Source organism: Paracoccus sp. Ld10 (assembly GCF_045064235.1).
Taxonomy (GTDB): domain Bacteria; phylum Pseudomonadota; class Alphaproteobacteria; order Rhodobacterales; family Rhodobacteraceae; genus Paracoccus.
In genome coordinates, this window is sequence record NZ_JBISHD010000027.1 from 278,838 (window position 1) to 334,851 (window position 56,014).

Consider the following 56,014-nt stretch of genomic DNA (forward strand, 5'->3'; position numbering starts at 1 on the left):
GCATTTCTACGCTTATGCGCCGATCAAGATCGAATATGCGATCGACCGCTTTGCGATGGAGGTCAAACGTCAGCTGGACCTGCTGGACAAGCGTCTGGCAGATAACCGTTTCGTGGCCGGCGACGATTACACGATCGCCGATATGGCCATCTGGCCGTGGTACGGGCGCCTGGTCACCGGCGGTGCCTATGGCGATTCGGCGACATTCCTGGATGTTGCCAGCTATACCAACGTGCATCGCTGGCAGGCCGAAATTGCAAAACGTCCCGCGGTTCAGCGCGGCATCATGGTCAACGCGACGTCGGGTGATCCGTCCAGACAGCTGCATGAACGTCACGCCGCGTCCGATTTCCAGACCCAGACGCAAGACAAGCTGGCGAAATGAAAAAAGCCCGGGCACTGCCCGGGCTTTCCAAAATGACGGGTCCGCAGATCAGTTGCGGGCCTTGTCGACCATCTTGCCTTTGCTGATCCACGGCATCATTTCGCGCAGCTTGGCCCCGACTTTTTCGATCTGGTGCTCGTCGTTGATGCGACGGGTCGCCTTGAACGACGGTTGGCCGACAGCATTCTCGATCATGAAATCACGAACGAACTTGCCGGTCTGGATATCGGTCAGAACCGCCTTCATCCGTGCCTTGGTCTCGTCATAGGGCAGGATGCGCGGGCCGCTGACATATTCGCCGAATTCGGCCGTGTTGCTGATCGAATAGTTCATGTTGGCGATGCCGCCTTCATAGATCAGGTCGACGATCAGCTTGACCTCGTGCAGGCACTCAAAATAAGCCATTTCGGGCTCATAGCCAGCCTCGACCAGCGTCTCAAAGCCCATGCGGATCAGTTCGACCAGACCACCGCACAGGACAGCCTGCTCACCGAACAGGTCGGTCTCGCATTCCTCGCGGAAGTTGGTCTCGATGATCCCCGAACGCCCGCCACCAATGGCCGAGCAATAGGACAGGCCGATATCCATCGCCTTGCCCGACGCGTTCTGGTGCACCGCGACCAGGCAGGGCACGCCGCCGCCCTTGGTGTATTCGCCGCGGACGGTGTGGCCGGGACCCTTGGGTGCCATCATGATGACATCGACGCCGGGCTTGGGCTCGATCAGGCCGAAATGCACGTTCAGGCCGTGGGCAAAGGCGATCGCCGCGCCTTCGCGCAGGTTGTCATGGACGTATTTCTTGTAGGTCTCTGCCTGCAGTTCGTCCGGCATGGTGAACATGATGACATCGCACCACGCCGCGGCCTCGGCGATGCCCATGACCTTCAGACCCTCGCCTTCAGCCTTCTTGGCCGACGGGCTGCCCTCGCGCAGGGCGACGACGACGTTCTTTGCACCGCTGTCACGCAGGTTCAGCGCATGGGCATGGCCCTGGCTGCCATAGCCCAGGATTGCAACCTTGGCGTCCTTGATCAGGTTCACGTCGCAATCGCGGTCATAGTAAACGCGCATGGGAAAGTCCTTTCGATTTGCTGACATCGTTCTAGCGCACCGGGCGCCAGAAAACCCATGCGAACGACCGATGATCTGACCTCTTTCCGAAAAGATCATGCGCTGTTATGCCGGTTGTCATGATATTCATGCCCGACCCCACCGATCGCCGCATTCTGCGTCAGCTTCTGGCCGATCCGGCTGCTGCCAATGCCACGCTTGCCGAACGCGCGGGCGTCACCACCGCCAGCCTGTGGCGCCGGATGGAACGCCTGCGCGAGGCGGGCGTGCTGCGCGGCGTGCAGGCGCGGATCGACTGGCGCGCGATGGGCTGGGCGGTCGAGGTCAGCCTGCGCTTTACGTTGGACAAGACCAACCCCCGCGCTTTTGACGAGTTCGTCGCCGCCCTGCGCGAGGTCCCCGAGGTGATCGAGATCCAGTCCTTTCTGGGCAGCGTCGATTGGCGCGCATCGGTGATTGCACGCGACATGGCGCATTGGCAGCAGGTCTATCGCGACCGCATCCTGACCCTGCCGCATATCGCCGAACTGGACGCGCTGATGCTGGTCGCGACCATCAAGGACAGCGAGGATCTGGCTCTGTGACCGATCTGGATGCGACCGATCTGGCCATCCTGCGCGTGCTGGCACGCGACGCGACCACCAGCGCCGCCGATATCGGTCGCACGATAGGCATCGGCCAGCCGGCGACCTGGCGGCGCATCCGGCGCCTGACGGATCAGGGCGTGATCGCCGGGCGGCGCGTGGTGCTGGACCCGGCTGCTTTGGGGTTCGGGGTGACCGTGTTCCTGGGGATAAAGCTGGCCGCCAAAGGCCGCACGGGCCTCGAGGATTTCGAGCGCGCCGTCACCGCCATCCCCGAGGTGCAGCTGGTCCAGCACGTGCTGGGCCAGTTCGACTATCGCCTGCGAATCACCGCCCGCGACATCAGCGATTTCGAACGCATCCTGCGCCGGCGCATCATGACCCTGCCCGGCGTGGGTCAGGTCGAGGCGAACGTGATGCTGTCCGAGGAACGCCGCCCCGGCCCGTTGGGCTGAGGCGCAGGCCTCAGTCCGGGATCACCCGAACCGCGCCCTTGGCCGCGCTGGTCGTCATCGACGCATAGGCGCGCAGCGCAGTGGTGATCTTGCGCTTGCGCGGCTTGGCGGGCTTCCACCCTTCGGCGTCGCGGGTGGCGCGGCGCGCTGCCAGGGTCGCGTCATCCACGACCAGCTCGATCTTGCGGTTGGGGATGTCGATACGGATCAGGTCGCCCTGTTCGACCAGACCGATCGTGCCGCCCTCGGCCGCCTCGGGCGAGACATGGCCAATCGACAGCCCCGACGATCCGCCTGAAAAACGCCCGTCGGTCACCAGCGCGCATTCCTTGCCCAGCCCCTTGGATTTCAGATAGCTGGTCGGGTACAGCATCTCCTGCATCCCCGGCCCACCGCGCGGCCCTTCGTACCGGATCAGCACGACCTCTCCGGCCTTGACCTTGCCGGTCAGGATGGCGCTGACGCTGTCATCCTGGCTTTCAAAGATATGCGCAGGGCCCTCGAATGTCAGGTTCGATTCGTCCACGCCCGCGGTCTTCACGATGCAACCGTCCTCGGCCAGATTACCGTACAGAACGGCCAGCCCGCCATCGCGGGAAAACGCATGTTCTGCCGACCGGATCACCCCGCCCTCGCGGTCCAGATCCACGTCGTCATAACGGTTCGACTGCGAAAACGCGGTCTGGGTCGGCACCCCGCCCGGCGCCGCCCGAAAGAAATCATGCACCGACGCGGCGGTCGTACGCGACACGTCCCACCGGTCCAGCGCCTGCGCCAGCGTTCCGGAATGGACACTCCCAACGGATGTGTCCAACAGCCCCGCACGGTCCAGCTGGCCCAGGATGGCCATGATGCCGCCCGCGCGGTGAACGTCCTCCATGTGTACGTCGTCCTTGGCCGGGGCGACCTTGCACAGGACCGGCACCTTGCGCGACAGGCGGTCGATGTCGGACATGGTGAAATCGATCTCGGCCTCATGCGCTGCGGCCAGCAGGTGCAGGACGGTGTTGGTCGACCCGCCCATCGCGATGTCCAGCGTCATCGCATTCTCGAACGCGGCAAAGCTGGCGACGTTGCGCGGCAATACGGTAAAATCATCACCATCATAGTGGCGCTTTGCCAGATCGACGATCAGATGGCCGGCCTCGACGAACAGGCGTTTGCGGTCCGCGTGGGTGGCCAGGGTCGATCCGTTGCCCGGCAGGGACAGGCCCAAAGCCTCGGTCAGGCAGTTCATCGAATTGGCCGTGAACATGCCCGAACAGGATCCGCATGTCGGGCACGCTGCCTGTTCGATCGCCTCCAGATCCGTCTCGGACACCGAATCGTCGGCTGCCGCGACCATGGCGTCGACCAGATCCAGCGCCTTGACCCGACCGTCCTGCAGCACGACCTTGCCGGCCTCCATCGGGCCACCGGACACAAAGACCGTGGGGATGTTCAGGCGCAGCGACGCCATCAGCATGCCCGGCGTGATCTTGTCGCAGTTGCTGATGCAAACCATCGCGTCGGCGCAATGCGCGTTGACCATGTATTCCACCGAATCGGCGATGATCTCGCGCGAGGGCAGCGAATACAGCATGCCGTCATGACCCATGGCGATGCCGTCATCGACCGCGATCGTGTTGAATTCCTTGGCGATGCCACCTGCCGCCTCGACCTCGCGCGCGACCAGCTGACCCAGATCCTTCAGGTGGACATGGCCCGGGACGAATTGGGTAAAGCTGTTGACGATGGCGATGATCGGCTTGCCGAAATCACCGTCCTTCACGCCCGTCGCGCGCCACAGGCCACGTGCGCCGGCCATGTTGCGGCCATGGGTGGTGGTGCGGGAACGATAGGCGGGCATGATGGATCTCCTTTGGCTGGCATTGCGTCTATCACCCCTTTGCGCGGAAGGAAATTACCCCCGGCGCCGGAATTTCGCGGTTTTCTGTCGGCAGCGCATGCCGTGGCAGGCGGGGGGTCCGGGGGGCGCAGCGCCCCCGGCCGTCGCGGGACGCAACCCGCGCCGCATCAAGACGCGATCTTCATCACCACGATTCCCGCAATGATCAACCCTGCCGCCGCCATCCGCATCGCGGTCGCCGGCTCGGCCAGAAACGCAACGCCAACAATGAAACTGCCGACCGCGCCAATGCCGGACCACACCATATAGGCCGTGCCCAGGGGCAAGGACCGCATCGCCATGGCCAACAGCCAGAAGGACGCGGCCATGCCGGCGATCATCCCGATGGTGGGGACGGGCCGGGTAAAGCCCGCCGAATATTTCATCGCCGTCGCCCAGACGATTTCCAGCACACCGGCCGCCGTCAGAAAAAGCCATGGCATGGCTGAACTCTCCGAATGATCCGGGCCGTCCCGGAGGTCTCAGCCCGACAGGGGGAGGTCGTCCTCTGCCCCTGATCTACGGCACCGGATGGGGGCGTTCAAGGCTGCGGCCAGTTCGGCGTGATATCGCCCCGCATCCGTCAAAACGTCGCGGATTCTTCACATGGTCTTTCCAACCCGCCTCGGCAGGCCCATATTGACCCACAGGAGAAGGAGTGTTCCATGCCGCTGACCCATTTCCTTGCGTTGATCGCCGTGACGATCCTGGCCGCCGCGGTGACGCTGTGGGCGGGACTGTCGGCGGGCGTGCCGCCGGTGGCGTTTCTGCTGCTTGCGCTCAGCGGTGCCGTGCTGGTCCATCTGAACAACCGCGATCGTCACGACCACGACGGCTGATCGGTCAGCTGTCCAGTTCCGCGTCCCAATACAGATAATCCATCCAGCTGTCGTGAAGGTGGTTCGGCGGAAAACGCCGTCCGATCGCATGCATCTCGACGGCAGACGGCTGACGCGCGGGCTTTCGCAGATGCATGCCGGAATGACGCAGGCTGCGATTGGCCTTTTTCAGGTTGCAGGGCGAACAGGCCGCGACCACGTTCTCCCAGCTGGTGATCCCGCCGCGCGACCGCGGCACGACGTGATCGAATGTCAGGTCCCCCTTGGCGCCACAGTACTGGCAACAGAATTCGTCCCTCAGAAAAAGATTGAAGCGCGTGAATGCCACGCGCTTCTGGGGTCGGACGAAATCTTTCAGCACCACCACGGATGGGATGCGGAACGCCTGTCGCTGGCTTCGGACCTCGTGGTCGTATTCGGCGATGATCGTCACCCGGTCCAGGAACACCGCCTTGATCGCCTCCTGCCACGGCCACAAGGACAGCGGATAATAGGACAGCGGCCGATAATCGGCGTTCAGCACCAGCGCCGGATAGTGGCGCAGATTGGCCGGTTCGCGCACGAACTGCGTTCGAAAGTCGGGGTGGTGATGGTCGTCCAGCATAGTGCCTTCCCGTCTGCCCCATGGGGTTGACCGGGGCGCCCGTCAGATCCGTCGCGTCGACTATATCTGGCGGCGGCAATCTGGCAAGCCCCCGCATCTATTCCCGACGCACCATCCCATACCCGCATACGGTGACACCGGCGTGACGCCCCGCCGATCAGTCGGCCAGGTGCTCCTTCAGGAACGCCAACGCGACCGACAATCCGTCTGGAGAGATGCCATGCCCGGTTCCCTCCATGACATGGCCATAGACGGTGAACCCGGCCTCCTGCAGGGCCTGCCCGGCCAATGCCATGTCGTCAAACGGCACGACCTCGTCCTGATCGCCGTGGATCAACAGGACCGGCGGCTTGACCCAGGCCTCGTCCGCCAGCACCTCGGGGGTCAGCAGGCGGCCCGAAAACCCGACGACGCCCGCCACCGCCTCGTCGCGGCGCGGCGCCACGTGCAGCGCCATCATCGTGCCTTGGGAAAAGCCCACCAGCACCATCCGGTCGGGGGTCAGTGCCTCTGCGGCCAGCACGGTATCCAGAAACGCGTTCAGCGCGGTCAGGGACTGGCCCATGCTGATACGGGCGTCGACCTCGGACGACCCATCCAGCCAAGGGATCGGGAACCACTGGTATCCCATCGGATTGTTGCGCGACGGTTCCGGCGCGTCCGGCGCGTAAAAGGCCGTCGTGGGCAGATGCGGCGCCAGCGGTTCCGACAGGCCCAGCAGGTCGGTCCCGTCGGCCCCGTAGCCGTGCAGAAACACGACGACCGATCCGGCCTTTTCGGGGCCCCGGCGGGCGGATTGCAGCGGTTCGGTCATGATATTCCCTCGCGTCCTTTGGCCCAGCGGTAATAGGCCCACAGCCCCCGCGCCGCAACCGCGCGCCACGGCTGCCACGGTTCGGCCAGCACCCGCAGCGCCGCGGGGCCGGGCCGTTCCGGCAGGCCGTACATGCCGCGCGCGGCCTCCTGCAACGCCAGGTCGCCCGCCGCAAAGACGTCCCTGCGGCCCAGCGCGAACATCAGATAGATCTCGGCGGTCCAGACCCCGATGCCCGGCAGCGCGACCAGGTCGGCAATGGCCCGTTCGTCGGGCAGATCGCGCAAACCGTCCCAGTCCAGCCCCGCCGCGGCGATGCCCCGCAGATAGCGCGCCTTGGGCCGCGACAGCCCCGCCGCGCGCAGCGTGTCGTCGTCGGCGTCGCGCAATGTCGCCTGATGGTCCAGCCCCGCCGCCTGCAGCCGTCCCCAGATCGCCGCCGCCGCCGCGACCGACACCTGCTGGCCCACGATGGCCTGCGCCATCGCCGCGAACCCGTCCGGCTGGCGGCGCAGCGGCAGCGGGCCCAGTTCGGGCAGCACCCGCGCCCAGACCGGACAGTTGGCCGCCAGATGCGCGCAACCCTCGTCGATGTCGGCCTGTGTCAGGATCAGGCGCGGCTCAGCCACTGGCCTGCGCCTCCAGCTTCAGCCGCGTCTCCCACGCGATCGAGATGTGATGGCGCAGCGCCTTGTCCGCCGCCGCCCCGTCGCCCGCCGCGATCGCATCGACGATGCGCCCATGTTCCGCCAGCGCGGTGTCGCCCCGCCCCTCGGCCGCCAGCGACGTGCGCGCCATCAGTGCCATGGTCCGGTGCACCAGGTCCAGCTGCTGCACCAGATAGCGGTTGTGCGACGCCAGGTGAAGCTGCCGGTGGAACCGCTTGTTGGCACGGGCCAGCGCCTCGGGGTCGCCCTTGGCGCGGCGGTCCTCCTCGACCATCTGGGCCAGGACGCGCACCTCCTCGGGGGTGGCGTGGCGGGCGGCCAGACGCGCGGCCAGCGCCTCCAGCTCCGCCCGCACGGTATACAGTTCCGCCAGCTGGTTGTGGTCCAGCGACGCCACGATCAGGCTGCGCCCGTCGCGCACCAGCATGGCCTGTGTCTCCAGCCGCTGCAGCGCCTCGCGCACGGGGGTGCGGCTGACGCCGAACCGTTCGGCCAGCTCGGATTCGACCAGCCGGTCGCCGGGGCGATAGGTGCCGCCCTCGATGGCGGTCAGGATCAGGGAATAGGCGTCTTTCATGGGCGCAACGATTGGCCCTGCGGGCCCGAATTGCAAGCGGCCAGCGCGCAAGCTATGCCTCTGCCATGGATTTTTCGCATGTCACCGGCTGGATCTTTGATCTGGACAACACCCTCTACCCGCCCGAGGCGCAGCTGTTTGCGCAGATCGAGGTGCGGATGACCGCCTGGATGATGCGCACGCTGGACGTGCCGCAGGATCATGCCAACCGTCTGCGCGCCGATTACTGGCGGCTGCACGGCACCACGCTGGCGGGGCTGATGGACGAACACCAGATCGATCCCGCGGCCTATCTGGCCGACGTGCACGACATCGATTTTTCGGTGCTGGAACCGGACCCCGACCTTGCCGCCGCCATCGCCGCCCTGCCGGGGCGACGGATCATCCACACCAACGGCGATGCGGGATACGCCCGCCGCGTGCTGGCCGCCCGCGCCCTGCCCGAGGATCTGTTCGACGCCGTCTATGGCATCGAAGAATCGGGCTTTCACCCCAAACCCGACCCCCGCGCCTATGCACCCATCCTGGCCGCGTCCGGCATCGACCCCCGCAACGCCGCCTTCTTCGAGGACGACCCCCGCAACCTGATCGTGCCGCATGATCTGGGCATGCGCACCGTGCTGGTCGGCGACGGCCGCCATGGCCCTGATGCACTGACCGGCGCGGTCGGGCCCCATGTCCAGCACCGCACCCACGACCTGACCGGGTTTCTGCGCGCGCTGGTCTGACTGCGACAGCGCCGCCCCTTTCCCCCGCCCGCGCCGCAGGGCAGTCTGGGCGCGAACCGAAAGGGCATGCCATGACCGACACGCGCATCGATGACATCGACATTCTGATCTCGGGCGGCGGGCTGGCCGGGCTGATCGCCACCTGCGCCTTCGGGGCTCAAGGGTTCTCGGTCCTCTGCGTCGACCCCGCCCCCCCGGTGACCGAGGAGGGCGCGACAGGCGCAGACCTGCGCTCCACCGCGTTCCTGATGCCGTCGGTCGCGCTGTTCGAACGCATCGGGTTGTGGGAACATCTTGCCCCCCACGCCACCGCGCTGCAGGTTATGCGCATCGTCGATGCAGGCGGTGCCGCGGCCACCCCGCGCCTGACGCGCGACTTTAATGCCGCCGAAATCGGCGACCAACCCTTTGGCTGGAACCTGCCCAACTGGCTGATGCGGCGCGAACTGATGACGCGCATCAACGCCCTGCCCTCGGTCCGGGTGATCCACGACACCGCCACCGCCACGGTCCTGCCCCGGTCCGAAGGCGCGATCGTGACCCTGACCGACGGTCGCCGCCTGCGCGCGCGCCTGCTGATCGGCGCGGACGGGCGCGATTCGACCGTCCGCAGCGCCTTGGGCATCGGTACGCGGACTTGGCGCTATGGGCAAAAGGCGCTGGCCTTTGCCGTCACGCATGACCAACCCCATCACAACGTCTCGACCGAGGTGCACCGCACTGGCGGGCCCTTCACGCTGGTCCCACTGCCCGACCGCGGCGGACAACCCGGATCGGCAGTCGTCTGGATGGACGATTCTGCTGCCATCGACGCGCTGGCAGCCCTGCCCGCACGGGCATTCGAGGATGCGCTGAATGACCGCTCGGCCGGGGTGCTGGGCCATTTGCGCGCGGCCACGCCGCTGACATCCTGGCCCATCGTCAGCCAGATCGCCGACCGCTTTTCCGGCCCCAGCACCGCCCTGATCGCCGAGGCCGCCCATGTCCTGCCCCCCATCGGCGCGCAGGGCCTCAACATGAGCCTGGCCGACCTCTCCGCCCTGCTGGACTTCAGCCGCGCCGAACCGGGCAGCGCCGACAGCCTGACACGCTATAACCGGACGCGCCGACCCGACGCCTATGCGCGCATCTTGGCCATCGACGCGCTGAACCGCGCCAGCCAGGCACAGATGCGCCCGCTGCGCGACCTGCGCGCCGCGGCTCTTGGGGGGTTGTACGGGATGGCGCCGGTGCGCCGGATGATGATGCGGGCCGGTCTGGGTCTCAGCTAAGGCACCGGCACGGCGCGACACCGGGGGGTGCGGGGGGCTGGCCCCCCGCCCGTCGCGGGACGCAGATCAGATCAGTCCGGCATGCTCCAGCGCCGCATCGATCAGGTGCCGCGTCGGTTCGGTCAGCGGTGTCAACGGCAGGCGCACCCGTTCGTTGCACAGGCCCAGACGCGACATGGCGTATTTCGCCCCCACCAGACCCGGCTCGACAAAGATCGCCAGGTGCAGCGGCATCAGCCGGTCCTGAATCTCCAGCGCCGCCGCGTAATCGCCGCGCAGCGTGGCCTCCTGGAACTGCGCGGACAGGCGCGGCGCGACGTTCGCGGTCACGCTGATGCAGCCCACGCCGCCATGCGCGTTGAATCCCAGGGCCGTTGCGTCCTCTCCGGACAGCTGGATGAAATCCGCCCCGCAGGTCATGCGCTGGCAGCTGACCCGCTCCAGCTTTCCAGTCGCGTCCTTGACCCCGATGATCGACGGGATGCGCGCCAGCACCCCCATCGTTTCGGGCATCATGTCCACGACCGACCGCCCCGGAATGTTATAGATGATGATCGGCAGGTCGCAGGCATCCGTCAGTGCGGTATAATGCGCGATCAGCCCCGCCTGCGTCGGCTTGTTGTAATAGGGCGTCACGACCAGACCCGCATCCGCACCCACGCTGGCCGCGTGCTGCAGCAGGCCGATGCCCTCGCGTGTCGAATTGGACCCGGCCCCGGCGATGACCGGCACGCGGCCATTCACCGCACGCACGACCTCCTCAATGACGGTGCGATGCTCGTCATGGGTCAGGGTCGGGCTTTCGCCGGTGGTGCCGACGGGGACCAGCGCGTGACTGCCCTGATCGATATGCCATTCGACCAGCTTTTGCAGCGTGTCCAGATCCAGCTCGCCGTCCGGGGTGAACGGCGTGACGAGGGCTGGCATCGACCCTTTGAACATGACACGCTCCATGATGATCCTTGGTGAAAGCAGGCAATTATGCGGTCCTCCCTAACCAAGGGCCGCGAACTTGCCAAGGTTGTGAATTGCGCGCGGGGCGTTTGACGGTGACACAGGGTGGTGATGCGACTTCTGCGTGACATGATGATGGCCGGCCTGCTGGCCCTTCCCCTGACCCTGCCCGCGCGGGCCGAGGATCCGGGCGCGATGGCGCTGGCGCTGGCCGCGACCCAGGTTCAGGACTGGGTGACCGCCCGCAACGCTGCCCGCGCCGCAGGCCCCTTGGGCGAGGCGCTGGTCGGCTGGCACGCCCTGCGCGCGGGCCATGGCGATTTTGCCGATTACGCGGCCTTTCTGCGCAATCATCCCGACTGGCCCGGCCTGGACCTGCTGATCCAGCGCGGAGAGGCGCGCCTGCGCCCCGGCGCCGATCCCGACGACATCCGCCTGTGGTTCGACGGGCGCCGCCCGACCACGCGGGCCGGGCTGAACGCGCTGACCGCGATCCTGCCCGATGCCGACGCCACCCGGACCCGCGCGGCATTCTTTACCGCCCAGCCCCTGCAGGCCGCGGACGAGGCCGCCCTGCTGGCCGCCTTTCCCGAACTGCTGCCCCTGATCCCCGCGCGCGTCACCGCGATGCTGGATACGGGCGAATGGGCCCAGGCCGAACGCCTGCTGGCGCGCCTGCCCGATACCGACCGCCCCCTGCCCCGCGCCCGGATCGCCGTGCAGGCCGGGCGCGGGGGCGTCGACGACCTAATCCTGGCGCTGCCTGCGGATCAGCGCGCCGATCCGGGGTTGGCGATGGACCGGTTCGATTGGCGCGTGGCCGCGAAACAGCATAACGGGGCGCAATCCCTGCTGCTCGAATCCTCGACCAGCGCGGATGCCCTGCGTGTTCCGGCGCGGTGGGCGTCGATGCGGGTGGATTACGCCCGTCTGGCCATGCGGAACGGCGATTGGGACCGCGCGCTGCGGCTGGCAAGCCCGCATTTCCTGACGCCCGACAACCGCCATTATGCCGATCTGGAATGGCTGGCGGGCTTTGCCGCGCTCAAAACCGGCGATCCGGCTCGTGCGCTGACCCATTTCGACCACCTTGAAACCGTTGTCGGTGCCGCGATCAGCACATCTCGCGCCCTATACTGGCAGGGCCGTGCACATGATGCCCTGGGCGACGCCGACGCCGCCCGCACCGCGTTCGACGCCGCCGCCGACCTGCCCGGCACCTATTACGGCCAACTGGCGATGGAAAAGGTCGGCCGCACCCTGCCCGCCGATTACGCCGTGGCCGACGCGGCCATCGACAGCCTGCCCGACTGGCGCGGCAGTGCGCTGCGCGAGAACGCGATCTTTCGCGCCGGGCTGTGGCTGGTTGCCAGCGGCCGCCGCGATGACGCGCAACGGTTCCTGCTGCATCTGGCGGAAACCGCGACCCCCGACGACATCGCCCGCATGTCGCGCCTGATGTACGAGGCCGGGACCCCTTGGCACGGCCTGCGCCTGGCCAAGCAATCGGCCAATCAGGGCGTGATCTGGCCTGTCGCGCATTTCCCCCTGACGGGGCTGGAGCGCGAGGACTTGGGCCCGCCCCCCGAACTGGTCATGGCCATCGCGCGTCAGGAATCGGAATTCAATTACACCGCCAGCAGCTCGGTGGGCGCGCAGGGGCTGATGCAGGTCATGCCCGGAACCGCCGAACAGGTCACCCGCCAGATCGGCATGCCCTATGACCTGGGCCGCCTGTCGAGCGATGCCAGCTATAATGCGCGGATCGGGTCGCAATACCTGATCGATCTGGCCGACCGGTTCGGTCCCTCGGTGGCACTGATCGCGGCGGGCTACAATGCCGGGCCGGGGCGGTCTGCGCGCTGGCTGGAGGATTTCGGCGATCTGCGCCGCGACGCCGACCCCGTCGACTGGGTCGAGCTGATCCCGTTCGACGAAACCCGCAACTATGTCATGCGCGTGGCCGAGGCGCTGCCGATCTATCGCGCGCGCATCCACGGGGTGCCCGCCCCGGTCGTCACCCGGTGGGACCTGTCGGGCGGCGGCGCGGTACCGCCCCCGCCCGCGCGCCTGACGCTGGCCCTGTCCGCGCCGCCGCGGCCCAAGCCCTTTGTCGGTCCGCGCCTGCCCGCAGGCTGGATCAACGCGACCGGGTCCGCTGTCGCCACAGAGTGAACAGGCTGGCCGCGACCACGATGCACGCGCCCGCCACCACATTGGCACGCAGCGTCTCGTTGAACAGGAACACGCCCAGAATGCTGACCCAGACCAGCTGGGTATAGCCGAATGGCTGCAGGGCCGACGCCTCGGCCATCTCATAGCTGCGGATCATCAGGTAATGCGAGGTCATGCCGCAGGCGCACAGGCAGGCCATCCAGACCCAGTCCATCGGCGCCAGCCATTGCCAGTCCCAGATCCCAACCAGCGTCATCGCCACCGCCCCAGACACGCCGGTCCAGAAGAAACTGACCATGGCCGGATCGTCGCGCGACACGTGCCGCGTCAGCAGGCCGTACAGTGCAAACATCAGTGCGGCCGCAAACGGCAGCAGGGCGGTTGCGCTGATCACCCCGCCGCCGGGGTTCAGGATCACGATGATGCCCGCGAACCCCACCGCGATCGCGGTCCAGCGTCGCCAACCGACCTTTTCACCCAGGACCGGCCCAGACAGCGCCGCGACCAGCAGCGGATAGACGGAAAAGACCGCATGCGTTTCGATCAGGCCAAGACGGACAAAGGCCTCGACCATGATCAGCACCTCGAGTGCCAGGATCACGCCGCGGGCGATCTGGGTCAGGGGACGCTTGGTGCGGATGGCGCGCCTCAAGCCGCCCGGCTGGCGTGCGACCAACGCGATCACGAACAGCGCGAACACCCAGTACCGGATCATCACGATCAGCACCGGGGGATAGCCCCCGCCCAGAATGCGTGAAAACACGTCCTGAAAGGCGAATATCAGGCTGACCGCGCACATCATCGCGATGGCCAGACCGGTCCGGTCGCGGACGGGGACCTGCCCCTGCGGCGGGACCGGGGGCGGCGCCGCAACGGCGGCGGATGCGGCATAGGGCGGAGAGGGTCGGTCGTCGGACATGGGTGGGCGCTTTCAGGGGTCGGCCCCTGTTGCGCCCCCGTCCGGGCAAGGTCAAGCAAGGGTCAGGGTTGCACGATACGCAACCCCGACCTGTTGCGGTCTAGTCGCGGGCGCGGATGACCTTGGCGAACGGCTCCAGCAGCGTGGGGTTCGCGGCCACGATGCGCCCCGATTCCAGCGGGTCGTCGCCTTCGCGGATGCCGTGGACGAAACCGCCGGCCTCGCGCACCATCAGGATGCCCGCGGCCACGTCCCAGGATTTCGTGCCGCGTTCCCAATAGCCGTCGAACCGGCCCCCGGCGACATAGGCCAGGTTCAGCGCCGCCGACCCGAACCCGCGCACGCCCGCACAGACGGGCATCAGTTGCGCTAAATCCTGGATCATCGCGGGCAGCGGCCCGGTGCCGGCATGCGGGATCCCGGTGGAAAACACCGATTCGGACAGCTTGGTGCGGCCCGACACGCGCAGGCGCTGGTCGTTCATATAGGCGCCGGTGCCCTTTTCAGCCACGAACAGCTCGTCCTTGGCGGCGTCAAAGATGACCGCGGCGACGATCTCTTTCTTGTGCTCCAGCGCGATGCTGACGGCCCAATGCGGCAGGCCGTGCAGAAAGTTGGTGGTCCCGTCCAGCGGATCGACGATCCAGCGGCGGGTGGGGTCGTCGCCGTCGGTCCCGCCGGTTTCCTCTCCCAGCCAGCCATAGCTGGGGCGGGCGGTCATCAGTTCTTCCTTGATCAGGCGTTCGGCCTCGCGGTCGGCGCGGGTGACGAAATCGCCGGCGCCCTTGACGCTGACCTGAAGGTTCTCGACCTCGCGAAAGTCCTTGACGAGGGCGCGACCCGCCTTGCGGGCGGCCTTGATCATCACGTTCAGATTGGCGCTTGCCATCGGGTGCTCCGGGAATTGGGGTTGGCGCGTCATAGGGCAGACGCGCCGGAATGCCAAGCATCACGCGCCCGGTCAGCTGGACGGGCCGCGCAGCATCCGCAGGGGTTCGGTGCGCGACAGCCGCAGGACATGCGCCATGTAAGGCTGCGACAGGTCGCCCGACCGCACCGCCGCGTACAGGCGCCGCCGGATCCCCTGCGCGCCAAGGGGCAGCAGGACCAGTTCCGGGTTCGCCGCCTCGCGCCGCAGGACCCAGTCCGGCATGACCGCGACGCCCCGCCCGGACGCGACCAGCATCAGCGCCACCGCGGTCAGCTCGACCGTGCGCTGGCGCGCGGGCTCGATGCCCGCGGGGGTCAGGAACTGGCTGAACACATCCAACCGCGCGCGGTCCATCGGATAGGTGATCAGCGTTTCCCCCGCCAGATCGGCCGGATCGGCATGGCCCTTGGCCACCAGCGGATGGCCCGCGGGCACCACCAGCGTCGGCGCGTAATCGAACAGCGGCTGGAACGTGACGCCCGCCAGATCTTCGGGGTCCGACGAAATCACCAGGTCAACCTCCTCGCGCACCAGCGCGGGCAGCGCGCCGAATGCCAGCCGTTGGCGGATGTCCACGTCCACGTCGGGCCAGGCGCGGCGAAAGATGTCCAGCACCGGCAGCAGCCAGTCGAAACAGGCGTGGCATTCCATCGCGATGTGCAGCCGCCCGATGCGTCCGGCCTCGACGCCCTTGAACTCGGCCTCGGTCGCGGCGACCAGCGGCAGGACCTGTTCGGCCAGCCGCAACAGGCGCATGCCCGCGGCGGACAGGCGCATGGGCTTGGCGGGCCGCACGAACAGCTGGGTGCCTGACTGTTCCTCCAGCGCCTTGACCTGATGGGACAGCGCGCTTTGCGTGATGTTCAGCACCTCGGCGGCGCGGGCCAGACCGCCCTGTTCGTGGATGGCATGCACGGTGCGCAGATGGCGCAGTTCCAGATGCATGATGAAACGCCCTCACATTGATGTTGAAGATTATGAATTTGTCTCACGCCAAGCCGCGTGGCACAAGATCCACCAACACAAAGGGATTCGCCATGACCACGCCCAAGATCAGCTTTGAGTTCTTTCCGCCCAAGACGCTGGAAGCCTCTTTCAAGCTGTGGGAGACCGCCAAGGTGCTGGCCCCGCTGGCCCCCGATTTCGTGTCGGTCACCTATGGTGCCGGCGGCACGACCCGCAAGCTGACGCATGAGGCCGTGACCACGATCAACCGCCAGTTCGGGCTGCAGGTCGCGGCCCACCTGACCTGCGTCGAGGCCACCCGCGCCGAAACGATGGAGATCGTGCAGTCCTATGCCGATGCCGGGATCACCGAGATCGTGGCCCTGCGTGGCGACGCACCCAAGGATGCCGACCGCTTCACCCCGCATACCGACGGGTTTGACAATTCGGTCGCGCTGATCGAGGCGATCGCCGCCCGCGGCGACATGACCATCCGCTGTGGCGCCTATCCCGAACCCCATCCCGACAGCGCCGATACCGATGCCGACGTGACCTGGCTGAAACGCAAGATAGAGGCCGGTGCCAGCAGCGCCATCACACAGTTCTTTTTCGAACCCGAAACCTTTTTCCGTTTCCGCGACAAATGCGTCGCGGCGGGTATCGACGCGCCGATCATCCCCGGCCTGCTGCCCGTGCAAAGCTGGGCCGGGACCAAGCGTTTCGCCGCGACCTGCAACACCACCGTGCCCGACTGGGCCGAAGAAGCGTTCCAGCTGGCGGCGTTGGACGGCCCCGACGCACAGCGCACGCTGGCAACCGACCTGTCCGTGGACCTGTGCGAAAAGCTGATCGCGGGCGGCGTGGACCAGCTGCATTTCTATACGCTGAACCGTCCCGAACTGACCCGCGACGTCTGCGCCGCCCTGGGCGTGCGCCCAAAGGCAGGGCTGGAGGCCGTCGCCTGAAAACTGACAGTGGTTAGCCAGAGGCTTTGGACCCGCCCGTTAACGGTTTCTGGATAATCCATGCCTTGCAAGGAACTATGGCCACTTGATGATGTCGGGGTTGTTGGCGGCACTGGCCCTGACAATCGCACCGATCGGCGTTCCTCGGATGCGACGAGGGACGATCAGCCGGTCGGGACCCGATGAGGCGATAGAAAGGTTTTTGTCCGAACCACAGCAGGTCTGGCTATCACGGGCATCGGTCCAAGGACGTTGATGATCAAGGCGACCTTTTCCAAGGCGCCCCCTGGACCTGCAGCGTGGGCGCTGAAAAACGGGGCGTGATCGCCAGGCCGAAAGGGTACCGGGCGGAACTGTCCGATGGGCAGCCTTGTATCAGGACCATGTTCCACGTTGGGTCGTGTCGCTGACGCAAAACGACGGCCCATCAGGCGTTTCCAGCGGCGAACCAGATGACGCTTGGTTCGTTGCAAGACGGCCGACAGATCCGCTGATGTCCTCTCTGCTGCCGTCTTGGCCGCGACCACCCCTTCCTGGTAGCGGATCAGAACACAATCTCCATGCTAGGCCGGATCGGTGGGCGGGCGGCGCCAGCGCACCACGATGGCAGCGGACCGGGCGTGCAAATCATGCGCAACCAGCTGGGACGACAGGTGTGCAGGGCCGGGCAACGGCACGGGCACCGTCGGATGCACCGTCTCGGTCGTGTATCGACCAACAATGCGGGGGGCCCGGGCCAGAAAGGCCTTGCCCCAGTTGCGCCATGACCCGATCGACGGCGCCGTCGCATCACAGGGAAACAGCGCCTGCCAACCGGGCGGCAGCGGCAACCCAACCGATTCGGCCCTGTCGAGCATCCAGACCAGCGGAATATTTGCCAGGGGGCGCGCAAACTCCATGCCTGACAGCTGTCCGCCGATATCGGGATGCGCGCCGCGAAACCACATCTGCTCGATCTGGCCTGCAGCATGATCATCGTCCCACAACAGTGGCGCAAAGGCCGCCCGCGTTTCGTCCAGGGCAAGGGCCTGGAACCCGTGCTCAATCCCCTGCCCCAGATGCGCGTCGTGAAATCGGAACCGCGGCTCGGTCAGCATCCACAACACCGGCAGCCGCAGGCCCAGGGCCATCACCGTGTCGAAACAGCCGACCATCCGGATCGGCGCCTGTGCGTGACAGCGCCGCCGCCGGAACGCGGCCATCGCCTGTGGCGTGCCGCCCTGATGGTAATAGCGCCAGGCCAGCCGGATATGACGCTCTGTCGCGGCATGCGCGTGCAACAGGCCGACACGGCTGATCATCCCCGCAAGGCTGCGGATGGCAAACGCACCGCGCGAATAGCCCAGCATGAAAATACGGTCGCCGGGGCGATATCCGCTGGCCAGCCAGCCATAGGCATCGGTGATGCGGGATTGCAGGATACGGCCCATGACCAGGTCAGGCAGTGTGCGCCAGCGCGTCCATTGCTGGCCCATGCCGTAATGGACGCGGACACGACCAGGTGGCATGGCGCCCAGCTGTCCGGTTAGCAGGCGGTGGATGCGGCCGATGGAACTGCGCCTGCCGTCGGCCAGCGACGCGAATGTGCCGTCCATCAACACGACATGGGTGGTGGGTGGTCTGATCACGCTCATGCCCCCGATCCTAGCATGGGGGCATGAGCGAAGCGTTACGACAGCCGCATCACGGTCGCGTTGGTCATCGCACCGAAACCGTTGAAGCGGGTGTTCGTGACCGTCGAATAGGCGCCGGCCCCGTGAAAGACGACGAAATCGCCCTCCTGGACCGTGTCGGGCAGGGCCAGTTCGCCGGGCAGGCGGTCGACCGAATCGCAGGTCGGACCGAAAATGACGCGACCGCCGGCCTCTCCCTGACGTGGGGTGCCTTGCGGGGTCATGACTTCGATGCGATCGATGTTGCCGATGATCGGCAGCTCGGCCAGACCGCCATAGACGCCGTCGTTCAGGAACACGTGGCCGCCGTCGCGCACGCCCTTGACGCGGGTGATCAGCGCATAGGCATCGGCCACGATGCCGCGACCCGGTTCGCAGACGAGTTCAGGGGCGTCGGTGCCGAACATCTCGGTCACGGTGTCCGCGATTTCCTGAAAGATTGAGGTCAGGTCAGGCTCGACCCCGATGACGCGATGCGACGGGAAACCCCCGCCCACGTTCAGCCGCACTGCGCGCACACCCGCCATGTCGCAGATGTCCTTGGACACGCGAATATAGCTTTCCCATGCGATGGGGTCGGTGCATTGCGTGCCCGGATGGAATGTCAGCGACGGGACATAGCCGCGGCGCGCGACCTCTGCCAGCAATTCGGCAGCCAGTTCGGGCGAGGCACCGAACTTGGACCCGAAATCATAGGCCGCGCCCAACACCGGCAGCTTGAACCGCGGGGAAATCTCGACCCCCTTGCCGTCGACATGGGTGGGCACCTGATCGAACAGCTTGTTCAGTTCGGACCGGCTGTCCACGGACCACGCACGGATGTTCTGGGACACGCCATGGGCGATCTCGGACCGGGCGCGGACGGGGTTGTGGTAATGGCGCGCGGCATGCGGCGCCATGCGGCCGATCAGGTCGATCTCGAACGGGGATGCCACGTCGAAACCGCGGATGCCGGCGGCGACCAGATTCTGGATCACGGCCTCGTCGGGGTTCGATTTGACCGCATAGGTCACCAGCCCCGGAAAGCCGTCGATGAATTGCCGCGCACGGTCCTGCAGCACCGTCGGCGCGAAGACCATGACCGGATGTTCCGGGGCCAGATGTCGAATGACCTCGGCCGGATTTTCCCAGACGGTCTTCTGTTGTCCCATTGCGGTTCCTTTCGCACGAGGCTGGATGATGGGTTGCGGTCCTGCAACCCAGAATGGCGCTTTTGGGTTCCGATTTCACCGATGAAAAGGCTAGAATCGCATCGCGCACCGGTTATTATGACGCAGTTCATGTCATTTTGACGAAACAGGCAGGTGGGCGCGGGTTTGGACGATCTGGATCGCAACATCATGGCGCAGCTGTCGGGCGATGCGCGCATGTCGGTGGCGGTCCTGGCCCGCCGGTTGCGCGTCGCCCGGTCGACCGTGCAGGCCCGGCTGGAACGGCTGGAGGGGACCGGCGCCATCGCCGGATACACCCTGCGCCTTGGCGAGACCGCGCGCGGCGCCCGCATCCATGCCACCGTCCTTCTGGTGATCGAACCCCGTGCCCAGCCCGCCGTGCTGTCGCGGCTCAAGACCCTGCCCCAGGTCGAACGCGTCCACACCACCAGCGGCCGGGTCGACCTGCTGCTGCAACTGGCGACGTCCTCGACGACCGAACTGGACGAGACGCTGGACCGCATCGGCGTAATCGAGGGCGTGCGGTCGTCCGAAAGCCTGATCCATCTGGCGACCAAGCTGGATCGTGCCGTCTAGGCGGATCGGTTGTTGCATCGAATCCCCAACGGGCGGACAGTGCCGCCACCGATGCAATGGAGGATGCGATGACCTATTATTCCGGTTTCGTGGCGCCCGTTCCCGCGGACAAGCGCGACGATTATGTCGATCACGCGAAAAAGGCCTGGCCGATGTTCAAACGTCACGGCGCGCTGCGCATGGTCGAATGCTGGGGCGAGGACGTGCCCCATGGCAAGCAGACCGATTTCTATCGCGCGACACAGGCCACCGGCGACGAGGTGCCGGTGTTTTCCTGGATCGAATGGCCCGACCGCGCGACCGCGGATGCCGCATGGGCCGCGATGATGACCGAGGACCACCCCGAGATGGGCGACATGCCCTTTGACGGGGCACGGATGTTCTGGGGCGGCTTTGCCCCCATCCTCGATATGCAGTAACGGACTGCCGCTGACGGGCTTGGCCTTTGGCCCTGCATTCGCTAATCCCGCTGCAACAGATGGGGTGATGCGATGACGATGGACAAAAGCTTTGACGCGGCGGATGCCGAGGCCCGGATCGCGGCCGGATGGGAGGCTGCGAACGCCTTTGCCGCCGGGGCCAATGCCCGGCGGCCTAAAACCTTTACCGTGATGATCCCGCCCCCAAACGTCACCGGCAGCCTGCATATCGGCCACGCGCTGAACAACACGCTGCAGGACATCCTGGTCCGCTGGCACCGGATGCGGGGTTTCGACACGCTGTGGCAGCCGGGTCAGGACCATGCGGGCATCGCGACGCAGATGGTCGTCGAGCGCCGCATGGCAGAACGGGGCGAACCCGGTCGCCGCGAGATCGGCCGCGAGGCTTTCACCGCCAAGATCTGGGACTGGAAGCGCGAATCCGGCGACACGATCATCAACCAGCTGAAGCGCCTTGGCGCCAGCGCGGACTGGTCGCGCAACGCCTTTACCATGTCCGGCGCCCCCGGTGCCCCCACGGGCGAAGAGGGCAATTTCCACGACGCGGTGATCCGCGTGTTCGTGGACCTGTACAACAAGGGCATCATCTATCGCGGCAAGCGGCTAGTGAACTGGGACCCGCATTTCGAGACCGCGATCAGCGATCTGGAGGTCGAGAACCGCGAGGTTCCGGGCCACATGTGGCACTTCAAGTACCCGCTGGCCGTCAATCCTGAAACCGGGGAACGCGCGACCTATGAATACGTCGAACGCGACGCCGACGGCCGCGTGACCCTGCGCGAGACGCGCAACTATATCAGCATCGCGACCACCCGCCCCGAAACGATGCTGGGCGACGGCGCGGTGGCGGTCCACCCGTCCGACGAACGCTATGCCCCCATCGTGGGCCGGATGGTCGAGATTCCGGTCGGCCCAAAGGAACACCGCCGCCTGATCCCGATCATCACCGACGAATACCCCGACCCGACCTTTGGGTCCGGCGCGGTCAAGATCACCGGCGCGCATGATTTCAACGACTATGGCGTGGCGATGCGCAACGGCATTCCGCTCTATGCGCTGCTGGACACCAAGGGCGCGATGCGCGCCGACGGGCTGTCCTATGCCGACAGCGCCGCCATCGCGACGCGGGCCGCGGCGGGCGAGGATGTGGGCGACGTCACGGCCGTGAACCTGGTCCCCGACGATCTGCGCGGCCTGGACCGGTTCGACGCCCGCAAGCGGGTCATCGACGCGATCACCGCCGAGGGCCTGGCCGTCACCTATCTGCACCGCGAGATCGAGCCGGAAACCGGGGCCGAGCATCTGGAGCGGCGCCCCGTGATCGACGCCAAGCCGATCATGCAGCCCTTTGGCGACCGGTCCGGCGTGGTGATCGAGCCGATGCTGACCGACCAGTGGTTCGTGGACACCAAGCGCATCGTCGAACCCGCGCTGGAGGCGGTCCGGTCGGGCCGCACCGAGATCCTGCCCGAGCAGCACAAGAAGGTCTATTTCAACTGGCTGGAAAACATCGAGCCCTGGACCATCAGCCGCCAGCTGTGGTGGGGCCACCAGATCCCGGTCTGGTACGACGCCGAGGGCAACCAGTATTGCGCCGCAACATTTGACGAGGTTGCCGTAAAGGTCCGGGAACGCTTCGGCGAAAACGTCGAAGTCGCCGAGCGCATAACGGAAGATAAATTTCAAAATGATGGCCAGCGGATGCTGCCGAATCCCGGCAAACGTTTGGTCGGCGACCCTCGGTTAGGCTTAGAGACGGTCACAGTCATTCTTGAGCGCGATCCCGACGTTCTCGACACGTGGTTCTCCTCCGGCCTGTGGCCCATCGGGACGCTTGGCTGGCCGGAAAAGACGCCGGAGCTGGAGCGGTATTTCCCGACCGACGTGCTGGTCACGGGCTTTGACATCATCTTCTTCTGGGTCGCCCGGATGATGATGATGCAGCTGGAGGTCGTGGGCGACGTGCCGTTCCGCACCGTCTATGTCCACGGGCTGGTGCGCGACGAAAAGGGCGCCAAAATGTCCAAGTCCAAAGGCAACGTGATCGACCCGCTGACGCTGGTCGATGCCTATGGCGCGGATGCGCTGCGCTTCACGCTGACCAGCATGGCGGCGATGGGGCGCGACCCCAAGCTGGGGCCCAAGCATGTCGAGGTGAACCGCAATTTCGTCACCAAGATCTGGAACGCGACCCGTTTCGCCGAGATGAACGGCGTGCGCGGCGGCGGCGAGCGGCCACAACCCAGCCATACCGTGAACCGCTGGATCATCGGAGAGACGGCACGCATCCTGATGGCTGTCGACGAGGCGCTGGCCGCCTATCGTTTCAACGATGCGGCGACAGGGCTTTACGCCTTCGTCTGGGGCAAGGTCTGCGACTGGTACGTGGAATTCGCCAAGCCGCTGTTCGACGGCGAGCATGCCGAGGAGACGCGGGCCACGATGGGCTGGGTGCTGGACCAGTGCTTTGCCATGCTGCACCCGATCATGCCCTTCGTCACCGAGGAGCTGTGGGCGCTGACCGGGGACCGCGACCGCATGCTGGTCCATGGCGACTGGCCGGAACTGGGCGCCGACCTGATCGACGCAGAGGCCGACCGGCAGATGAACTGGGTCATCGCGCTGATCGAGGGCGTGCGGTCCGCGCGGGCGCAGATGGGCGTGCCGGCGGGCGCCAAGCTGGACCTGGTCGTGACCGAGGCGGACGCGGCCGCCCGCGCGGCGCTGGCCGCCAACGGTCCGCTGATCGAGCGGCTGGCGCGGGTGAACCCCGCCGCCGACGGGGTCGCGGGCAAGGGCATGATCGCCGTGTCGGTGCAGGGGGCGAGTTTCGCGCTGCCCATCGGCGACGTGATCGACGTGGCGGCGGAAACCGCGCGCCTGCAAAAGGCCGAGGGCAAGCTGCGCAAGGATGCCGACGGCCTGTCCAAGCGTCTGTCGAACCCCAAGTTCGTCGAGAACGCCGATGCCGAGGTGATCGAGGAAACCACCGGCAAGCTGGCCGCGCTGGAGGACGACATCGCCCGTCTGCAAGCCGCGTTGGCACAGTTGGCGGCGATGTAATCCCCATGGCCCGGCGCGCCTGGTAGGGTGGCCGGGCCGTGGGTATTTCGGCACAGGAGAACCGCAGGGGGTGCCTGGGTGGCGTTGGCCAGAGCGGATCACCGGGCGAGTGATCGGCGCGCGTCGGGGTGGGCTTGCGACAGCAGCGGCCCGGCATGCAGGTCAGGACGGATGCAGCGACAGCGGGGGCTTGAGGGTGGCGCTGGTTGGCGTGCGGCCGCAGAAGATCGTTCGGAGAGAGCGGCGATCATCGCGCAGGCGCGTCTGGCTGATTCGACTTAAGGCCCCGAACGCGCGGCCCTGCTGACTAGGATCGCGCGGTTGCAGATGCGTCAGGCCATCGCCGAGGAGGCCCCGCGCCGGTTCATGCGGAACCAAGGGCCGCCAGCGCGCGGGGCAACGCGTCTTCGAACACGTCCAGTTCATGAATTGGCGCGCAGCTGATGCGGATGCAGCGGTCCAGCGGTGCGACACCGGGCATGCGGGCGAACACGCCCTGCCCCTCCAGCGCGGCGATCAGGGCGCGGGCAAACGCGCCGTCGCGGCCCGTGTCCAGCGCCACGAAATTTGTGGCCGAAGGCAGCGCGGTCAGTCCGCTGGCGGTGCCTATGTCGGCGATGCGCAGGCGGGCGGCCTGAACCTCGGCCACGACATGGGCCAGCCAGCCCTGATCGGCCAGCGCGGCCAGCGCGCCCGCCTGTGCGATGCGGTTCACGCCGAAATGGTTGCGCACCCGGTCGAACCCCGCGATCAGGTCGGGAGCACCGATCGCATAGCCGATGCGCGCCCCGGCCAGACCGTAGGCCTTGGAGAAGGTCCGCATGCGGATCACCCGCGCATCGTCCGCCGCAATGTCGGGAATAGCCGATGCGGGCGCGAATTCGGCATAGGCCTGATCCAGCACCAGCAGGCAGTCGCGCGGCAGCCGGTCCAGCATGGCCGTGATCACCGCGCCGTCATGCCAGCTGCCCATCGGGTTGTCGGGGTTGGCCAGATAGACCAGCCGCGCACCCGTCGCGTGGGCGCGTTCCAGCAGGGCATCGGGATCCTCGGCGTCGTCGCGGTATGGCACCTTGTGCAGGACGCCGCCGAACCCCGCGACGTGATAGTTGAACGTCGGATAGGCCCCGTCCGACGTCACCACCGCATCGCCCGGCGCGATCATCATCCGCACCAGGTTGCCCAAGAGACCGTCGATCCCCTCTCCGACCATGATGGCGTCGGGGGTCGTCCGGTGATGGGCCGCCAGCGCATGGGACAGATCATGGCTGGGCGCGTCGCCGTATTTCCAGACCTGTCCCACGGCCTCGCGCATGGCGCGGGCGGCAAGCGGGCTGGGCCCGAACGCGCTCTCGTTCGCGCCAAGGCGGGCGGCAAAGGGCGCGGCGCGGCGGCGTTCCAGCGTTTCGGGGCCGACAAACGGCACGGTCGCTGGCAGGCCCGCCACCAAGGGCGTGAAATGCGGCATCAGAACGCGCGAAACGTCATGGTGGTCATGGTGCGGCTGATATGCGGGATGTCGAACAGCCGGTCGGACAGGAACCGGCCGACATCCTCATCCTCGGGGATGTAGACCTTGGCGATCAGGTCGAAATCGCCGGAGGTGGAATACAGCTCGCTGACGACCTCGCGGTCGTAGATGGCCTCGGCGACCTGATAGGTCGTGCCGGGGTCGCAGCGGAACTGAACAAAGACGGCGCGCATGGGAAAGCTCCTGTTTGGGGGCAGGTTAGACCGTGGCCGCGGCGCGGGTCCAGTCCCCGCGCGCAAGCCCGCGCCAGAACCGCCGCATCAGCAGCACAGCCGCGAATGTCAGTCCGACGCACAGGCCCAGCCAAAGCCCCGCGGGGCCAAAGCCCAACGGAAAGGCCAGCGCCCATGCCACCGGCATGCCCACGACCCAATAGCTGAAGCCCGCGATCCACATCGGCACCTGGGTATCCTGGACCCCGCGCAGAAAGCCCAGGGCGATCACCTGGAACGCATCGGTCAACTGGAACAGCGCGGCATACATCAACAGCATCGCCCCAAGTGCCACGATCTGCGGGGCCTGCGGGTCCGTCGGGTCCAGATACAGCCGCACCAGTTGTTCGGAAAACAGCAGGTACAGCGTGATGGCCACGGCGGCAAAGGCCAGCGACATCCACACCACGGTCACGGCCGCATCGCGCATCCACGCAGCGTCGCCCCGACCCTTGGCCTGACCCACACGGACGGTCGCGGCATTGGACAGCCCCAGATGCGCCATGAAGGTGATCGAGGTGATCTGCAGCGCGATGCCATGGGCGGCCAGTTGCGGCGTGCCGATCCAGCCCATCATGATGTTCGAGGCGACGAACAGCCCGCCCTCGGCCACCATGGTCAGGCCGATGGGCCAGCCGATGCGCGCGATCTGGCGCATGGCCTGCCAGTCGGGACGCCAGAACCGCTGGAACAGGTTGTATTTGCGCGCGACGGGCACCCAGGCCGCATAGGCGATCAGGGCCAGCAGCTGGACCACCTGGACAATGACGCTGGCGATGGCCGCGCCCCGCACGCCCAGTTCCGGCGCGCCCAGATTGCCAAAGATCAGCACCCAGTTCAGCGCCAGGTTCAGCGGCAGCCCGGCCAGCGTGACCCACATGACGACCTGCGTCCGCTCCAGCGCGGCCAGATAGGAGGACAGGGTCAGCTGTCCCAGCACCACCGCCAGACCCCAGCCCGCGATGCGCAGGTAGTCCTGCGCCAGCGCGCTGACCATGTCGGTCTGGCCCAGGGCCAGCAGGATCGGTTCGGACCACCACATCAGCGGCATCACGGCCAGCGCGAACCCCGCCGACAGCCACAGCGCCATGCGGGCGCCGCGGCGGACCTCGGTCTCGCGGCCGGCGGCGACATGGGTCGCGATCAGGCCCAGGACGCCGATGCCGAAACCCATGCCCAGAAAGAACAGGATGTGAAAGAAGCTGGTCGCGATGACCAGGGCGGCCAGCGGCACGACCCCGTACCAGCCGACCATGACCGTGTCGCCCACGCCGATGGCCATGCGCGCCAGGTGGCTGCCGATCAGCGGCAGGCCCAACGACAGGGTCGCAAGAACATGGGGGCGGTATCGGCTGTGCATGACCCTGCCATATCTGCAGCCGCAAAATGCGGCAAGGGGGCCAGTTGCACGTCCTGCAGGAAATCCGGTCCGGCGGCGGGCGGGTGCCCGTCCGCGGCTTGCCGCCCCCTGCCCCATCTGCGATAGATCGCGCGAACACCGTCCCCCCAGGAGGCCTCTGATGAGCTTTCGCGCCCGCCATCTGCTGGGCATCGACCATCTCAAGCCCGACGAGATCGTGTCGCTGCTGGACCTGTCCGAAGATTACGTCAGCCTGAACCGCCGCACGGTGAAACATTCCGACGCGCTGGCCGGCATGACCCAGATCAACATGTTCTTCGAGAACTCGACCCGCACCCAGGCCAGCTTTGAGTTGGCGGGCAAGCGGTTGGGCGCCGACGTCATGAACATGGCCGTCGCACAGTCATCGGTCAAAAAGGGCGAGACGCTGATCGACACCGCCCTGACGCTGAACGCGATGCAGCCCGACCTGCTGGTGGTGCGCCATCCGCATTCCGGCGCGGTCAACCTGCTGGCGGAAAAGGTCAACTGTGCGGTGATCAACGCGGGCGACGGGCGGCACGAACATCCGACGCAGGCCCTCCTGGACGCGCTGACCATCCGCCGCGCCAAGGGTCGCCTGCAGCGGCTGACCATCGCCATCTGCGGCGACATCGCCCACAGCCGCGTGGCCCGGTCGAACCTGATCCTGCTGGGCAAGATGGAGAACCGCATCCGCCTGATCGGCCCCGCGACCCTGATGCCCGCGGGCGTCGCCGACATGGGGGTCGAGCTGTATGAGGACATGCGAGAAGGCCTGAAGGGCGTCGACGTGGTGATGATGCTGCGCCTGCAGAAGGAGCGGATGGATGGCGGCTTCATCCCGTCGGAACGCGAATATTTCCATCGTTTCGGGCTGGACGCCGAAAAGCTGGCCTTGGCCGCCCCCGACGCGATCGTCATGCATCCCGGCCCGATGAACCGCGGGGTCGAGATCGACGGCACCATCGCCGACGACATCAATCGCAGCGTCATTCAGGACCAGGTCGAGATGGGCGTCGCCGTCCGCATGGCCGCCCTGGACCTGCTGGCCCGCAACCTGCGCAGCCTGCGTGGCCGCACCGCCGTCGGAGAGCCGTGATGGACCTGATCTTTCGCAACGCCCGCCTGATCGACCCCGAGGCACAGACCGACGCCATGGGCAGCCTGCGCGTCACCGACGGGTGCATCGCCGGACGCGGCGCGCCCGAGGACCCGGCCCCGGACGGTGCCACCGTCATCGACTGTCGCGGCCGCGCTTTGGCGCCCGGCCTGATCGATTGGGGCGTCAAGATCGGCGAACCGGGCGAACGCCACAAGGAAAGCTTTCGCAGCGCGGGCCGCGCGGCGGCGGCGGGCGGCGTCACCACGATCATCGCGCGACCCGACACCACGCCCCCGATCGACACGCCCGAGGCGCTGGAATTCGTCGCCCGCCGCGCCAGCGACGCGCCCGTCCACATCCGCCACATGGCCGCCCTGACCAAATCCCGCGAGGGCCGCGAAATGACCGAGATCGGTTTCCTGACCGATCTGGGCGCGGTGGCCTTTACCGACGGCGTGCGCGTGGTGCGCGACACCAAGCTCTTGGGCCGCTGCATGACCTATGCGCGGGGCCTGGACGCGCTGATCGTGGGCCATCCGCAGGACCCGTCGCTGTCGCATGGCGCTGCGGCGACCAGCGGCAAGTTCGCGTCGCTTTACGGCATCCCCGCCGTGTCCCCCATGGCCGAGGTGATGGGTCTGGACCGCGATCTGGGCCTGATGGCGATGACGCGCGGGCGGTACCACGCCGACCAGATCACCGTGGCGGCCAGCCTGCCTGCGCTTGCGCGGGCGCGCGACGCGGGGCTGGACGTGACGGCAGGGATCTCGATCCACCACCTGACGCTGAACGAATTCGACGTGGGCGATTACCGGACTTTTTTCCGGTTCACGCCCCCCCTGCGGTCCGAGGATGACCGGTTGTCCATGGTCGATGCCGTGGCGCAGGGGCTGATCGACACCATCGCCAGCTTTCACACGCCCCAGGACGAGGAATCGAAACGCCTGCCCTTCGAGGCCGCCGCCCCCGGTGCCGTCGGCCTGCAGACCCTGCTGCCCGCGGCGCTGCGCCTGTATCATCAGGGCGGGCTGACCCTGCCGCAGCTGTTTCGTGCCATGGCGCTGAACCCTGCCCGGCGGCTGAACCTGTCCGCAGGCCGCCTGTCCGACGGCGCGCCCGCCGATCTGGTGCTGTTCGACCCCGACGCGCCCTTTGTGCTGGACCGGTTCGCGCTGTTGTCCAAATCCAAAAACACGCCCTTTGACGGTGCGCGGATGCAGGGGCGCGTGATCGGCACCTGGGTCGCGGGCACCCCCGTTTTTGGAGAGACCGCATGATCCTCTGGGCGCTCTTCGGCTATCTTCTGGGATCCGTGCCCTTTGGCCTGGTCATTACCCGCGCCCTTGGCCTGGGCGATCTGCGCCAGATCGGGTCCGGCAACATCGGCGCGACCAACGTGCTGCGGACCGGCAACAAGGGCGCAGCACTGGCCACCCTGTTGCTGGATTCGGGCAAGGGCGCCATCGCCGTCCTGCTGGCCCGCCATTTCGGCGGCGAAGGCGCGGCGATCCTGGCGGGCGGCGCGGCGTTTCTGGGCCACTGCTTTCCGGTCTGGCTGCGGTTCAAGGGCGGCAAGGGGGTCGCGACCTTTCTGGGAACGGTGATCGCACTGAACTGGCCCCTGGGCCTGATCGCCTGCGCAACCTGGGCGCTGACGGCGGCGATCACCCGTATCAGCAGCCTCAGCGCGCTGTTGGCCGCCGCCTTGGCCCCGGTCTTTGCCTGGGGCCTGGGACGGCCCGACATCGCGGCGGTGGCGGCGTTCATGGCGGTGCTGATCTTCGTCCGGCACCATGCCAACATCAGCCGCCTGCTGACCGGAACCGAACCCCGGATCGGTCGCAAGTAACGCTCAGCGCGTGGCGACCAGACTGCGCCCCGGACGCACCGGGCGCGCGGATGCGTCGGCCAGCCCGGTGGGGGTGAACGGCCCCTGCATCTGCGCGACAGGCTCGGGCTCAGGCTCGGCAACCGCGGCGGGCAGCGTGCCGCCAAGCCGCTGCAGCGCCTCGGCCCCGCGCCGCGCCGAAACCGCGATAGAGATCAGCGCAAGACACGCCCCCGCCAGCAGGATCAGCGCGACCAGTCCCAGCAGCCCCAGAAAGATCGGCCAGGGCGGCACGCCCTCGGCCTGCCGGACCAGCACCGCGACCGCACCCAGCAGCGCCAGAACCCCCAGCCCAAAGACCACGGCCACCAGACGGCCCATCCATTGCATCACATCACCACGCATCGCATGCCCCTGCATTTTATGCCGGGGTGCCACCACTGGCCGTCCAGATCAAGACGTGACGGGCAGCCGCCCCTCACACTCGCGTGCGTCCAGCGGTCGGGCGTGACGCCCAAGGGGGGTCCGGGGGGATGGGACGTCCCCCCGGCACGTCGCGGGACGCAACCCGGCGGTCAGTAGGAATAGTCGTCATAGATCCGCGTAAGGTCGCCGTCCCACGCGCCGCGGTACTTCTCTAGCAGCTCGTCGGCGGGGACCTTGCCGCTGTCGACGCTTTCCTTCAGCGCGTTCAGGAAATGCGTCTCGTCGGGGACCAGCCCGTCATTGCCGGACCGGGCGCGAGCCTTCAGGCCGCCCTCGGCGATGGCCAGAACCTCTCGGGCCAGATCGTGCATCTTGACGCCACCGACCTGCGCCTGCAGCCCGTCGCGGCCTGCAGCCACGCGCAGCGCCTCGCGCGTCTCGGCGTCCCAATCCTTGATCAGATCGGTCGCGGCATCCAGCGCGCCCTGGTCATAGGTCAGCCCGACCCACAGCGCCGGCAGCGCACACAGCCGCCGCCACGGGCCGCCATCGGCGCCCCGCATCTCGATGTATTTCTTGACGCGAGCCTCGGGGAACACGGTGGTCATGTGGTCGGCCCAGTCCGACAGGGTCGGCACCTCGCCCGGCAGAGCCGGCAGCTGGCCCTTCAGAAAATCGCGAAAGCTCTGGCCCAGGGCGTCGATGTATTTCCCGTCGCGATAGACAAAATACATCGGCACATCAAGGACATAGTCCACCCAGGCCTCGTACCCGAACCCATCCTCGAACACGAAAGGCAGCATGCCGGTCCGCGCCGCATCCAGGTTCTGCCAGATATGCGCGCGCCAGGATTTCATGCCGTTCGGCTTGCCGTCCAGAAAGGGCGAATTGGCGAACAGCGCCGTTGCCACCGGCTGCAGCGCCAGCGCGACGCGCATCTTCTGGACCATGTCGGCCTCGGACGCGAAATCCAGGTTCACCTGGACGGTGCAGGTCCGGTACATCATCTGGGTGCCAAGCGTGCCGACCCGGCCCATGTAGTCGGTCATCAGGCGGTAACGCCCCTTGGGCATCATCGGCATGTCGCCTGCGGCCCAGATCGGGGCGGCCCCCAGCCCGATGAACCCCGCGCCAATATCGGCGGCGACGGCCTCGACCTCGGCCAGATGGCCGTTCACCTCGTCGCAGGTCTGGTGGATCGTCTCCAGCGGCGCGCCGGACAGCTCCAGCTGGCCGCCCGGTTCCAGGCTGACATTCGCGCCGTCGCGTTCCAGCCCGATCAGCTTGCCTGCCTCCAGCACCGGGGTCCAATTAAATCGGTCGCGCAACCCCTCCAGCATGGCCGTGATCGATGCCGGACCCTCGTAGGGCAACGGCATCTTGCGCGCGTCGTCATAGCCGAATTTCTCGTGCTCGACGCCGATGCGCCAGGCGTCCCTGGGCTTTTCGCCGCTGGCGATATAGGCGGCCAGCTGGTCGCGATGTTCGATGGGGCCTCCGCCCTGCTGGGGTATGGACATGGACAATGAGGCCTTTCAAGGGTTTCCGGTCGGTCACAGGTGGCAACGCGGGCGTGCCAAGTCAAGCCGCCTCAGCCCGGCCTCCGCCAAACGGTGCGCATTGCGTCCCGCTGTCGGGCCACATGCGCCAGTGCCGCCGACACCGCGCCCATGTCCAGCCCCGGCAGCGCGGTGAAGGCATCGGCCAACGCCCCGGCCCCTGCGGCGTCGGCGGGGATCAACAGGGCCTCTCCGGTCTGGCTGCGCAGGCGCCAATGGGCATGCCCGTCCAACCGCAGCAGGCGGATTTCGGACAGGTCGCGCAGGGGGATCTCTCCGCCCATGTCGGTTGCGCCGTAATATCGGATCGCACCCTCGACGATCTCGACCACGCCGGGGGCGGCAACCGCGCGCCGAAAGGGCGTGCGGCGCAGCGCGCCGAGCGCCAGGCTGCCCGCGACCAGCGCCCCTGCCCCGCCCACGACCGCAAAGAACCAGCCGCCGCGAAACGCCACCCACAGCGCGGCCAGCGTCAGCGCGCAAAAGGTCAGCAGTTCGGCATGGGTGCGCAACAGGGCGCGCAGGTCGGGCCGGGTCACGGGCGGCAACCGCAAACGGGTCCGGGTACGGGTACGACGATCACCACCGGGTCAGTGCGTCCTCGTCCTCGGGGCGGGCGGCGACCCAGCTGGTTGTGCCGTCGTGCGCGATCTGGCGCTTCCAGAAGGGGGCGCGGGATTTCAGCCAGTCCATCAGGAAATCAGCCGCGTCAAAGGCCGCGCGGCGGTGGCGGGCGGCGGTGGCGACCATCATGATCTGTTCCCCCACCGCGATGCGGCCATATCGATGGATGATCCGCCAGTCGGACAGGCCGAACCGCGATGCCGCAGCCAGACCGTGATCGATCAGCGCGCGTTCGGTCATGCCGGGGTAATGCTCGATCTCCAGCGCGTCCAGAACGCCGCCGTCGTCGCGCACGATGCCGGTAAAGGTCACGACCGCACCGGCCCCCGCGCCAAAGCCCGCAAGCTCGGTCGCCAGATCAAAGGGGTCGGACTGGACGCGGGCGGTCATCAGCCCCCCGTCATCGGCGGAAAGAACGCAACCTCTCGGGCGCCGATCAACGGCGCATCCAGATCGGTCAGCTGTTGGTCCACGGCGCAGCGCAGGGACGCAATGTCGGCAAATGCCGCGGCGTGGCCGTCGGACCGGGCAGTCAGTTCGGCGATCAGCGCGCGCGGGGTCGCTGCATCGGTTGCGACCGTTTCGCGCGGATGGCCCACGCGTTCGCGCAGCCAGGCGAAATACAGCACCTCAACCGTCACGGCTGGGCTCCTTGAGATAGGGCAGCGCCTTGACGAAATAGTCCCAGCCCGTCCAGGCCGTCAGGGCGGCGGCGATCCAGATCAGCGTCAGCCCGGCATAGGTCGCAAACGCAGCCAGACTGCCCGACCAGACCAGCCCGACCTCTCCGACGCGCGGCGCCGCACCGTTTTCGACATAGGCCAGCCCGGTGCCCAGAAACAGCACGGATATGGCGACCATCTGCAGGGTCGTCTTCCACTTGGCCAGATTGGTCACCGCCAGCAGGCGCGACTTGTCGCCCAGATATTCGCGCAGGCCGGACACGAACACCTCGCGAAAGAGGATGATCGTCACCGGCAGGATCAGCCACGGGTTCATCCCCGAATAACCGGTGATGACCACCAGCGCGATCACCACCATCGCCTTGTCCGCGATCGGGTCCATCGCGGCGCCAAAGCGGCTCTCCTGTTTCCAGGCGCGGGCCAGATAGCCGTCGAACCAGTCGGTGACCGCCGCCAGCAGGAACAGCGCCAGCGCTGCCCAATCGGCCCAGGGCCTGTGAAAATACAGAAACATCAGCGGGACCCCGGGGGCCGCCAACAATCTCAACAGGGTCAGGATATTCGGAATGTTCCAGCGCATGCCCGCACGCTAGTCCCTGCCGCGACCGTTGAAAAGGGCGAACGCGCCGCTGGCGCAGCTGTGATCCGGGGGTGTCATCCCTTGGCATTGAAGTGGTCATAGACTTTTTGCGCCATTGCCGCGGATATGCCCGGTGCCGCCTGCAGATCGGTCAGGCCCGCGCGTCCCACGGCCTTGGCGCTGCCGAAATGCTGCAGCAGGGCGCGTTTGCGCGACGCGCCGATGCCCGCGATCTCGTCCAGGGGGTTGGCCATCTGCGATTTCGCGCGCTTGGCGCGGTGGGTGCCGATGGCCCACCGATGCGCCTCGTCGCGCAGGCGCTGGACGAAATACAGCACCGGGTCGTTCATCCGCAGGGCAAAGGGGCGCTGGCCGTGGCGGTGGAATTCCTCCTTGCCATGGTCGCGGTCCTGACCCTTGGCCACGCCGATCATCGGGATGTCCTCGACCCCCATTTCAGCCATGATCTCGTGGACGACGGACACCTGACCGGCGCCGCCGTCGATCAGCAGCAGGTCGGGCCAGGCTTCGGTCTGGCGGTCTGGATCGTCCTTGAGCAGGCGCGTGAAACGGCGGGTCAGCACCTCCTTCATCATGCCGAAATCGTCGCCGGGGGTGATCTCAGTGCCCTTGATGTTGAACTTGCGGTACTGGTTCTTGATCCAGCCGTCCGGCCCCGCCACAATCATGCCACCGACCGCGTTGGTGCCCATGATGTGGCTGTTGTCATAGACCTCGATCCGGCGCGGGGGGCTGGGCAGTTCGAACGCGTCGGCCAGCCCCTCCAGCAGGCGCAGCTGGGTGGCGCTTTCGGACATGCGCCGGGCCAGGCTTTCGCGCGCGTTGCGCAGGGCATTGGTGACCAGATCGAGTTTCTCGCCGCGCAGGGGAACGGCCACCTCGACCTTGCGGCGCGCGCGTTCCGACAGGACATCGGCGGTCAGGTCAGGGTCCTCGGGCGGGTGGGACAACAGGATCTGGCGCGGCGGCGGGGTGTTGTCATAGAACTGCATCAGGAACGCCTGCATCACCTCGTCCGCGCTTTCGGCGCCGCCAAGACGCGGATAGAAATCGCGGTTCCCCCAGCTTTGATTGCCACGGATGAAAAAGACCTGCACGCAGGCCTGCCCGCCCTCCATGTGCAGTGCCACGATGTCGGCCTCGGCCACGCCCTTGGGGTTGATCGCCTGCACCGACTGCACGGCGGTCAGCGCCTTGATGCGGTCGCGTAGGGCGGCGGCGCGTTCGTATTCCATATTCTCGGCCGCGCGGGCCATCTCGGCCGCCAGATCGGACTGGATCGTCGTGGTCTTGCCCTGCAGGAACCGTTCTGCGTCATTGACCAGCGCGTTATAGTCGGGCGCGCTGATGCGGCCCACGCAGGGCGCGCTGCAGCGCTTGATCTGAAACAGCAGGCAGGGACGCGTGCGGCTCTCGAACACGCTGTCGGTGCAGTTCCTCAGCAGGAACACGCGCTGCAGCTGGGTCAGGGTGCGGTTCACCGCCCCCGCGCTGGCAAAGGGGCCGTAATAGTCGCCCTTTTCCGATTTCGCGCCGCGGTGCTTTTTGATCTGGGGATAGTCGTGGGACTTGGCCACCAGGATGTTCGGGAACGATTTGTCGTCGCGCAAAAGGACGTTGTAGCGCGGTTTCAGCTGCTTGATCAGGTTCTGCTCCAAGAGCAGCGCCTCGGTCTCGGTGTTGGTGGTCAGGAACATCATCGACGCCGTCTCGCGGATCATCCGCGCGATGCGCCCCGAATGCCCCGAGGGACGGGCATAGTTCGACACCCGCGCGCGCATATCGCGCGCCTTGCCGACATACAGAACCGCCTGTCCTGCATCCAGCATGCGATAGACGCCGGGACTGTTGTCCAGCGTGCGAAGATAATCCTGGATCAGGGCGTGGCCGGTTTTCTGGGTCATGACATGAACTTGGTGATTCTGGCCCCCGCTGCAAGTTCCGGAGAGCGAAGGCAAGAAAGAAGCTTTCCACGGAATCTGTGGATAATTCTGTGGGTGAGCTGTGAGGATGACCCTGCAGGGCCAGCAATCGTTACAGTTCCGTGAAGTTGCCTTTATTTTGGGCAGATAGAAACAGCGCTGTTATCGTTGGATAATTTTTATTCGTCCGGGTTGTGGACAGAAAAATCTTGCAGAATCCGCACGTTGCGACGGGATTTGACGGCTCCGTGGACAAAATCGCCTAATCGTTCCGGATCGGGCCTATTCCAGCCCCACGACATCGGGCGTGCGCCATCCCAGGTGCTGACCGCCATCGACGCAGATCAGCTGTCCGGTGACCGCACGGGCGTCCAGAAAGTACCCCAGGGCGCCCGAGATGCCGTGCGAGTCCGCCCCCCTGCCCAGCACGGTTGCGGCCCTCTGCGCGGCGAAATGGCGGTCGCTCTGGCGGGCGCCCTGCAGGGTCGGGCCGGGGCCGATGGCATTGACGCGGATGTCGGGTGCCAGGGCCTGCGCCGCGGTGCGCGTCAACGACCACAGCGCGGCCTTGGCGATGGAATAGGTCATGAATTCGGGCGTGGGCTTCAACACCCGCTGATCGACCATGTTGACCACCAGGCCCTGCGACTGTGGTTCGCCGTTTTCGTCCGGCTGCGCCTTGGGGCATTGCGCGGCAAACGCCTGCATCAGTTGGAACGGGGCGCGCAGGTTCGACCCCAGATGCCGGTCCCACCCCTGCATCGTCGCGCTGTGCATCGTGTCATATTCAAAGATCGAGGCGTTGTTGACCAGCACGGTCAGCGGTCCCATCGCCCGCGCCACCTCCGGGATCAGCGCCGCGGTCGCGTCGGCGTCCAACAGGTCGACCTGAAACGCCTGCGCCCGCACGCCCAGGGCGCGCGCATCGGCGACGGTGCGGTCGGCATCCTCGGCGGACCCGGCATAGTGGATCGCCACGTCATGGCGGCGCCGCGCCAGTTCCAGCGCCATCGCGCGGCCAAGCCTGCGGGCCGCCCCTGTGACCAGTGCGACGCCGGTCACAGCAGCACCCAGACATAGGCGCCATAGCCGGCCAGAAACACCGCCCCCACCGGTCGTGTCAGGCTGATGCCGCGGAACAGGAACGGGAACAGCAGCAGGGACGCGCCCAGCATCACCCACAGGTCCAACCGCATCATTTCCGGCGGGATGGGCAGCGGAGAGACCATTGCGGTGATCCCCAGGATGGCCAGGATGTTGAAGATGTTCGACCCCACGACGTTGCCCAATGCCATGTCCGCCCGACCCTTGAGCGCCGAGGCGACCGAGGCCGCCAGTTCCGGCAGCGACGTGCCGATCGCGACCAGCGTCAGGCCGATCACGGTCTCGCTGATGCCAAAGGCGCGGGCGATGTCGGTGGCGCCGCTGACCAGCAGGTTCGCCCCCACCGGCAACAGCACCAGTCCCGCGCCCAGCCACAGGGCGATGCGGCCCCAGCCTGCGCCATGGGTCGTGCCGTCCAGATCGGCCTGATCCGCGCTGCCGGTGGACAGCTGTCGCCACAGGACCGCGCCCAGCGCCAGCAGCAACATCGCGCCCTGGGGGCGGCCGATCTCCCCGGTCGATGCGACACCGATCAGCAACAGGGATGCCACGATCATCATCGCCCAGCTTTCGCGCAGATCGTGCCCCTTGGTCACGATCACCGATACCATCGCGGTGACGCCCAGGATCACCAGCACGTTGGCGATGTTGGAGCCCACGACATTGCCCATCGCGATGCCGCTGGCCCCCCCAAGCGCCGCGGACAGCGACACCAGCAGTTCGGGCGCCGACGTTCCGAAGGCCACAACCGTCAGGCCCACGACCAGCGGTGTCATGCCTAGTTTTAGCGACAGCCCGACGGCGCCCTTGACCAGCAGGTCGCCCCCGAACACCAGCAGCGCCAGTCCGCCCAGCACCAACAACGTATCAACGATCACGACGGTCGATCCCCAGAAACTTCTTGAGAAAACGGCGCATGCCGGGGCCGCGCAGCAGGGCGACGACGACCATGACCAGCAGGAACAGGATGACGATGCGCAACATCATCCGCGGGCCCCGAAGCGCTGAAACGCGGCGCGATCCTCGGCCGCGTCCATCAGCAGGTCGGCGGACAGGCCAAGGCGGCGCAGCAGGGGCCGGCGCATGCCGTGCACCTCGAAGCGGACCTTGTCGCCATAGAGCGCCTTGAGCCGCGGGATGGGGTGGGCGATGCCGTCGGCCAGACCAAGGCCCACGGCCTCGTTGCCCGCCCAGAACGCACCTGTGAACAGGTCCTGGTCGGCGGCCAGCCGCGTGCCGCGCCGGGCCTGGACGTGATTCTTGAACGCCTGATGGATCGGTTCCAGAATCGTGTGCAGACGGGCCACGTCGTCGGGATCCTGCGGGCGGAACGGGTCCAGCGTCGATTTCGACGTGCCGGCGGTATGAACGCGGCGTTCAATCCCCCATCGCTGGATCAGCTGGTCGAACCCGAACCCGGCCGAGATCACCCCGATGGACCCCAGGATCGAGCTTTCATCCGCCCAGATGTCGTCGGCGGCGCAGGCCAGCCAATAGCCGCCCGATGCGGCGACATCCTCGACAAAGGCATGGACGGGAATGTCGGCCTCGTCCGCCAGACGACGGATGCGCGCGGCGATCAGCGACGATTGCACCGGCGATCCGCCGGGCGAATTGATGACCAGTGCCACGGCCAGGGGTTTGCCCCGGCGGAACGCGCGTTCGATCACGGGGGCAAGGGCCGCGTCGTTCAGGCCACCGCCCCGACCCGCACCACCGATGGTGCCGGACAGGCGGATGACCGCGACGCGGGGCTTGCGGGACAGAAGACGGGAGACGACGGGAATACGCATCGCTAACAGATAGGCCGGTCGCGGGCCGCTCACAAGGCGGGACGTCAGGCAGGAATGTCGCGGATCGTGTCGCCGGGCAGAAAGGTGGGGGTCAGCGCAATGATGCGGTTTTCGGGCGCCGCGTCCTTGCCCGACACCAGCCGCGCGGCGCGCCTGCCGACATCGACGCGCCGCGCATCCGTGGTGGCCAGCCGCATCGGCAACCCGTCCAGCAGGTCGACCCCGTTGAACCCGGCCAGACCCAGTTTGCCCGGCACGTCATAGCCCCGATCGATGCAGTGCAGCAGCCCCCCCGCCCCGATCATGTCGTTCGAGAAATACAGGAAATCCAGGTCCGGCGCACGGGTCAGGATGCGTTCGGTCAGTTCCCGCCCCTTCAACAGGGAGGATCCGCCCTGATAGTATTCCCGCGCCTCCAGCTGGACCCCGGCGGCGGCCAGCCCCTCCTCGAAGCCCAGCAGGCGTTTGCGGGCGCGGTGATCCTCGGGCATGTGGGTGCCGACGAAACCGATGCGGCGATAGCCCGCCGCCAGGATGCGGTCGGCCATCTCGCGCCCGGCGCGAATATGGGAAATGCCGACCAGCGTGTCGATGCCCTCGCCGTCGACATCCATGATCTCGACCACCGGGAGGCCCGAGTTCTGCAGCATCGCGCGCGCCGCCTTGCTGTGTTCCAGCCCGGCCAGGATCACGCCTGACGGCCGCCAGGACAGCATGTCATACAGCACCATCTCCTCGCGCGCGGGGGAATAGTTAGTGACGCCGATGACCGGTTGCAGGCCGGTGTCGTCCAGTTCCGCCGAGATGCCGCCCAGCACGTCGGGAAAGACCAGGTTCGACAGCGACGGGATGACCACGGCCACCAGGTTGACCCGCTGGCTGGCCAGCCCACCCGCGATCTTGTTGGGCACATAGCCAAGCGTCTTGGCCGCGGTCAGGACCTTTTCGCGCGTCGCGGCGGACACGTCGCCCCGGTTGCGCAAGACCCGGCTGACGGTCATCTCCGAAACGCCCGACGCCTCGGACACGTCTCGGAGGGTCAGCGGGCGGCGCGGTCGAATGGGCAGCATGGGGCATTCCGATCTGTGGATGACAGATGTTAGCGAAGGACATACCCGCCCACAACCGCCCGCCGGCAGCCGCTTGCCAACCCCCCCCATGGTTCGGTATGGGTTGCAGTGCTGGCCCCGTGGCTCAACTGGATAGAGCAGCCCCCTCCTAAGGGGCAGGTTAGTGGTTCGAATCCACTCGGGGTCACCACGCTCTTGTGATGAACAGACATGTCAAGGCGCACCCATGTGACGGGTGCGGATCCGTCAGCATTCCGGTTGCTGCCGTGGGGATTGATTCTGTTGGGAATGTCCGGCCTACGGATGCCGGACCTTTGGCAGTGGGACCATGACGACGCGGTCGCGCTGATCTTCTGCGACCAATGCCGCAACCTTTGCACGGACGGTTCTGTACGCGCTGTTATGTTGATACGATGACAATGCATCATCAATCAGGCGCAATTCATCCTCGGTAAACACTCGGGCCAACGAAACTTCTCCGATTGCTGCTTTTGGTATCGCTACGGGACAACTCGTTGCGCCCATCGCGATACAAACGGGCTGAATTCATCATAGTTCGACGGAATTGCGCAAGTAAGGTATATGTGACCCCCGCAAAACCATAGGATGGACGCCCGGCTGCGTGATCTGCCAGACAGCCTCAGAGAGCCGGGCTGATGGCACCACGTGCCAATGGCATCATTGGTTCCACAGACACCATTCCGCAGGGGCACCGCATTTTCAAGCAAAAGTTTCCGCGTGGTTCCGCCCTGCGGCAGGTGAAGACAGTCGCGTTCGGGTCGTTGGACAGCCTCAGGGGGTGTCGTCACGTTGCCATGGACCGCCCCTGTGGGTTCTAGGCCCCCTTTGCGAGTCAGCAGCGCACAGCGTGCCGCCCGACCCCTTGGCGGAATGCCCGGATGCAGCCCACCCGGAGCACGCAACGCGCGTATGGTTAACGGAACATTACCGGCGAATTGACACATTTGGCGTCCCAGACATCGAAGATCGGAAACGCCACCATGCCGACCGGATTAATCGCAGCCCGCCTTGGGGTCATCAACAACGAAAGCTCCCGGCCGTTCATCAACGCCTTTAAGCAGGCGTGGCCATGGCAGGGAGATCAGGGCGGTGCGCAATGGGACGCACTGGTCGCCGCGGGGCACATGACCGCGGGCGGCCAGTTGATCTCGATCGCGCCCAATTCCGGGGGCTTTCGCACCCGGGTGTTCCACAACATGCCCGCCGAGGCCGGTGGGTCCGGTCGGTGGCGGCTGCGGTGGGACGGTACCTGCACCATCGATCTGTACGGCGCCACCAACGTCACCAATATCGGAACGAACGAAATCCTGTTCGACTACACGGCGAACGGCGCATCCTGGGTCGATATCGTCGTCCGGACGATCACCCCTGCGGGCGGGCAGATCCGCAACATCCGGCTGAACCATCGTGACGATTGGACGGATGCCCGTCAGGGCGCGATCTTTCGCACGCAGTATCTGGAGCAGATCACGGGGCATGGCGCACTGCGCTTTGACGAATGGATCGGCATTCTGACCAGCACGGATCAGGGTGGGCTGCGCATCACCGACTGGGCCAGCCGCGCGCTGGCGACCGACGAGATCTTTTACCGCTTTGTTCCGTACGAATGGATGGCTGCACTGTGCAATGAGGTCGGCGCCGACATGTGGCTGTGCCTGCCGACGGCGGCCACCGACGATCACATGCGCCAATGCGCCACGCTGATCCGGTCCCTGATGCCTGCGCCGCGCCACGTCTATGTCGAGTACAGCACCAAGACCTGGGATTTTTCGGGCACCCCGCAGGCGCATTATTGTGCCGAACAGGGCCGCGCTGCGTTCGGGACGTCCACCGGCGCCGAATTCCGCAACTGGTACGGGATGCGCGCCACGCAGATGGCGCAACTGTGGCGCGCGGTCTGGGGTAACGACGCCCGCCTGCACACCGTGGTCCAGCACCAGGCCGATTGGGTCGGCGGAGAGGTCGACATCCTGGTTGCGCCCCAGTGGCGGGACCGCAGCGGGACGCGCGGATTGCCGACCTATGTCGCGCCGCATTCGGTGATCGACATGCTGACGGTTCATGCCCAGATCGATGGTGGCATGGCCTATGGCGCACGCGTGTCCCAGATCGACGGATGGCGGACGTCGCTATCGGAAAGCGCGGCCTTTGACCGGATGCGCGACCAGATGCTGACAGGCACGTCCTGGGCGGCAGACCGCACTGTCAGCGCCTTGACGCCAAAGTGGAAGCATTACCGCACCGAGGCCACGCGCTACGGCATGGAACTGGGCGCCTATGAGGTCGGCAACCACCTGAATGGCGTTGGCGGCGGGGCTGCGACCCGGTCGTTCCTGCATGCATTCTCTGTCAGTGCACAGATGGGACAGGTCTATGCGGCCACGATCGGCGCGCTGCAGGCACAGGGTTTCGACGGCCCTCTGGCCATGTCCGTGGAATGCAGGTTGCCGGACGCGAATGTGTGTCACGGCCTGCAGCGCTGGCTGGGCGACCGCAACCCGGCATGGTCCGCCGTGGCCGCGTTGAGGACCGCGCTGCCCGTCCCTACGCCGACCCCCACGCCTACTCCTACTCCTACTCCTACTCCTACTCCTACTCCTACTCCTACTCCTACTCCGACTCCGACGCCTACGCCTACCCCTACGCCAACGCCTACTCCGACGCCCACGCCCACGCCCGTGCCCGTTCCGGTCGACCCGGCTCCTCAAGATCCAACGATGAACGATCGCGCCAAGCTGATCGAAGTGTTGGCGATCCTGCAGTCGACGACTGCAGACCTGGATGCCTATCTGGCAGCAGCACCCGATGTGACGCCTGCCCCGGTGGAACCAATCCCGGTCGATCCGGCCCCGGTTCCCCCAGTCCCGGTTCCACCTACGCCGGTCGAGCCGACCCCCGTGGAGCCTGAGCTGCCGCTGCTGCCGGCGGACTATCGCGCCGCGCAGGACTTCAAGATCGACCGCAACCTGTCCTATGACTGGAGCGCCGCCGCAGGGATCAACATCTTTCTGCCGAACTGGGCCGGCGGCGATCGTGGCAACGGCGTTGGCGGCAGCCTGGGGACGCCGGCGCGCGTGCTGTACAACACCGACAAGTCGCTGACGATCACCGCGTCGATGGACGGGGCGCAATGGCGCAATGGCGCCTTGCAGATGAACCGTCCGGCCAGCGCGCTTGGCAAGTGGGGCGCAGTGGTCACCAGCCATACCGGCAGCGCAGTGAACGCGTTCTTTGCCCATGCGGACAATGGCAAGGAGCTGGACTTTGAGCTGGTCCGCCGCAACGGCGTGATCGGATGGGCGCCGGGTGTCCACATGCCCCGGACCGGGGGCGGACGCGCGTCGTCCGACCGCCGTTCTCTGGCGCTTGGTGAGTTCAAGCCGGGTGTGCCGCAGCGCCTGGAGTTCGAGCTGTTCGCCGACCGCTGCGTGTTCTCGATCGACGGCAAGGTCTTTGAGACCGTGCGCCATGCCGACATGGCCACGGGATATGTATGGGACACCACGACGGGAATGGCCGCGCTGGCCACGATTGAACGTCATGCAGCCTGGGCCGGATGGAGTGCCGACGATTATGCGCGCGAAGGCCGGATGACCATCCATGGCTTCAGATTGCCGACGATGCCCTGATCGCGGCCCATGATGGGTCCTACAAAACGGACATGCCCCGCCATCGTGCGGGGCATCGTCATGTCAACTGCAACCAGCAATGCGGATGCCCGGTCAATCCGGCGGCTGTCATTTCAAATCGGACATACCATCACCATGATCACAGCGCGGCATAGACGCGACCGGATTTCAGTTCCGGTGTGCCGCCGTCACCTGCAACAGAACAGCCTGTGCAAACAGCAATAAGGTGCCGTCCGAACGGCACCTTTGGTAATGATCAGGGAACCTGACGTCAGGCCGCTGCGGGCAGGCGTTCACCCAGCTTTGACAGGCGCGGGGCGACCGGGTTCGCGGCGTGATGCCCGACCAGGTGCGGAAAGTCCTGCGCCATCTGCAGATCCTTGGTCATCATCAGGCTTTCCGCAACCAGAACCGCACCGGCGGGATCAGCCTTGGCATAGAGCCAGCTGTGGTCCTCCACCAGGATATGGAAATAGCTGCGCCCATCGATCAGACCGCGCCTGGACGTGACTGCGGAAGCCTCCACATTGAAGCCGTCGACCTGCACGCCATGGTTGGCCGAGATGCGGACGCCGTCCACGATGCTGGGCCGGTCACGGAACTGCGTCGGGCGCCAGGATCCGATCGAAAGCACCGTCTGGACACCCTTGGACGTTGTCACGACATCACCGACACGAATGCTTTCGACGGCAACCCAGTCACCATTGGCCAGAATCAATGTGCCTTCGCAGAAACACGTACCGCCAAGGTCCTGCGACGGGTTGGAACCGATATCGTCGCCGCTGCCACCACGGGTTCCGAAATACAGCAATGCAAGCGGAATGAGCGCCAGCCAATAGCTGGGCGCGTTTCCGGCCGCAGCGACAGGCGCGGCAGATGGCGCGAATTCGATGATTGGCGCGACATAACCGCCCGCATAAGCGGCAACAGAGCTGGCAAAAGCGGCAACGCCCGCGGTCAGCCCCATCAATACCCCACGGGATGCGTTCTTTGCGGCAAAGACCCCGGAAATACGGTTAATATCATTCGAGGGCGTTTTGACACTCAGCGGGGATTCGGTTCCGAAAATGCTCATGGTGTACTGCTCAATCCACTTGTAACTGACTGTCTTTCTAGATGGACGGTCAGCAGTGTCATGAAAAGTTAGCGTTTTAGATAGCTTCGTTACCGCACGCGGTTTTTCGTTTATGTTTATTTACTTACGATGCCGTGAGTTTTTGATTACTGTCTTTTTATACAGGTAGAAACTTTAATTTACCCCGCGGGACTGCATGATAGCGAATGCAGATTTTGCAGATCGCGAAAGAATAAGGGGTATTTTCGATCTTTAGGGCTCTGAATTTGGCCACTTGCCCCGCCCTGCTGTCATGGGACATCGAGCCGGCATTGTTGCAGAGCTCTCCCTAACGAGGATTGCCGCGGGGGCTGCTGTAGGTTCAGCGTCTAGGCATGACGAAGCCCGAGCCTGCCCGCTCCCGCACGACGAACTGCAAGTCCTGCAATGACGCCCTCAAGCAGCGCGGCTCGCTGCTGAGCTGGCTGGACAAGGACATGGCGTGGGTGGCGACCAAAGAGGGGCGACCGCCCGTGTTCTTCGACGCTGCGGTCCAGTTCTGCTTGATGGTGAAGGTCCTCTTCAGCCTGCCGCTTCGGCAAATCGAGCCATGAGGACGGTTGCCCATCGCGGCGCCATCGGTTCAAGCCCGATGGGCGACGGTCCGAGTGACCATGGCGAGATGGCATGGTGACCAGCATCGGCGATGGCAGGGCGCGACTGGCCAGTGCCGGACTTCTCCACCTTGAGCCACAGGCAGAAGACCCTTGCTGTGCAGATCACCCACCGCCGCAAAGCGGGGTCGCTGAACCTGCTGGTCGACAGCACGGGGATCAGGTTCCCGGGCACCCGATGAACGAGAGTGGCTGGCGCGCAAGCACGCCACCCACCGCAGGCGCCAGTATCGGCAGCGGTTCACCTGGCCATGGATACTGCCACCGGCGACATTCGGGCGGTGGAGTTCACCTCAAGCCGCAAAGGTGACAGCCCTGTGTTGCCTGACCGGCTTTGTTGCACAAATGGTCTGCCGGTTGTGGTTCCCCTATCCCCGGGCAGACTCATCCTACGGTTTCAGTGAGGGGTATTCCGCGCGCGGTAAAGCCGTTCAGGACGGCGACACGGACTTGGAACTCGGCGACCTGACGGTCGAAGTCCCGCGCGGCCAGGCGTTGGCCCAGCAGTTTTATACAAGGCATCCTGGTTTCGACGCGGCTCCGGCGGCGATAGCCGCGCCATCGTCGCCAGATCGTCCTGCCGAAGCGTTATGATGCTCGCAAGGCCTCGTTGCGCGCGATCGCGCCGGGAGTGTCAGGCTGCCACGGCTTGTCGTTCTTGCGCGGCGGAATGATTGCGGCTGCACCGCGGGCGGCAACGGCCTCATGGCACTTACGGGTGTCAAAGGCCCCATCAGCAGTGACGCTGCCGATCTCCTGATCTGGCGGGATCTGGTCCAGCAGCTCGGGCAGCATGGGCGCGTCGCCGATATTGCTTCTGGTGAACTGGGTGGCCCGGATTTCCAGTGTCTTCTCATCAATTCCGGTGCGGATCCTGCGCCAGACGCGGCGTTTGGTGCCCTCATGCTTACGGACGTTCCACTCCCCTTCGCCCTCGACCTTGATGACTGTGCTGTCGATCAGCAGGTGTAGCGGGCCATCTGATCCGCGATAGGGGATGTTGACCTTCAGGGTCTTCTGGCGACGGCTCAGTGTGCTGAAGTTCGGCACGGCCCAGTCCAGGTCGATCAACCTTAGCAGGCTCTCGACAAACCCCGTCGTCTGTCTGAGCGCCATGCCGAACAGCACCTTCATCGTCAGGCAGGTCTGGATCCCAGCATCGCTGCAGTCGGGCTGGCGACCACGCTTGCCGGTCGGCGCCGCCTCCCAGGTCATGGCGGGATCGAACCGGATTGTCAGCGAACCACGCCGCTTGAGCGCTTCGTTGTAGGCGGGCCAGTTCCTGGTCTTGTAGGCGGGAGATGTGGGTTTGCTCAGACTGCACAGTTACACCGCTGAATTCACGACATGAATCCCTCACGCGATTTGTGCAACAAAGCCCCTTTTCCACATGTAGGCTGCCAGCAATACGGCGCGTAATCAGAGAGGTCGCATCGGTCATGATCGTGGTCGGATCAGCACCTCCGGCCGCAAAGACCTTCATCATCCGGGTGAAGACCGCATTTATAGCTCCACCGTCTCCAGCGACTTTAGAGGGTCTTTGCCGGCCCTTATTCACAGGTCGGACAGTCTCTCGTATTGATTGCATTCATGCCCGCACCGTCGCGATTAGCAATGACAATGCCACTCAACACCCTCAGATCATCGACACGCAAACGACAATGGCTTTTAGGAAAAGAAGGGCAAAGGCGCGCCATCTGCGCCTCGGCCAGCCAAAGAAGATCAGACATGTCACCGCCCGACTTGCGTCGCTATGAATAACGACACCTGGCTGAAATTATTGGGTCCAAGCCCTAAAAAAGTAGCCGCACGTGAGTGCAAGCTGCCTTGGTGATAAGGCAGACGTCTTATTGCCGATCAGCTGTCGTGCTCGATCAGCCACGCCTCCATCATCTCGATCTCGGCCTCCTGTGCCGCGATGACCTCTTCGGCCAAGGCCCGCACCTCCGGGTCCGAGCCGTGTTCGAGGACAATGCGGGCCATATCGATGGCCCCCTGATGATGAGGGATCATCCCACGCATGAAATCCACATCCGCGTCGTTGGAATATTCGACGTCCATGTTTGAGTGCATGTCGGACATTGCCGCGCGATAGGCGGTCGTCGCGGTCGTATCATTGGGCTCCGCCCCGGACATTTCCTCGTCGCCGTGCCCGGAGTGGTTCATCTGCGCCATGTCGCCATGTCGCCATGGGCAGAGTGATCGATCTTCTGCTGTGCAAAGCTCGGCGTGGCCAAGACAAGCGCGGTCAGCAGGATGGGGACGAATGCCTTCATAACAGTGCTCTCCTTCTCATGGACTCCAGATAATTCTTCCCGTCGTTGTAAGATCAATGGCACCTCGATGTCGCAATCGTGGCCTTTCCCTTTCCGTGATGGTAAGCCCCATATCCCTGTTGACGCAACGACGACACCTCCCCACACGCATCGGAGATGCCGCCAAACGCTCGGGCGCATCAGTCAGGATGATCCGCCTATACGAACAGATCGGCCTTATCCCGCGTGCCAGCCGAACCGCCTCCGGCTAGCGGCAATACGACCAGCAGTGTTCAAATGCTACCGTTCATCCCCCCGCGCCTGCATACTGGGCTTTACCATTGCCAAGTTCACCGTGCTGCTGGACCTGTGGCGTGACAAAGACAGGTGCAGCGCCGACATGAAAGTCCCAGTTCAGCGCAGGGACATGGCGTCTCCGGGACCAGAGTGCTTCACACCTTTTGGATTATCAAGCTGGGCCGTACTTGCGAAAGGGATTCCCATAGCGCGTGGAGCGTGGGTCACGGTGGTATCCGCGATGGAACGAGCCTGGCGCGAGACCTGATGTCGGACGAAGAACAACCGTTTCATATTGGTCATCCGCGCCCCGAACGAACACAAACCTACCGACCATCGGCGTGTTCTGAATGGACTTTTTTCGGATAGCCCGAACAGCCTTTTCCTCGCGTGACCTGCTGAAAGAGTTCAGGAAGTCGTCCAATGTCCACCGCCAGTTGCGACGTTAGGCCTCGGCGGATTCGGGGGAGCAGGTCCTAGGAGCCCCGAACCATGGCCAAATGATACCGGAGGCGCTTCAGCTGATCGACAGCACCACAATCCGCCGCTGGATCCTCAAATTTATAATTCAACCTAGCTGCATAGAGAGGGCAAACGCACTCACCCTCGGACGAGATCTTCTGATTATATATATGGTAAAACTGGTGGCAGCCTACCGAACTGTGTTCGATACTTGGAAGAACGAGCCTCATCTTGTTAACAATCACCTAGATCAAAATGCCTACTTTTGTACGCATGGTCTTGGCAGTAGGAGAAAATTTACACTCTAGCCCTAGAATTTTAATTATAGGCCGAACGGCCAAACGCTGGGGATTATGACTGTTCGTAACGTCGCACAATGCTTACTGATATTCTGGATCGGAAAATACAGAGGCAAGAAATGATCAGCTTAACGGCAGCGCAACGTAAAATTATTTTTGCAACCAATGCCGTATCGATATCGAAATGCAAACTCGCGGGCGCCTTTATATACTGCGGCCTCGTTGGCTCCGATACCCAAAATCCAATGGGACATGCGCTATGAAAACTTGCCTTCTTGGTCTACGCAAATTTCTTGGGCGTGCCGACGTCACGGTATGCTTGGGCCTTCTCGTTTGCATTTGCGGTATTTCAGAGATCGCTGAGGAGATGATCGACGGGTATCGCGGGGTCGTCGGAGCAGTGCACGGCGTCATGATCTTTGGCATCGTTACCGTTCTTAAAGGCTTGACCGAATTGGTCGAAGGCCTTGAACTTGTGACAATAGAAATGAAGGAAGTGGAACTGGAGGAGAAACAGTCAAGACATCTGGTGAAGTAAAGCAATCCTTGATGTTCCAAATCACCGCTGACGGCTCGTGCTGCCGCGTCACCGCTCTACGAAAACCCCGCTTCTGGCAAACGCCTCAAAGCCATCTTCCGGGCTTTCCATAGCATCGACCTTTTGGACATTATAAAAGTACTTTTTCGTAAGATATTCTGTATCGCCGACCGCCTGCGTCAAATCACTGATCGCACCGTCCGCACGATCGGTGATATCACGCACCAGCTCTGTATCACCCTTGAAAAAGGCCAGTCCAAGTTCGTCGCGCAGCACCGCCAGCCGGGCCGCCGGTTTGGTGATTCTGTAAATCATGTTGATGTCTGCGACGGCATAGGTCGCCTGTCCATGCGCAGCCGCATAAGCCATTTCCGACTCGAAACTGGGCCAGAACCGGTTGGTATAGATCGGTTCAGGTTGCCGATGATACCATGGTTCGGTCCGTGCTATCGATGACGAAACAGCATTGTGCAATTTCCACAAGAATGTGCGCAATCCACCGGGCACCGCAACAGTGGCCAGTTTGTCATCAAGTGTGATCGACAAATCTTGCTGATCGGGTTTGCGCCCCAAAAGCAGAAACTCCACCGGGTACATGTCGACCTCCCGGTTGCGGATGACATAGCGATTCAGGTGATAGCGGCAGTACGGACAGGGATACATCGTGGCGAAGCTGTGGAAAAACATGACGAACGCTTCGATCGCGGCGGCGCGCATGGCACCGGGCATCGCCTCGACCAGTTCTGCCGCACCGTGCAAAAATCCCCAGACCGCCGGCCCGATATAGTAGGGAAAGCTAAGCCGCATGTCAGACGACGCAACGTCATGCCTCCCCAGATGAACGTCGACAAAGGCAACGTACTCGCTAAGATACCCGGTAGCGCGGCCAAATTCGTCGCGCTCGCGGGCCTTTTCAACACCCGAAAGATAGGGCGCGGTCAGCACCCAAGCCTGTTGCAGCGCCTGCTTGACAGGGTGTGAACAGGCCGCAAACCCATCGCGGAGATCGGTTGCAAAGGCATCAAATGCACCACTGGCCGTCTGCGCGGCGTGCCAGGCGTCAAGAGCCGCCTCGGTCACTGATCGCATAGCACGAAGATCATCGGCTGAACTGATTGACGCGCAAAGCAATAACTGCGGCATGAAATCGTCGTACCAGAACTGTGTCGGCATCACGGCCCCATCAATGCGCAGATCTGAATCCGACACGATCACGCTGTTCCAGCTGTCGATATAAGGATCCTGGGGCGCCAATGCAGGCGCACGGCTACTGTCTCCGCGCAGGTCGACATGGCGCAGACGGTTAAGCTCATGACGCACCATGGCCTCGGCGCTGGCCTGATTGATACCCAGCCCATGTGCTCTCATCGACAGGACGAATTCGAGCACCGCATGCGCGAGGTCCTGCCGTTGCACGCGCCCTTGACGTGCCGTGGCGATATTTGCCTGCGCGGCAAGCATCGCCGGCGTCTTTGGCAGGCGGGGCCAGTCCTGGATCCGCGCGTGCAACCGCGCGACCTCGTCCTGGACCATCGTGTCAAGCCTGCGGAATTCGGCAACGCATTCCGGATCGGTCACAATTCCCAAGGCTAGGTAATAGTCGATAGCCGCCGTCGTGAAATGTGCGAAATCCTCGACCGTGTAAGGCAGGTCACGGGCGCGGATGTGCGTTTCGGAATTGGCGGCATAGTTCTCGCGAAAGCTGCGATAGGCGGCGCCCTGCATCAGACGGAAGAATCCAATTTTCAACGCAAGAGGCGACATGCCTGCATTATCGCCTTGCGGTCGCGAAGGTAGCACCGCGTCCGCAGCACTGTATGTGCCAGAACCCACGTGATGCGCGGCAACATGGCTGGCGCGGTAGACGCCGGGCTGTGGCGCCGGCGATGTGGCAACGAAATGATCCAGATCGCTCAATGAGATGCGCCCATCACCATCCGCGTCGATGTCATCGGAAAGCAGAGTCGCCTCGTCTGCGTCATCGGCAAATGCCAGGATCACTGCCAGCAAATCGGCCTTGGCGATAGTGCCGTCCGGTGCCGCAGGAAACGCCGCGAAGGCATGGCGCCGTCGCAGGGCAGGCGCACCCAGCAACGCCACCATGCAGTCGGCAAAGCGTTCAGCGGTCAACGTATCGCGCCGGTTTGCGCCATGCAGCGCAAAAGACACCTCTTGCGGCGACATGATCGTGCCACGCGCCCGCAGGACATCGGCCAGAACAGACTCCATCGGGTCGCCAAGCCGCAGCGCCGCAGCGGTCTGCACCGCATCCCAAAGGGCCGAAATGTCGTCGTCGTTGTGCAGCTGGCCCATGTCTGGCTCTTGCTCCTGTTTGGGGTTCGCTCAGGCGGTGGATGCGGATCCAAGCATCGCTTCGAATTCGACCTGGCTGGGTAGATGTACCGGCTTCATCCCCGCGACACGCTTGATGCGTTCACACATACGCGCGGTGTCCTTGCGTTCCACCGGGCCGTGACCGCTGACGATCAGCTTGGAATCCAGCGCCTTGATCCGGTCTGCGGCCGCCCCGATCACGTCTTTCGGAATATGTTCGAACCAGATGTGGTTCACCCGGTTCATCCAGAAAAATCCCTCTTCGTAGTCGGTATCGGAAAGCTCGTCGGTATACTGCGGAGCCTTTTCGCAAACCGTGCCGAAACAGTCGGCGGCAAAGTAGACCTCGGTGTTGGGGTCCCACAGACCGGCAGTTGCTGAACTATCGAACAAGGGCGGTCGCAGAGCGGTAACAACGCGGTCGCCGATATCAAGACTGTCGCCATCGTTCATCAGATGGACCCGGTCCAGCGGGACCACGAACTCCTCGGACAGCTTGCCAAGACCCAGAAAGCTGGTGATCAGCTTGGCGTTCGGACACTTTTCCAGCACCTGCATGATCGCACCTGAGTGGTCGCGGTCCTCGTGGCTTAGAAACAGCCAGCGCACATCCTCTGGCTCGACGATCTTGAACGCCTCTTCAAGATAGATATCGCGATGAACGGTGGCGAGGGTATCAAGCAGCATCGGCTGCGCACCCCGTATCACCATCGCGTTGACGGCCATCTGGCCGACACCGGGCACCGGCACTGACTCGGGGATGACAAAGGTTTCGGGGGCAACTTGGAACGACCGGGTCATGGGCATAGCCTTTCGGGGGTGGAATCGCGGCACCGGTCAAGCGCCGCAAAATCAAAATGAAGACTATTTTTCAAGCGCGTAGAAATCCTCAAGGGTATAGCGAACCATTTTGAAGGTCGACATGTCGATGGTCGCGGTAAACGCCTTGGTGCCGGGCGCTTCGACGAACTTGTTCATCGATGACTGCGCGTCCTCGGCGCTGGCCCAATGCAGCACGACGATCCAGCCGCCCTCGGCGGATTTGCCGGTGTCGCGGTCCAGAAATCCTGGCAGCTTGCCCAGAAACTCGCGCTCCATCGTTTTGGTCTCGGCGATGAACGTCTCGTCCGAAACACCCGGGGCGAGGTTGAATGTAACGATCTCGATGGTCTTGGCCATTTTGGCGCTCCTTGGGTCTAAGGGTCAGGTTGGATTGTGTTCGGCGTATTTAGCCTTGAGAAATGCAAGTCCCTGCTGCGCCAGATCCTCTGGCGAGGTGGCAAAATCGCGCCAGATGCAGACAAGGCCTGCAAGCCTTTCAAGGCCGGGATTAAACGACTCCAATGTGATGCAGCTGTCGTATCCGACGTCGCGCAACGCGCGGAACGTCTCATCCCATGGCACCATATCGCGACCGGGAATGCCGCGGTGACTGCCGCAGGCGTGAAAATAGGCCATCTTGCCGCCTGTCGCCCTGATTGCCGCCGCAATGTCATCTTCCTCACGGATCATGTGAAACGTGTCGAGGTGGACGGCGGCATTCGGCATGCCAACCTCGTTGACAAAACGCACGGCGTCGGCGGCGGTGTTCAGATAAAACGACTCGAACCGGTTCAGCGTTTCGGCGGCAACGATCAGGTCGGACCCGCTGGCATGTTCGCAAATCGCGCGGTAGCTCTCGACGCCCCATGTCCATTCGTCGGCGGTTCGGCGTTTACCGGTCTGATACCCCCATGCGCAGTAATTGGCCCCGCAATAGACACCGACTCCAGCCTCGACACACAGGTCAACGACCTTTTTCGACAGATCGACACCCCGCGCGCGCACTGCCGCGTCAGGGCTGATGGTATTGGCGTCCAGCGGCAGCGCGAAATTGGCATTGAGGGTCAGGCCAAGATCACGGGCCCGCTGCGCCAACGCGCGGGCGGGAAAGACGTCCGGGTCCACCGGCGTGACCTCGAACGTATCGAACCCCATGGCCTTCACCTTGTCGAGAAGGTCCAGATCAGACGTGTCGAATGTTCCCGAAAACAAAAGGGAGTTGACGCCAAAGCGCATTGTCACCTCCTAGGGCTGCAGCAGCACGAGGCCGCTTTCAGGATCGACCCCACGCGCCAGATGGGTAGGCGATTCCTCCAACACGATCTCCAGCGTTGGCCGGACGGACGCTTCGATCAGATGGCCGCCACGGGTGGTGGCATCGATGCAGCCCAGCACGACATGAACATGCATCTTGTGGCTGCCGTCATCCTGAACCGCGATGTTTCCCATCATCGACAGCACTTCGGTCTGCTCGGTGATGTCGTTTTGACGGAACTCTTTGGTGGCCGGGTTGAAATAGCCCAGCGATGCCTGCGCGAAGGCCCCGATCCCCGTCAGACTGGTAGCGCCAAGGTCTTGCGCCTGCGCAAATGCGGTGATCGCCGCCACAGCATCCTCGCCCGCATCCAATACCAGCACAAACTTGCGGCGACCGCCGATATCTTCCAACAGTTTGTGGCGCATGCTCAGACCCCCGCCGTTTCGCGGATGTATTTGCGGGCCATACGAGCATAATCCAGCGGATTGGCTTTGGCCGGATCCTGCTCTGCCTCGACCATCAACCACCCTTCGTAACCGGCATCGGCAAGTGCCTGGAAAATCGGCTTGAACTGAATGCAGCCATCGCCGGGTACGGTGAACACCCCCTCGATGACCGACTCGATGAAGGTGCGGTTGGTGGCGTTGCAACGCACCATCACGTCCTTGCGGATATCCTTCAGGTGGACATGGCGAATACGGCTGGCATAGGTGCGCGCCATGTCCAGGGGATCGTCGCCTGCCCAATACAGATGCCCGGTATCCAGCAGCAGGTGAACGGTATCTGGATCGGTTTCGGTCATCAGCCGGTCAACCTCAGGGCGCGTCATGACCCCGGTGCCAATGTGATGGTGATAGCACAGGCGCATATCGGCCTCTGCAGCGATGCGGCCAAGATGGTTCAGACCGGCGGTCAGCGCCGCCCATTGGGCCTTGTCGAACACCGGCTTGTTCGCGATCGGGGGGACGGGTTGCTGATGCACCGCATGACCCAGCTCGGCCACGACGACAGACGTGCCGCCCATCCGCTTGATGAAGGCCATCGAGTCGCGAAAGCTCTCGACCGTGCGTTCGTGCATGTCGTTGACGGTGAAGAACGTGCTGGACCAAGGTTCGGACACCCGCAGACCGCGCTGCGACAGTTCACGTTCCAGCACGTCCGGGTCCTTGGGGAACTTGTGGCCGACGCTGCAACCTGCAAACCCGGCCAGCGCCATTTCCGTCACGCACTGGCCAAATGAGATGTCATCGCCAAGGCTGGGATAATCATCATTGGTCCAGCCGGTGGGCGTGATGCCGACCAGAACTTTTTCAGGATCAAACATGGCTCTCGCCCTTTCTCAGATCGGTGTCGCGCGGCGTCTGAGGGTGGGTGACGCGCGGCGGGTTGGCCCACATGCCATAGCCGAAGGGCTTGGCGCCGGGCGGGTTCGCGCCGATCGCAGGCCAGAGCAGACCCTCGGTATAGGATGTGGGGGATGGGACCTGATCATGGTCGGCAGAATTGCCGCCAAACGCTTCATGCCAGTCGCGCGGCAGGCAATGCCACGTCCCGACATACCACATCTTGATCAGGTTGCGCGAAAGCGGACCAAATCTTGCATGGCTTAGGATGCAGAACCGCAGATGCCGATCCATCGCCTCGTGTGTGTCGCCGGTGTCGCAGGCAGCAAAGGCGGCCAGCATATCGGCGACCGCAGCGGCGCCCGCCATGTCGCGTGCGGTCGCAAAGTAAAGCTCTCCCTGCCCTGTGCCGCGCAATTCATGCAGGGAAAACCCGGTCAGCGCAGCGGACAGATCAAGAAAGCCGGACAGCTGGGGATCGGTCGCTGGCACGGTCACTGGCCAGCCTCCGCCAAACGGTCGATCTCGAATGTGGGTGCGCCATGGGGGCCGCCGTCTGTAATCGGCTGGCGCATCAGTTGATAAAACAGTTCCTTGATGTGGAACATGTCGCCGACTGCGGGGATGAATTCCTGTGGCTCGCCCTGAAAGGCGCGGGTCAGCCGGGTCAGAAACGCGGCATAGGTCGCGTTGAAAGCCGTAGCAGCCGCGCGCAGGTCGGAACCGACGGCAAAATCCTCCAGCCGGGCATTGGTCTTGATCGGATATACCGAATCCCAGTCGACCGGCACCTCGCCGCCCGTCGGGTGATTGCGGACATCGCCCTCCTGATAATATCGGCCCAGCAAAAGCTGCTGAAACCGATAGTAATGCGCGATTTCCCCGTCTTGATCAAAGATCGTGTCAGTCACGCCCTCGCCTTGCTCGGCGATCAGATCCAGTGCTGCCTTGGCAGTCGCCATATCGGTCACGGCGATCAGTCCACCGCCCCCGGAATAGTAGTATTCCGGCCCGATCTGGCGCGCCGGATCGCCACAGAACAAGGCATCGCCCTTTTCGGCGTACAGGCGGTCAAGTCCGTCCTCGATCGCCTTGTAAAACTCGCCGATACTGAAGAAGTGCTCGTCGCTGTCGGCCGCGACATGGGCTGCGTTCAACGCGCCGTGCGCCTTTTTGCGTTTGACGGTCTTCCCGCCCTCCTTGCCATGATCAAGCTCTGCCGGCCGCTCGATCTTCAGAAATGTCTCGATCGCTTCGGGCGAGAATTTCTGGCAATCGACCGCGAAATCCTCCTCGCCGTCGGGCAGTTTGGCAGGATAAGTGGCGACAAACCCGGGCGCCGCAAGATCGGGCGTGCCACCGACGGCGTTCAGCAGGTTGCCGACCAGCGTCAAGTGCAGCATTTCCTCGACCGCGACGGCGCGCAGAATGTCGAACGCCTCGGTATTGCTGCCGGGTTTGATCGAATAAAGCGCCGTCAGATAGGGCGGGATCG

General features: G+C 64.8%; 54 protein-coding genes, 1 tRNA gene and 2 pseudogenes (2 of these 57 only partly in view). 19 read left to right on the plus strand and 38 right to left on the minus strand.

Annotation, left to right across the window (positions count from 1 at the left end; genetic code table 11):
* Window positions 1–385: the 3' portion of a glutathione-dependent disulfide-bond oxidoreductase gene (gene yghU, locus ACJJVR_RS09695; protein WP_405404102.1), read on the plus strand. The gene continues 479 nt to the left of window position 1, outside the view; 385 of the gene's 864 nt are visible here — the last part of the coding sequence; its start codon lies off the left edge, out of view; it ends in the stop codon at window positions 383–385.
* Window positions 386–433: 48 nt separating this feature from the next.
* Here yghU and ilvC read toward each other — a convergent pair whose 3' ends face one another.
* A complete protein-coding gene (gene ilvC, locus ACJJVR_RS09700; RefSeq protein WP_405404104.1) occupies window positions 434–1,456 on the minus strand; it encodes a ketol-acid reductoisomerase in 1,023 nt (340 codons plus the stop codon).
* 128 nt (window positions 1,457–1,584) lie between these two features.
* On the opposite strand from ilvC, the gene ACJJVR_RS09705 reads away from it, so the two are divergent.
* Both ACJJVR_RS09705 and ACJJVR_RS09710 read left to right on the plus strand, forming a co-directional pair.
* On the plus strand, window positions 1,585–2,040 hold the full coding sequence (locus ACJJVR_RS09705; protein WP_405404106.1) for an Lrp/AsnC family transcriptional regulator: 456 nt from the start codon (window positions 1,585–1,587) through the stop codon (window positions 2,038–2,040).
* Complete coding sequence (locus ACJJVR_RS09710) at window positions 2,037–2,495, plus strand: Lrp/AsnC family transcriptional regulator (RefSeq protein WP_405404108.1); 459 nt, start codon at window positions 2,037–2,039, stop codon at window positions 2,493–2,495. The genes ACJJVR_RS09705 and ACJJVR_RS09710 overlap by 4 nt, the downstream gene beginning before the upstream one ends.
* Window positions 2,496–2,505: 10 nt before the next feature.
* Here ACJJVR_RS09710 and ilvD read toward each other — a convergent pair whose 3' ends face one another.
* A complete protein-coding gene (gene ilvD / locus ACJJVR_RS09715; RefSeq protein ID WP_405404110.1) occupies window positions 2,506–4,344 on the minus strand; it encodes a dihydroxy-acid dehydratase in 1,839 nt (612 codons plus the stop codon).
* A gap of 167 nt (window positions 4,345–4,511) precedes the next feature.
* The gene (locus ACJJVR_RS09720) at window positions 4,512–4,826 is read right to left on the minus strand and encodes a DMT family transporter (protein WP_405404112.1); all 315 of its coding nucleotides are present in this window, start codon (window positions 4,824–4,826) and stop codon (window positions 4,512–4,514) included.
* A gap of 222 nt (window positions 4,827–5,048) precedes the next feature.
* Here ACJJVR_RS09720 and ACJJVR_RS09725 point away from each other — a divergent pair, with 222 nt between their 5' ends.
* Window positions 5,049–5,222: a hypothetical protein gene (locus tag ACJJVR_RS09725; RefSeq protein WP_405404114.1), complete on the plus strand. Its 174-nt coding sequence runs from the start codon at window positions 5,049–5,051 to the stop codon at window positions 5,220–5,222.
* Window positions 5,223–5,226: 4 nt separating this feature from the next.
* Here the strand turns inward: ACJJVR_RS09725 and ACJJVR_RS09730 are convergent, their stop codons facing one another.
* From ACJJVR_RS09730 to ACJJVR_RS09745, 4 genes are all read right to left on the minus strand, one after another.
* A complete protein-coding gene (locus ACJJVR_RS09730) occupies window positions 5,227–5,826 on the minus strand; it encodes an HNH endonuclease (protein ID WP_405404116.1) in 600 nt (199 codons plus the stop codon).
* A 157-nt stretch (window positions 5,827–5,983) separates the two neighbouring features.
* Window positions 5,984–6,640: an alpha/beta hydrolase gene (locus ACJJVR_RS09735; protein WP_405404118.1), complete on the minus strand. Its 657-nt coding sequence runs from the start codon at window positions 6,638–6,640 to the stop codon at window positions 5,984–5,986.
* Entirely contained in the window at window positions 6,637–7,269 is a 633-nt protein-coding gene (locus tag ACJJVR_RS09740) for a DNA-3-methyladenine glycosylase family protein (RefSeq protein WP_405404120.1), read from the minus strand. The genes ACJJVR_RS09735 and ACJJVR_RS09740 overlap by 4 nt, the downstream gene beginning before the upstream one ends.
* Window positions 7,262–7,885: a GntR family transcriptional regulator gene (locus ACJJVR_RS09745; RefSeq protein WP_405404121.1), complete on the minus strand. Its 624-nt coding sequence runs from the start codon at window positions 7,883–7,885 to the stop codon at window positions 7,262–7,264. Before ACJJVR_RS09745 ends, ACJJVR_RS09740 begins: the two co-directional genes overlap by 8 nt.
* Before the next feature lie 65 nt (window positions 7,886–7,950).
* Between ACJJVR_RS09745 and ACJJVR_RS09750 the strand changes: the two genes are divergently transcribed.
* Window positions 7,951–8,613, plus strand: a complete 663-nt coding sequence (locus ACJJVR_RS09750) for a pyrimidine 5'-nucleotidase (protein ID WP_405404123.1) — start codon at window positions 7,951–7,953, stop codon at window positions 8,611–8,613.
* Window positions 8,614–8,684: 71 nt separating this feature from the next.
* Complete coding sequence (locus tag ACJJVR_RS09755) at window positions 8,685–9,884, plus strand: UbiH/UbiF family hydroxylase (RefSeq protein ID WP_405404124.1); 1,200 nt, start codon at window positions 8,685–8,687, stop codon at window positions 9,882–9,884.
* Window positions 9,885–9,950: 66 nt separating this feature from the next.
* Here ACJJVR_RS09755 and dapA read toward each other — a convergent pair whose 3' ends face one another.
* The gene (gene dapA, locus ACJJVR_RS09760) at window positions 9,951–10,826 is read right to left on the minus strand and encodes a 4-hydroxy-tetrahydrodipicolinate synthase (protein ID WP_405404126.1); all 876 of its coding nucleotides are present in this window, start codon (window positions 10,824–10,826) and stop codon (window positions 9,951–9,953) included.
* Window positions 10,827–10,949: 123 nt separating this feature from the next.
* Between dapA and ACJJVR_RS09765 the strand changes: the two genes are divergently transcribed.
* Window positions 10,950–13,013 (plus strand): lytic transglycosylase domain-containing protein, encoded by a 2,064-nt coding sequence (locus ACJJVR_RS09765; protein ID WP_405404128.1) that lies wholly within the window; start codon window positions 10,950–10,952, stop codon window positions 13,011–13,013.
* Here ACJJVR_RS09765 and ACJJVR_RS09770 read toward each other — a convergent pair.
* The 3 genes from ACJJVR_RS09770 to ACJJVR_RS09780 form a co-directional block, all read right to left on the minus strand.
* Window positions 12,979–13,932, minus strand: coding sequence for a DMT family transporter (locus ACJJVR_RS09770; RefSeq protein WP_405404130.1), 954 nt, complete (start codon window positions 13,930–13,932; stop codon window positions 12,979–12,981). The two genes, ACJJVR_RS09765 and ACJJVR_RS09770, sit on opposite strands and share 35 nt — an antisense overlap.
* 100 nt (window positions 13,933–14,032) lie before the next feature.
* The gene (locus ACJJVR_RS09775) at window positions 14,033–14,821 is read right to left on the minus strand and encodes an inositol monophosphatase family protein (protein WP_405404132.1); all 789 of its coding nucleotides are present in this window, start codon (window positions 14,819–14,821) and stop codon (window positions 14,033–14,035) included.
* 72 nt (window positions 14,822–14,893) lie between these two features.
* The gene (locus tag ACJJVR_RS09780) at window positions 14,894–15,808 is read right to left on the minus strand and encodes a LysR family transcriptional regulator (protein ID WP_405404133.1); all 915 of its coding nucleotides are present in this window, start codon (window positions 15,806–15,808) and stop codon (window positions 14,894–14,896) included.
* Window positions 15,809–15,900: 92 nt separating this feature from the next.
* On the opposite strand from ACJJVR_RS09780, the gene metF reads away from it, so the two are divergent.
* Window positions 15,901–16,773 (plus strand): methylenetetrahydrofolate reductase [NAD(P)H], encoded by an 873-nt coding sequence (metF, locus tag ACJJVR_RS09785; protein WP_405404135.1) that lies wholly within the window; start codon window positions 15,901–15,903, stop codon window positions 16,771–16,773.
* A 563-nt stretch (window positions 16,774–17,336) separates the two neighbouring features.
* Here metF and ACJJVR_RS09790 read toward each other — a convergent pair.
* Window positions 17,337–18,407: a DUF2235 domain-containing protein gene (locus ACJJVR_RS09790; protein WP_405404137.1), complete on the minus strand. Its 1,071-nt coding sequence runs from the start codon at window positions 18,405–18,407 to the stop codon at window positions 17,337–17,339.
* A gap of 35 nt (window positions 18,408–18,442) precedes the next feature.
* Entirely contained in the window at window positions 18,443–19,597 is a 1,155-nt protein-coding gene (locus ACJJVR_RS09795) for a type III PLP-dependent enzyme (protein ID WP_405404138.1), read from the minus strand.
* A 165-nt stretch (window positions 19,598–19,762) separates the two neighbouring features.
* On the opposite strand from ACJJVR_RS09795, the gene ACJJVR_RS09800 reads away from it, so the two are divergent.
* The 3 genes from ACJJVR_RS09800 to ACJJVR_RS09810 all read left to right on the plus strand — a co-directional run bounded on the left by ACJJVR_RS09800 (window position 19,763) and on the right by ACJJVR_RS09810 (window position 23,697).
* Window positions 19,763–20,194, plus strand: coding sequence for an Lrp/AsnC family transcriptional regulator (locus ACJJVR_RS09800; protein WP_405404140.1), 432 nt, complete (start codon window positions 19,763–19,765; stop codon window positions 20,192–20,194).
* A 68-nt stretch (window positions 20,195–20,262) separates the two neighbouring features.
* Window positions 20,263–20,613 carry a DUF1428 domain-containing protein gene (locus tag ACJJVR_RS09805; RefSeq protein WP_405404141.1) on the plus strand — a complete coding sequence of 117 codons (351 nt, stop codon included), beginning with the start codon at window positions 20,263–20,265 and terminating at the stop codon, window positions 20,611–20,613.
* Between the two features lie 72 nt (window positions 20,614–20,685).
* On the plus strand, window positions 20,686–23,697 hold the full coding sequence (locus ACJJVR_RS09810) for a valine--tRNA ligase (protein WP_405404144.1): 3,012 nt from the start codon (window positions 20,686–20,688) through the stop codon (window positions 23,695–23,697).
* Window positions 23,698–24,061: 364 nt separating this feature from the next.
* On the opposite strand, the gene ACJJVR_RS09815 is transcribed toward ACJJVR_RS09810, so the two are convergent.
* Genes ACJJVR_RS09815 through ACJJVR_RS09825 form a run of 3 tightly spaced genes read right to left on the minus strand, consistent with a single transcriptional unit; the run spans window position 24,062 to window position 26,800 of the window.
* Window positions 24,062–25,165, minus strand: a complete 1,104-nt coding sequence (locus tag ACJJVR_RS09815; RefSeq protein WP_405404146.1) for a pyridoxal phosphate-dependent aminotransferase — start codon at window positions 25,163–25,165, stop codon at window positions 24,062–24,064.
* Window positions 25,165–25,401 carry an Lrp/AsnC family transcriptional regulator gene (locus tag ACJJVR_RS09820; RefSeq protein ID WP_405404148.1) on the minus strand — a complete coding sequence of 79 codons (237 nt, stop codon included), beginning with the start codon at window positions 25,399–25,401 and terminating at the stop codon, window positions 25,165–25,167. Before ACJJVR_RS09820 ends, ACJJVR_RS09815 begins: the two co-directional genes overlap by 1 nt.
* 25 nt (window positions 25,402–25,426) lie before the next feature.
* A complete protein-coding gene (locus tag ACJJVR_RS09825) occupies window positions 25,427–26,800 on the minus strand; it encodes an MATE family efflux transporter (protein WP_405404150.1) in 1,374 nt (457 codons plus the stop codon).
* Between the two features lie 160 nt (window positions 26,801–26,960).
* On the opposite strand from ACJJVR_RS09825, the gene ACJJVR_RS09830 reads away from it, so the two are divergent.
* From ACJJVR_RS09830 to plsY, 3 genes are read left to right on the plus strand one after another with little or no spacing between them, the layout of a single operon-like run.
* Window positions 26,961–27,920, plus strand: coding sequence for an aspartate carbamoyltransferase catalytic subunit (locus ACJJVR_RS09830; protein WP_405404151.1), 960 nt, complete (start codon window positions 26,961–26,963; stop codon window positions 27,918–27,920).
* On the plus strand, window positions 27,920–29,200 hold the full coding sequence (pyrC, locus tag ACJJVR_RS09835) for a dihydroorotase (RefSeq protein ID WP_405404153.1): 1,281 nt from the start codon (window positions 27,920–27,922) through the stop codon (window positions 29,198–29,200). The genes ACJJVR_RS09830 and pyrC overlap by 1 nt, the downstream gene beginning before the upstream one ends.
* Window positions 29,197–29,772, plus strand: a complete 576-nt coding sequence (gene plsY, locus ACJJVR_RS09840; RefSeq protein ID WP_405404155.1) for a glycerol-3-phosphate 1-O-acyltransferase PlsY — start codon at window positions 29,197–29,199, stop codon at window positions 29,770–29,772. The genes pyrC and plsY overlap by 4 nt, the downstream gene beginning before the upstream one ends.
* 3 nt (window positions 29,773–29,775) lie before the next feature.
* Here plsY and ACJJVR_RS09845 read toward each other — a convergent pair whose 3' ends face one another.
* From ACJJVR_RS09845 to ACJJVR_RS09895, 11 genes are all read right to left on the minus strand, one after another.
* Entirely contained in the window at window positions 29,776–30,156 is a 381-nt protein-coding gene (locus tag ACJJVR_RS09845; protein WP_405404157.1) for a hypothetical protein, read from the minus strand.
* A gap of 170 nt (window positions 30,157–30,326) precedes the next feature.
* Entirely contained in the window at window positions 30,327–31,697 is a 1,371-nt protein-coding gene (locus tag ACJJVR_RS09850; protein ID WP_405404158.1) for a glutamate--cysteine ligase, read from the minus strand.
* A 71-nt stretch (window positions 31,698–31,768) separates the two neighbouring features.
* Window positions 31,769–32,275, minus strand: coding sequence for a hypothetical protein (locus tag ACJJVR_RS09855; RefSeq protein WP_405404160.1), 507 nt, complete (start codon window positions 32,273–32,275; stop codon window positions 31,769–31,771).
* Between the two features lie 40 nt (window positions 32,276–32,315).
* The gene (locus ACJJVR_RS09860) at window positions 32,316–32,750 is read right to left on the minus strand and encodes a molybdenum cofactor biosynthesis protein MoaE (protein ID WP_405404161.1); all 435 of its coding nucleotides are present in this window, start codon (window positions 32,748–32,750) and stop codon (window positions 32,316–32,318) included.
* Window positions 32,750–33,001 (minus strand): molybdopterin converting factor subunit 1, encoded by a 252-nt coding sequence (gene moaD, locus ACJJVR_RS09865; RefSeq protein WP_405404162.1) that lies wholly within the window; start codon window positions 32,999–33,001, stop codon window positions 32,750–32,752. The genes ACJJVR_RS09860 and moaD overlap by 1 nt, the downstream gene beginning before the upstream one ends.
* The gene (pgsA, locus tag ACJJVR_RS09870) at window positions 32,991–33,623 is read right to left on the minus strand and encodes a CDP-diacylglycerol--glycerol-3-phosphate 3-phosphatidyltransferase (RefSeq protein ID WP_405404164.1); all 633 of its coding nucleotides are present in this window, start codon (window positions 33,621–33,623) and stop codon (window positions 32,991–32,993) included. Before pgsA ends, moaD begins: the two co-directional genes overlap by 11 nt.
* Window positions 33,624–33,697: 74 nt before the next feature.
* On the minus strand, window positions 33,698–35,548 hold the full coding sequence (gene uvrC / locus ACJJVR_RS09875; RefSeq protein WP_405404166.1) for an excinuclease ABC subunit UvrC: 1,851 nt from the start codon (window positions 35,546–35,548) through the stop codon (window positions 33,698–33,700).
* Window positions 35,549–35,848: 300 nt separating this feature from the next.
* A complete protein-coding gene (locus ACJJVR_RS09880; RefSeq protein WP_405404447.1) occupies window positions 35,849–36,577 on the minus strand; it encodes an SDR family oxidoreductase in 729 nt (242 codons plus the stop codon).
* 47 nt (window positions 36,578–36,624) lie between these two features.
* Window positions 36,625–37,548 (minus strand): calcium/sodium antiporter, encoded by a 924-nt coding sequence (locus ACJJVR_RS09885; RefSeq protein ID WP_405404167.1) that lies wholly within the window; start codon window positions 37,546–37,548, stop codon window positions 36,625–36,627.
* 105 nt (window positions 37,549–37,653) lie between these two features.
* Window positions 37,654–38,463 carry a S49 family peptidase gene (locus tag ACJJVR_RS09890; protein ID WP_405404169.1) on the minus strand — a complete coding sequence of 270 codons (810 nt, stop codon included), beginning with the start codon at window positions 38,461–38,463 and terminating at the stop codon, window positions 37,654–37,656.
* A gap of 44 nt (window positions 38,464–38,507) precedes the next feature.
* Window positions 38,508–39,533, minus strand: coding sequence for a LacI family DNA-binding transcriptional regulator (locus tag ACJJVR_RS09895; RefSeq protein ID WP_405404171.1), 1,026 nt, complete (start codon window positions 39,531–39,533; stop codon window positions 38,508–38,510).
* A 113-nt stretch (window positions 39,534–39,646) separates the two neighbouring features.
* Here ACJJVR_RS09895 and ACJJVR_RS09900 point away from each other — a divergent pair.
* Together ACJJVR_RS09900 and ACJJVR_RS09905 are read left to right on the plus strand one after the other, a co-directional pair.
* A tRNA-Arg gene (locus ACJJVR_RS09900) sits at window positions 39,647–39,723 on the plus strand.
* 811 nt (window positions 39,724–40,534) lie between these two features.
* Entirely contained in the window at window positions 40,535–43,183 is a 2,649-nt protein-coding gene (locus tag ACJJVR_RS09905) for a hypothetical protein (protein WP_405404172.1), read from the plus strand.
* 271 nt (window positions 43,184–43,454) lie between these two features.
* Here the strand turns inward: ACJJVR_RS09905 and ACJJVR_RS09910 are convergent, their stop codons facing one another.
* On the minus strand, window positions 43,455–44,150 hold the full coding sequence (locus ACJJVR_RS09910) for a Hint domain-containing protein (protein WP_405404449.1): 696 nt from the start codon (window positions 44,148–44,150) through the stop codon (window positions 43,455–43,457).
* Between the two features lie 482 nt (window positions 44,151–44,632).
* Here ACJJVR_RS09910 and ACJJVR_RS09915 point away from each other — a divergent pair.
* Window positions 44,633–45,246, plus strand: a pseudogene (locus tag ACJJVR_RS09915) (transposase); the annotation flags it as partial.
* 49 nt (window positions 45,247–45,295) lie between these two features.
* Here the strand turns inward: ACJJVR_RS09915 and ACJJVR_RS09920 are convergent.
* A pseudogene (locus ACJJVR_RS09920) lies at window positions 45,296–46,228 on the minus strand (IS5 family transposase).
* A gap of 540 nt (window positions 46,229–46,768) precedes the next feature.
* Window positions 46,769–47,086, minus strand: coding sequence for a DUF305 domain-containing protein (locus ACJJVR_RS09925; protein ID WP_405404174.1), 318 nt, complete (start codon window positions 47,084–47,086; stop codon window positions 46,769–46,771).
* 199 nt (window positions 47,087–47,285) lie between these two features.
* Here ACJJVR_RS09925 and ACJJVR_RS09930 point away from each other — a divergent pair, with 199 nt between their 5' ends.
* Both ACJJVR_RS09930 and ACJJVR_RS09935 read left to right on the plus strand, forming a co-directional pair.
* Window positions 47,286–47,438 (plus strand): MerR family DNA-binding transcriptional regulator, encoded by a 153-nt coding sequence (locus tag ACJJVR_RS09930; protein ID WP_405404175.1) that lies wholly within the window; start codon window positions 47,286–47,288, stop codon window positions 47,436–47,438.
* Between the two features lie 1,153 nt (window positions 47,439–48,591).
* Window positions 48,592–48,762, plus strand: a complete 171-nt coding sequence (locus tag ACJJVR_RS09935) for a hypothetical protein (RefSeq protein WP_405404176.1) — start codon at window positions 48,592–48,594, stop codon at window positions 48,760–48,762.
* A gap of 48 nt (window positions 48,763–48,810) precedes the next feature.
* Here the strand turns inward: ACJJVR_RS09935 and ACJJVR_RS09940 are convergent, their stop codons facing one another.
* From ACJJVR_RS09940 to ACJJVR_RS09975, 8 genes are all read right to left on the minus strand, one after another.
* Entirely contained in the window at window positions 48,811–51,075 is a 2,265-nt protein-coding gene (locus ACJJVR_RS09940; RefSeq protein ID WP_405404177.1) for a hypothetical protein, read from the minus strand.
* 30 nt (window positions 51,076–51,105) lie between these two features.
* Window positions 51,106–51,822, minus strand: a complete 717-nt coding sequence (locus ACJJVR_RS09945; RefSeq protein ID WP_405404179.1) for an MBL fold metallo-hydrolase — start codon at window positions 51,820–51,822, stop codon at window positions 51,106–51,108.
* Window positions 51,823–51,960: 138 nt separating this feature from the next.
* A complete protein-coding gene (locus ACJJVR_RS09950; protein WP_405404180.1) occupies window positions 51,961–52,275 on the minus strand; it encodes a hypothetical protein in 315 nt (104 codons plus the stop codon).
* A 24-nt stretch (window positions 52,276–52,299) separates the two neighbouring features.
* Entirely contained in the window at window positions 52,300–53,154 is an 855-nt protein-coding gene (locus ACJJVR_RS09955) for a sugar phosphate isomerase/epimerase family protein (RefSeq protein WP_405404182.1), read from the minus strand.
* Between the two features lie 9 nt (window positions 53,155–53,163).
* Window positions 53,164–53,601: a PPC domain-containing DNA-binding protein gene (locus ACJJVR_RS09960; RefSeq protein ID WP_405404183.1), complete on the minus strand. Its 438-nt coding sequence runs from the start codon at window positions 53,599–53,601 to the stop codon at window positions 53,164–53,166.
* Between the two features lie 2 nt (window positions 53,602–53,603).
* Window positions 53,604–54,500 carry a myo-inosose-2 dehydratase gene (gene iolE, locus ACJJVR_RS09965; RefSeq protein WP_405404185.1) on the minus strand — a complete coding sequence of 299 codons (897 nt, stop codon included), beginning with the start codon at window positions 54,498–54,500 and terminating at the stop codon, window positions 53,604–53,606.
* Window positions 54,493–55,011, minus strand: coding sequence for a hypothetical protein (locus ACJJVR_RS09970; protein WP_405404186.1), 519 nt, complete (start codon window positions 55,009–55,011; stop codon window positions 54,493–54,495). Before ACJJVR_RS09970 ends, iolE begins: the two co-directional genes overlap by 8 nt.
* A 2-nt stretch (window positions 55,012–55,013) precedes the next feature.
* A protein-coding gene (locus ACJJVR_RS09975; RefSeq protein ID WP_405404187.1) for a ferritin-like protein crosses the window boundary here: on the minus strand, window positions 55,014–56,014 show its 3' portion. Its footprint extends 76 nt past the window's final position; only the last 1,001 of its 1,077 coding nucleotides appear in the window; its start codon lies off the right edge, out of view; the stop codon is at window positions 55,014–55,016.

Excerpts from the sequence above, each read along its gene's own strand:
- ilvC (WP_405404104.1), bottom strand. The coding sequence starts at position 1,456 with ATGCGCGTTTACTATGACCGCGATTGCGACGTGAACCTGATCAAGGAC.
- ACJJVR_RS09705 (WP_405404106.1), top strand. The coding sequence starts at position 1,585 with ATGCCCGACCCCACCGATCGCCGCATTCTGCGTCAGCTTCTGGCCGAT.
- ilvD (WP_405404110.1), bottom strand. The coding sequence starts at position 4,344 with ATGCCCGCCTATCGTTCCCGCACCACCACCCATGGCCGCAACATGGCC.
- ACJJVR_RS09720 (WP_405404112.1), bottom strand. The coding sequence starts at position 4,826 with ATGCCATGGCTTTTTCTGACGGCGGCCGGTGTGCTGGAAATCGTCTGG.
- ACJJVR_RS09725 (WP_405404114.1), top strand. The coding sequence starts at position 5,049 with ATGCCGCTGACCCATTTCCTTGCGTTGATCGCCGTGACGATCCTGGCC.
- ACJJVR_RS09730 (WP_405404116.1), bottom strand. The coding sequence starts at position 5,826 with ATGCTGGACGACCATCACCACCCCGACTTTCGAACGCAGTTCGTGCGC.
- ACJJVR_RS09735 (WP_405404118.1), bottom strand. The coding sequence starts at position 6,640 with ATGACCGAACCGCTGCAATCCGCCCGCCGGGGCCCCGAAAAGGCCGGA.
- ACJJVR_RS09745 (WP_405404121.1), bottom strand. The coding sequence starts at position 7,885 with ATGAAAGACGCCTATTCCCTGATCCTGACCGCCATCGAGGGCGGCACC.
- ACJJVR_RS09750 (WP_405404123.1), top strand. The coding sequence starts at position 7,951 with ATGGATTTTTCGCATGTCACCGGCTGGATCTTTGATCTGGACAACACC.
- ACJJVR_RS09755 (WP_405404124.1), top strand. The coding sequence starts at position 8,685 with ATGACCGACACGCGCATCGATGACATCGACATTCTGATCTCGGGCGGC.
- dapA (WP_405404126.1), bottom strand. The coding sequence starts at position 10,826 with ATGTTCAAAGGGTCGATGCCAGCCCTCGTCACGCCGTTCACCCCGGAC.
- ACJJVR_RS09765 (WP_405404128.1), top strand. The coding sequence starts at position 10,950 with ATGCGACTTCTGCGTGACATGATGATGGCCGGCCTGCTGGCCCTTCCC.
- ACJJVR_RS09770 (WP_405404130.1), bottom strand. The coding sequence starts at position 13,932 with ATGTCCGACGACCGACCCTCTCCGCCCTATGCCGCATCCGCCGCCGTT.
- ACJJVR_RS09775 (WP_405404132.1), bottom strand. The coding sequence starts at position 14,821 with ATGGCAAGCGCCAATCTGAACGTGATGATCAAGGCCGCCCGCAAGGCG.
- ACJJVR_RS09780 (WP_405404133.1), bottom strand. The coding sequence starts at position 15,808 with ATGCATCTGGAACTGCGCCATCTGCGCACCGTGCATGCCATCCACGAA.
- metF (WP_405404135.1), top strand. The coding sequence starts at position 15,901 with ATGACCACGCCCAAGATCAGCTTTGAGTTCTTTCCGCCCAAGACGCTG.
- ACJJVR_RS09790 (WP_405404137.1), bottom strand. The coding sequence starts at position 18,407 with ATGAGCGTGATCAGACCACCCACCACCCATGTCGTGTTGATGGACGGC.
- ACJJVR_RS09795 (WP_405404138.1), bottom strand. The coding sequence starts at position 19,597 with ATGGGACAACAGAAGACCGTCTGGGAAAATCCGGCCGAGGTCATTCGA.
- ACJJVR_RS09805 (WP_405404141.1), top strand. The coding sequence starts at position 20,263 with ATGACCTATTATTCCGGTTTCGTGGCGCCCGTTCCCGCGGACAAGCGC.
- ACJJVR_RS09810 (WP_405404144.1), top strand. The coding sequence starts at position 20,686 with ATGACGATGGACAAAAGCTTTGACGCGGCGGATGCCGAGGCCCGGATC.
- ACJJVR_RS09815 (WP_405404146.1), bottom strand. The coding sequence starts at position 25,165 with ATGCCGCATTTCACGCCCTTGGTGGCGGGCCTGCCAGCGACCGTGCCG.
- ACJJVR_RS09820 (WP_405404148.1), bottom strand. The coding sequence starts at position 25,401 with ATGCGCGCCGTCTTTGTTCAGTTCCGCTGCGACCCCGGCACGACCTAT.
- ACJJVR_RS09825 (WP_405404150.1), bottom strand. The coding sequence starts at position 26,800 with ATGCACAGCCGATACCGCCCCCATGTTCTTGCGACCCTGTCGTTGGGC.
- ACJJVR_RS09830 (WP_405404151.1), top strand. The coding sequence starts at position 26,961 with ATGAGCTTTCGCGCCCGCCATCTGCTGGGCATCGACCATCTCAAGCCC.
- pyrC (WP_405404153.1), top strand. The coding sequence starts at position 27,920 with ATGGACCTGATCTTTCGCAACGCCCGCCTGATCGACCCCGAGGCACAG.
- plsY (WP_405404155.1), top strand. The coding sequence starts at position 29,197 with ATGATCCTCTGGGCGCTCTTCGGCTATCTTCTGGGATCCGTGCCCTTT.
- ACJJVR_RS09845 (WP_405404157.1), bottom strand. The coding sequence starts at position 30,156 with ATGCGTGGTGATGTGATGCAATGGATGGGCCGTCTGGTGGCCGTGGTC.
- ACJJVR_RS09850 (WP_405404158.1), bottom strand. The coding sequence starts at position 31,697 with ATGTCCATACCCCAGCAGGGCGGAGGCCCCATCGAACATCGCGACCAG.
- ACJJVR_RS09860 (WP_405404161.1), bottom strand. The coding sequence starts at position 32,750 with ATGACCGCCCGCGTCCAGTCCGACCCCTTTGATCTGGCGACCGAGCTT.
- pgsA (WP_405404164.1), bottom strand. The coding sequence starts at position 33,623 with ATGCGCTGGAACATTCCGAATATCCTGACCCTGTTGAGATTGTTGGCG.
- uvrC (WP_405404166.1), bottom strand. The coding sequence starts at position 35,548 with ATGACCCAGAAAACCGGCCACGCCCTGATCCAGGATTATCTTCGCACG.
- ACJJVR_RS09880 (WP_405404447.1), bottom strand. The coding sequence starts at position 36,577 with ATGGCGCTGGAACTGGCGCGGCGCCGCCATGACGTGGCGATCCACTAT.
- ACJJVR_RS09890 (WP_405404169.1), bottom strand. The coding sequence starts at position 38,463 with ATGCGTATTCCCGTCGTCTCCCGTCTTCTGTCCCGCAAGCCCCGCGTC.
- ACJJVR_RS09895 (WP_405404171.1), bottom strand. The coding sequence starts at position 39,533 with ATGCTGCCCATTCGACCGCGCCGCCCGCTGACCCTCCGAGACGTGTCC.
- ACJJVR_RS09905 (WP_405404172.1), top strand. The coding sequence starts at position 40,535 with ATGCCGACCGGATTAATCGCAGCCCGCCTTGGGGTCATCAACAACGAA.
- ACJJVR_RS09910 (WP_405404449.1), bottom strand. The coding sequence starts at position 44,150 with ATGGGGCTGACCGCGGGCGTTGCCGCTTTTGCCAGCTCTGTTGCCGCT.
- ACJJVR_RS09925 (WP_405404174.1), bottom strand. The coding sequence starts at position 47,086 with ATGGCGCAGATGAACCACTCCGGGCACGGCGACGAGGAAATGTCCGGG.
- ACJJVR_RS09930 (WP_405404175.1), top strand. The coding sequence starts at position 47,286 with ATGGTAAGCCCCATATCCCTGTTGACGCAACGACGACACCTCCCCACA.
- ACJJVR_RS09935 (WP_405404176.1), top strand. The coding sequence starts at position 48,592 with ATGATCGACGGGTATCGCGGGGTCGTCGGAGCAGTGCACGGCGTCATG.
- ACJJVR_RS09940 (WP_405404177.1), bottom strand. The coding sequence starts at position 51,075 with ATGGGCCAGCTGCACAACGACGACGACATTTCGGCCCTTTGGGATGCG.
- ACJJVR_RS09945 (WP_405404179.1), bottom strand. The coding sequence starts at position 51,822 with ATGGCCGTCAACGCGATGGTGATACGGGGTGCGCAGCCGATGCTGCTT.
- ACJJVR_RS09950 (WP_405404180.1), bottom strand. The coding sequence starts at position 52,275 with ATGGCCAAGACCATCGAGATCGTTACATTCAACCTCGCCCCGGGTGTT.
- ACJJVR_RS09955 (WP_405404182.1), bottom strand. The coding sequence starts at position 53,154 with ATGCGCTTTGGCGTCAACTCCCTTTTGTTTTCGGGAACATTCGACACG.
- ACJJVR_RS09960 (WP_405404183.1), bottom strand. The coding sequence starts at position 53,601 with ATGCGCCACAAACTGTTGGAAGATATCGGCGGTCGCCGCAAGTTTGTG.
- iolE (WP_405404185.1), bottom strand. The coding sequence starts at position 54,500 with ATGTTTGATCCTGAAAAAGTTCTGGTCGGCATCACGCCCACCGGCTGG.